Source organism: Streptomyces pratensis (assembly GCF_037137275.1).
Taxonomy (GTDB): Bacteria; Actinomycetota; Actinomycetes; order Streptomycetales; family Streptomycetaceae; genus Streptomyces; species Streptomyces pratensis_B.
The window spans coordinates 1-56,995 of sequence record NZ_JBBBEN010000101.1; the positions used below are offsets into that span (position 1 = coordinate 1).

Consider the following 56,995-nt stretch of genomic DNA (forward strand, 5'->3'; position numbering starts at 1 on the left):
CTGGGTAGCCACGGGATCGTCTTTCTAGGGTAGCGATCTTGCGGTGAGACCCCGGCCTGGTGCGTCCAACACCGTGTCGGGGTCGTTTGGTTCTCGCACCGTAAGCAGTCGTGACGCTGCGCCGCAAGCTGTCACGATTAGTCATACTTGCTGGCGGTGACGAGGCAGGGAGGTGGGGAGGTCTTTCCCAAACCCCTTCTTCTACCTACCGGTTAAAGAAGGCGCTCGAACCCCGAACCTCGCATCCCGACGCCCGAGTCCCGGGCCCCGAGCTTCGGGCGGGGCCCCACCCACATACACCCGGAAGAGTGATTCGGCCGCCCCGAAGCCCGGGGCTCAAGACCCGAGCTCCGAGCTTCGAGAGAGGTCTACGTCTCACCTTCGCCCAGGGCGGTGCGCAGCCAGTCGATGGTCCCTTGTGCCAGGAGTTCGTCGGCCAGCTGGTTCGCTGCCTCGGTGACGAGGCGGCCGCGGCTGTTGTCGATCCACCGCTGGGTGTTCTCGTAACCCTGAGCCTTGTACTCGATGCCCTGGAGCAGGAACTCCAGCTTGTCCGCGTCCTGGGCACAGACCGCTTCCGGCGACTCCTTCGCCCCGTACTCCGCTACCAACTTGCGGACCGCTGAGGCCAGCACCTCGGGCATGCCCGCCGTCTGGTCGGCGGTGGCCTCCTGCGGGTCACCGGCGGGCGCGTACTTCTTCCCGAGGTGATTCACGTCCCCGGTCCGCGTCTCCTGCGTGTCGTGCCACACGGCGAGGTAGGCGGCCCGAACGGGGTCCGCGCCCTTCAGCTTCGCGATGATCGTAGGGATCAGCGCCGTACGCCACGAGTGCTCGGCGACGCCCTCGGGGTCACGGGCCCGGGCCATCCACCAACCGGTGCGCCGCGCCTGCTTGAGCGTGCCCGCCTCGTACAGGAAGCGGCCCGCCGCGGACAGGTCGTCGGTCACGACCCTCTCCACTCACGCCTCGGCGAGGCGGGTTGCGTACCGGATACCGTCCGGCTCCCGGCCATCCAGCATCGCCGGGAGTGGTGGGCGTGGGCTCGTTCCGCGCTACCCCGGGCGCGGCGTATCCGTGTGTCTCGGTCAGGAGTTGTGAGGCTGTGCCTGATGCGCCGCCGCGATCCGGTCGATCCGTCCGGCCAGGTCGAAGTCGGCTGCGGTGAGCCGGTGTCCGGCGTCATGCGTCGTGATGGCGAACCGCACGTGGTCCCATCGCAGGTCGATGTCCGCGTGGTGCCCGACGAGCCGTTCGACGTCTGCGACGTTCACGATCATCGCGACGCCGCCGTGGTAACGAATCTCGAACGTGCGGGGGATCGCGTCCCCTTCACGTACCCAGCCCGATAGCTCGGGCAGCCGTAGGGTGATCTCCTCGTCCGGCAGCGGATTCTTGCCCATCGTCAGTTCCCTTCGGTCATCGGCGCCAAGATCCCCGCGAGGCCCCGGTCGGCCGGGGCGTCGTGCCATGGAGCCCGGCCCCAGAACCGGGAGGATGTCGCGATGCCTGGATGCCGCCCCTAGGCTCGATGTGTGAAGACGTTCGTGTTCGACATAGGTGAGACTCTCGTCCGGGACGACCGCTACTGGAGTTCCTGGGCCGATTGGCTCGGCGTGCCCAGGCACACTCTGTCCGCCCTCGTCGGTGCCGTGACGGCCCAGGGGCTCGATAACTCCGAAGCGCTGAAGCTGGTTAAGCCGGACATCGATGTTCAGGCCGAGTACGCCGTCCGCGAGGCAGCCGGACGAGGTGAGTGCCTCGATGAGTCCGACCTGTACGAAGACGTCCGCCCCGCGCTTGCGAAGCTACGGCACCTAGGGATGCGCGTCGTCGTCGCAGGCAACCAGACCGTACGTGCAGGTGAGTTGCTTCGGGCGCTCGATTTGCCCGCCGATCTCGTCGCGACCTCTGAGGAGTGGGGCTGTGCCAAGCCTTCGGCGGAGTTCTTCGCAAGGGTCCTCGATGCGTCCGGTGCATCCGCGACGGACACCGTGTACGTCGGCGACCACCCCGCGAACGATACGTTCCCCGCCGCCCGAGCCGGGCTGCGCACCGCGCATATCCGCCGTGGCCCCTGGGGACGCCTATGGGGCGGTGACGGCCAGGTGCACGCGACCGCGGACTGGATGATCCAGTCGCTCACGGAGCTCACCGTGATCGCCGGAAAGTAGAGGATTCAGGTTCCACAACGTCATCGCGCGCGTACGGTCAGTGGGTGTATTCCGACAGTCCGCAGGAGATCGGCAGGCGAATCGCCGCCTGTCGTCGTGCACGCCGCTTCACCCAATCCGGACTCGCGGCGGCATCCCATGTGTCCTACGCCATGGTTCGCGCCATCGAACGAGGTGCTCGCCGGCCCGGCGACGATGTACTCGAAGCGATCGCGGATGCCCTTGAGGTGGACGTAACTCGTCTGCGCACGGATCACGTCGGCACGGAGCGACGAGTCCACCGGGCGCTGCCCGCCCTGTCGGAAGCGATCGCTGGGTACGACCTGGCTCTGGGCCCGCCGACGCGCAGACCTGGGGAACTGGCCGACGAAATCAGCACGGCGGTGGGCTGGCGTCTCGCCGCCCAGTACGGCCGGATCGCCACCGTCATCCCTGATGTGCTGACCGATGCGATTCGCTACGTCCACACTGCCCCGGGCACCGAACACCGCAATGCCGCGCGGATGTTGGCATCTGCTGCTCGAACCGCCGATGCCGTCGCCTACAAGCACGGGGCCCACGACCTCTCCGCGCGGCTCATCGACCTGATGCGCTGGGCAGCCGACCGTGCTGCGGATCCCCTCGTCCAAGCGACCGCCTCGTACGTCTGTGCCGAGACGTTCTTCGCCGCCCGCGCTCACGCAGCCGGCCTGGTAGCGCTGGAGCAGGCCATCGAGGCCGCTCCGGCACCGGACGGGCGCACGCAGGCAGCCGCTCGTGGCGCACTCCACATGAGGGCCGCAGTGATCGCGAGTCGCGCCCAGAACGTAGAAGCGGCCGATGCCCACCTGGCTCGCGCCCGACAGCTGAGCGAACAAGTCGGCCAAGAAAGCTGCTACCTGGGCACGGCCTTCGGACCTGAAAGTGTCCGCATCCACGAAGTGTCCGTCGCGGTCAGCCTCGGACCTGAGCACGCCGGCCGGGCCCTCCGTACCGCTGCCGCATGGACACCGGGCATCGATCTGCCGGCCGAGCGCCGCAGCGGGTTCTACATTGAACTCGCCAGAGCTCAGGATTGGGCGGGTCGCCCCGTAGATGCCTTCACCAGCCTCCGGATGGCTCGTGCTGCGGCACCCCAGCACACGCGCGAGCACCCCTGGACGCGTGAGGTCGCCCGAAACCTACGCCGCTTCCACCGCTCTGACGCCGAGAGCCTGACGCACTTCGCCCACTGGGTCGGGGCGGTCTGAACCGTGCCTTGCAGCTACACGCCGTAGCAGTCGGGCCTCGTCCTTGGCTCCATGCTCTACCCGTGCACACCAGACAGGTAGTTGAGGAGACTGGATGACACTGATCACGACCATGCCCGTGCTCGTGAGGGGGCTGCGCATCGCCCGGCCAAATGGCGGGGCAAGCCGCGGGAGCAGCAGTCGGCGCGGAAGCGACGCCACCACGTACAGGACGTGGCTCGACCACACCCAGCGCTGCGCCACCTGTCGCGCCGGAGTCTCCTGTCCGACCTCGGTCCCCCTAGGCCGTGCCTGGCGGGAGGCGCGACGCGGATGAGGTGTTTCGCGGAGGGCGGCGTGCATGACTTTCCGGTCGAGGACGAGTCGGGTGCCTATTGTCCGGAGCATGGAGTGACGCTGCTGTGGCGTGGTGATCCGATCGCCGTCGCCGATGTGGCGGAGGGTGTGGGGGTCGGTCTGGATGGGCTGTCGGCGGGGGCGGACGGCTCGTGCGGCGTTGTCTGCCGCAGCGCCTCGGTGTCGGGCCTGCCTGTTGCGCATGCCCTGTGTCGGCGGCCGGAATGCGTCTGCCCGTGCCACGCCACGACCACCGCTGTCCGAGTAGCTGGGTGATCAACTTCTCGGCTAGGGATGTGCGTATCTGCGAGGCGTGTTGGCACGCCCCGGTCACCGCGGTCCGGCGCACCCCAGGCGGCCGGGACCTTCTCTGCCGGGGGTGCGCCGAGGGCGGCCGGCCGCGCCGCGTCGACCTCTTTCCGCCGTACGGGATCTACCGACTTCTCGGGCGGGCAACTGACCGCCCTCACCAAACAGAGGAGATTCACGATGAGCAGCACCTCCCTGACTGACGACGGCAAGCATGGCGGTCCTCCGTCGGACAAGCCGTGGTCGCCGCCCTCGGAGCCGAAGCCTTCTCCGGACGGCAGCCGCCCCAAGTACGCCGCGCAGCCGTGAGCACCGAACAGCAGGCCCCCACCTACCCGGCTCTGGTGCAGGCCCTTGCCGACCGTGGTCTCCTCACCGCCCGTTGGCGGCAGGTGTTCGAGGCTGTGCCGCGAAGCCGGTTCGTCCCGGCGGAGGTCTGGCGGCAGTTGCCCGACCGGTGCGAGCCCGTCGCGGGAACGGATGAGTGGCTCGCGTTGGTGAACAGCGACGAGCCGGTCGTCACGCAGCTGGACGACGGGGCCGAAGGAGGGCCCGGCATCGCCACGTCGTCGAACTCGATGCCCTCGATGGTCGCCCGGATGCTCGGGCTGCTCGATGTCGAGGACGGGATGCGGGCGTTGGAGATCGGGACCGGCACCGGGTACGTAGCCGCGCTGCTCTGCGAGCGGCTCGGTGACGACCTGGTCCACAGCGTGGAACTGGATCCCGTCATCGCCCGGCAAGCGACCGATGCCCTCTCTCGGGCGGGGTACCGGCCGCATCTGCGGGTCGGGGACGGTGAGCAGCCGTGGCCCGGCCTGGGGCCCGTGGACCGGCTGATCTCCACCTGCGCGCTGCGGTGCGTCCCGTACGCGCTGCTCCGGCAGGTTCGGCCCGGCGGGATCGTCGTGGCCCCGCTCGCCCGGGAGTTCTGGTCAGGCGCGTTGGTCCAGCTTTGTGTCCAGGACGACGGCACAGCGGTCGGGCCGTTCTGCGGCGGGGCTACGTATATGCCCATGCGATCCCATCGCGTGCCCGATCTCCACAAGGTGCCGGGGAAGGGGCGGGCCCGTGCGGCGGGCCTGGACCCTGCTCGGCTCCTCGACCTCGGATTCGCGCTGTACGCGGGGGCGCGGTTGCCCGGAGTGCGGCTCATCCATCAGGGCACCCCAGCAGGTGTTCAGGTCTGGGTGACCCGCGAGAACGGAGCCGCCGCGACAGCCGCCACCGGGGAGGAGGTATGGCAGTACGGGCCGGGGCTCCTGTGGGAGGAGATCGAGCAGGCCTGGTGGGAGTACGAGTCGGTGGGGCGACCCGATGCGGAGCACTTCGGGCTGACCGTGACGGACCGGGGGCAGCAGGTGTGGCTGCGTGACCCGCACGAGGTCATCCGGCCCCGGTAGGGCGTAGCCCGGGGAAGGGGCTCAGTCCTGTGTAGGGGCCACACCCCCACTCGCCGAATATCGTCAGCAGGACGGGGACCAGCCCGCATTCAGATGGTCAGCCGACCCTTGGAGGCGGCGAACTCTCGCAGGTTGGCGGCCTTATCAACGTTCAGGTTTTCCCAGATGAGCGTGATAGGGCCGCCGAGCTGCTGATGGGCGGCGAGGATGGGCACCCGCCTGCGAGAACGATTCCGAACCAGCGCCATCGGTGCTCGGCCGCGCTGTGGCGAGGTTCTGGCCAGCTCTACCTCCAGCTGGGCGAACTGCTTCTCGTTCATCCTCGGCAGCGATGCCGGCCCCTGCGTCCCTGTCACCACAGAGCCCCGGACCGCCTTCGTCCCGCATCTGCCGCCAACGCTGTACCGAGCGGACGCTGACCCGCAGGCCCTTGGCGATCACCGGGCTCGCCTCGCGCTGGGCGAACCTTTCGGCCGCCTTGAGCCTAAACTTTGCGCGGAATTAATGCCCTTCGGCAGTCAGCCCGCCCCCTTGTGGATGCCGTATGTCCCGGTAGCACCGGAGCGGAGAGGGGACGCCAGCCCCTACGACACGGGTTCAATTTCAGTGATGTCGGCAAGGGCAAGGCCGTCGCATCGCACCGTCTGGTGCACCTAGGACGAGCAGCCATACCACGACGATCACTGTGACGCCCCAGCCCCAGGGGGCGGCAGTGGGCGGGGCCAGGGCGGGCGGCGCAATCAGCCCTGCTGAAGTCAACACGAGGAGGAGGCGGTGCGCGGTGTCGCCGTGGCCGTAACAGGGGATCGCTGGTGTCATCTCTGGCTCCTGGGGCGGCCGGGGTCCCGGCGGGGGTGAGGCCTGGCGTCGGGGCGGTGCGGCCCGTTGGCCTCTGGCCGTTGGTCTGGTGCGATAACGACCGGTCACGTGGCCAGGTAACGGGCCTTTGTTCCTGGCTTCCCGATGGTTGAGCAGCGAGATTCTTAGAGAAGAGAGCTCTCCCTAGTTCTGATAAGGATGGGAGTGCCGGATGTTGTATGACTTATAGGACGGCGGTTGGTCGCCACGCCGCTGTCGGAAGGGCGCTCATAGGGGCGCACTGAGCCCGACATCTATGCGCCGACATCGTCACGGGAGCTGACGCCTGCCTGGCGGAGTAGCCCCGCGCGGGCGGGGATCATGAGTGAAGAGTGCTCGCCCTAAGGCTCACCCCCGCTTCTGCGAGGACCACGAGACGAACGTGGGATCTCTGAGCGGTTTGAGAAGACCGACCCCGTACGCGCGGGAACCACAGGCTACTCACGTGAGTAGCCTGTTTGGGACCACCTCCGCACGCGCGCGCCGCACGCGCGGGGCCCCACGGTTCCTGACCTGCGGGTTCAGGAGGGCGAGAAACTGTTTCTCACCGATACGCGGCTGCGCTCCTCGGCGTACAGCGCGCTGGTCAGCGACTCGTCATGGACGACGGACAGGTCTGCCTATGGTTTTTCGTACCCGAGGACGGAGAACGCGCCCATCTGGCGTGCATGGGGTGCTGGGAGTATCTGAATGGTGATCGTTGGCCCTCCGGGCAGAGCGACGAGGCGGTTGAGTTGGTTGTGCATGGTCTGGAGGTCGGAGCACCGGGTGCGAAGAGCGGCTTCAGCGATGATCGCCCAGAGGCCAAGCGGTTCTCACGGGTGAGCACCGGCTGGCGCACCAGCCGTACTTCGACCAAAGATGCCCATACGGTCTGCTGCCGTGGGGTTCCTGGCGGCGGCCCAGATGACTTGCTGCGCGTGCTCCCCGCTACGGGCCCGGGGCGCGCGGCTCGTTCACGCTCACTGTTGCTGCCGAACCCGGAAAGTGCCGTGTGGAGATGCACGAAACCCGGAGTCGCACGCCGCGTCTTCGGCCGCCTTCCGATCAGCGGGCCCGTGGACGGGGGCTGCACCTTGGCGAGGCATTGGCCTTGCGCTGAGGCGTGGCCGAGCGTCCTTCGGCAAGATTGTGTGGGTGGTGACCAGTGATCGGGGCGGGAAGGGGCGCATCTCGGTGCGGTAGACGCAAAACACCCCCCTGATCGCGTTTCCGCAGATCAAGGGGGTGTGAGAAGCGGTAGCGGTGGGATTTGAACCCACGGTGACGGGTTACGCCACACTCGCTTTCGAGGCGAGCTCCTTCGGCCGCTCGGACACGCTACCGAGAGAGAGCTTAGACCATCGCGGGGCGCGGACAGAAATCGGTTCCCGGGAAGAGGGCCGTCCGAGGCGGGCACCTGCCGGAGACGGAGGTCAGAGTGTGCGGAAGAAGGAGGTCAGCTGGTCGGCGCAGTCGGCCTCCAGTACGCCGCCGATGACCTCCGGGCGGTGGTTGAGGCGGCGGTCGCGGACGACGTCCCAGAGGGAGCCGGCCGCCCCCGCCTTCTCGTCGCGGGCCCCGTAGACGACCCGGTCGACCCGGGACTGGACCAGCGCGCCCGCGCACATCGTGCAGGGTTCCAGGGTGACCACCAGCGTGCAGCCGGTCAGGCGCCACGCGCCGTGGGCCCCGGCCGCTCGGCGCAGGGCGAGGACCTCGGCGTGGGCGGTCGGGTCACCGGTGGCCTCGCGTTCGTTGTGGGCGGCGGCGAGCGGGACGCCGTCGGGGCCGAGGACGACGGCGCCGACCGGCACGTCGCCGGCCGACGCCGCCTGGGCGGCCTCGGCCAAGGCGCGGCGCATCGTGGCCCGCCAGGGGTCGCGTACCGGGTCGGGCGCGGGGGCCGGGGAGGGCGGGGACGAAGAGTGCGGCGGTCGTGCGGTCACCCGCGGACCCTAACGGACGGGGGCATGGCGGGCGGGCGGGCCGGGCGGGCCGAACCGTGCCTGCGGGGGCGGGCCCGGCCCCGCCCGGAGCGTTCGGCGGCTGTCACCCCCGAGGGGGTGTCCGGCGGATCAGAGCCGGGTCCGCGACGCCTGGCACGGCGCCTCGCGGCGTCGCCGAAACGCCCGGATCGCTCCGCGATGAGGACGCTCCAGCGCCTTGCGACGCACCGGACCGGACGCCGCGGCCTCCCGGCCCTGTTCCGCCGGACACCCCCTACCGGACCGTCTCCAGGACCTCGGACGCCCCGACGGCCTCCGCGATCTCCCCGAGCGCGTCCGTCTGCAGGGTCAGCAGCTCCTTCTCGGACATCCCCAGGTCGGCGAGGACCCCGAGCTCTCCGATCGGGCCCGCCGGCACGGCGTCGGGTTCCGGGACGTCGCCGTCGGCCGCCCCGGCGGCCCCTGCCCCGACGGCGGACCGCTCCGGCTCGCCGTCCTCCGTGCCGTCGAGGTCGACGAGCTCCTCCAGCGCGGCGATCTCGTCCTCGACCCCTGGTTCACGGCCGAGCACCTCGTCGGTGAGCAGGATCTCCCCGTACGAGGAGCGGGCGGCGGCGGAGGCGTCCGAGACGTAGATACGGGGGTCCTCCTCACCGTCCACCCGGACGACGCCGAACCAGGCGTCCTCCTGCTCGATGTAGACCAGGACCGTGTCCTCGTCCACCGAGGCCTCCCGGGCCAGATCCGTCAGGTCGGACAGGGTCTCCACATCGTCGAGCTCTGTATCGCTCGCTTCCCACCCGTCTTCGGTGCGCGCGAGCAGTGCGGCGAAGTACACCGTGACTCTCCCACTGGTCATAGGCGAATCGGTCCGACGGGGGAGCAGACGGTGATCCGCCTGCCCTGGGCCCCGCCCAATCGGCATCGTGGCAGAAACAAGCGCCGTGCGAGACCTCTTCGGCCGTTGCGTCGGCCATCAGTTCCAGGAGTGCCTGGTCGGCCCTCTCCCTGACGCATCGATCGGCGGGGGAGTGCGCCGGTGGTACGCGGGGGTTCACCAGCGGAACGTGCGCATCCGCATCTGATGGCGCATACGGGCCGCACGGGCCCTGCGGGGCTGCACCCGGTCGCGCAGCTGCTTCGCCTCGTGGAGCTCACGGAGGAACTGGGCGCGTCGGCGTCGCCGCGCGGCGTCACTCTCCTGCGCGTCCTCGACGCCACCCGCCGCGTCCTGCGGTTCGCGCGCGTCGCTCAGACCGCGCGAGCCCGGGGAGGGCTGCTGTTCCCCGTCCGGCATCGACACACCACCTCAGCGCTCGGGTCCGTACGCCCCACCTTCCCTCCGAACAGGTGGTTGATGCCAGCGCAGAGGACCGGACGGCACGGTTACTGTTGGCGCATGCGGATTCACGTCGTCGACCACCCGCTGGTGGCGCACAAACTCACCACGCTGCGCGACAAGCGCACCGACTCCCCTACCTTCCGGCGGCTCGCCGACGAGCTGGTCACCCTTCTCGCCTACGAGGCCACCCGGGACGTGCGTACCGACCTGGTCGACGTCGACACCCCCGTGACGCCCACGACGGGCGTGAAGCTGTCGCACCCGCGCCCCCTCGTCGTCCCCATCCTGCGCGCCGGTCTCGGCATGCTTGACGGCATGGTGCGCCTCCTGCCGACGGCCGAGGTCGGCTTCCTCGGCATGATCCGCAACGAGGAGACGCTCCAGGCGGAGACGTACGCGACCCGGATGCCCGAGGACCTCTCCGGCCGGCAGGTCTACGTCCTCGACCCGATGCTGGCCACCGGCGGCACCCTCGTGGCGGCCATCCGCGAGCTGATCAAGCGCGGCGCCGACGACGTCACGGCCGTGGTCCTCCTCGCCGCGCCCGAGGGCGTCGAGGTGATGGAGCGCGAGCTGGCGGGCACCCCGGTCACGGTCGTCACCGCATCGGTCGACGAGCGGCTCAACGAGCAGGGCTACATCGTTCCCGGCCTCGGGGACGCGGGCGACCGGATGTACGGCACGGCGGAGTAGGGCCCGCCCACGGCACCGCGCGGCCTTCGCGTACGCCACCGAGCGGCACGAGGCGTCGTCACGCCGCGGGCCCTCTGCCCGCGCGGGGGCGTCAGCAGCCGGACGGGGCCGGGGCCGGGGAGGGCTTGGTCAGGGCCGCCATCGCGGCGGTGGCCTCCTGCGGGGTGCTGAACGCCGTGAACTTCGCTCCGAGGATCAGGTCGACCTCCCCCGTTTTGCGGGCGTCGGTCTTCCGCACCGTGCCCGCCAGTTGTGTCCCGAGGACGGTGAAGCCGCTGTCCACGGCGGTCGGGGAGCCGAGCAGCACGGCCGTGCCGGGCACCTTCTTGTCGTACTCCTCGGAGGCGTTGCCCACCTCGCCGACGGCGAATCCGCGCTTCTCGAGCTCGTCGGCGGCGGCCTTGGCCAGTCCGCTGCGCGTCGTCGCGTTGTAGACGTTGACCTTGACGTCGGCCGGTTTCGGAAGCGCCTTGACGGGAGCCGGTGGCTTCGGGGTGGGGCAGGCCGGCTGGTGTTCGGCCGCGCCGGCGCTCTTGTCGCCGCCGGTGAAGACGTCGATGAGCTGCAGCGTGCCCCAGCCGGCCAGGCCGAGCGCCATGACGGCGCAGACACCCGCGAAGACCAGCCTTCGGCGGTTGCGGGGGCGGCGCATGCGGGGGTAGGCGTCGCCCGTGATGCGGTACTTTCCGCCCAGGCCGGGGGGTGTGAGCATGCTCATGGACGAAGCGTAGTGCGACCCGGTGATGATGCGTACTAAATGATCAACGGGGGGCACCCGGACGAGTGCGAAAGCACCCGAAAGGCCCGAAAGCCCGAAAGGGCCCGACCGGACCGGGCCGGAAGGTTCCGCGGCGCCCGGAGGAGTGCGCGAGCAGGGGCCGATGGCGGGCGGCAGGGGCGGCGGGGTCAGCCCAGATCGAGGACGCGGGCGTGCAGCACCTGGCGCTGCTGGAGCGCGGCACGGACCGCCCGGTGCAGCCCGTCCTCCAGATAGAGGTCGCCCCGCCACTTCACCACGTGCGCGAACAGGTCGCCGTAGAAGGTGGAGTCCTCGGCGAGAAGGGTCTCCAGGTCCAGCTGTCCCTTGGTGGTCACGAGCTGGTCCAGGCGGACCGGACGCGGCGCGACATCCGCCCACTGTCGGGTGCTTTCCCGGCCGTGGTCGGGGTAGGGCCGCCCATTTCCGATGCGCTTGAAGATCACACGGAAAGCCTACCGGGCACGGGCCGTCGGGCCCAGCCAGGGAACCGACCGCACTGCCGCCGCCCCACCACGCCACCGACGCAAAGGTCGCATAGTGCGGGATACGTCGGGATACCGGCCCCGGGACCGCCGGGGGTCGCCGGGCCCGACCCCGCGGACCGGGCGTCGGGCCCTTCGGCCCCCGGGGCCCCGCCCGCCCGGCCCCGCGCCCCGGCCGAAGGGTGCGGGGGCGCCGGGCCGGCGGCGGGTACGCCGGACCGTGCCGGGGGCCAGGCCTCGTGCGCGTACGGGCTCACCGGTCTACCGCTGGAGCGGCGCGGGGGCGCGGGCGGCTACTCGGTGACCTCGTGGCCGTGGCCCGCGCGCAGGCCGCCGCCGCTGCCGGGCGTGCCGTTGCTGGGGGCGGGGGCGACCGGGCGGGTCAGGGAGCTCAGGTCGTGGGCGTACGTCCCGACGGCGTTGGCGATCACGTCGATGTTGGTGTCGAAGTGCCCCATGTCGATGTTGCCCAGGTCGTCGCAGGCCGCGTGGTAGCAGGGGTCGTAGGCGATCCCCGCCTCCCCGCCGAACGTCTGCGCCTGGGCCGCCGTCTTGATGCCCTCCGCGCCGGTGTCCGTGCCGCCGGAGGGGATGCCCACCTCGATGAACGGCCCGTAGTCGGAGCGGCCGGTGAAGTCCGTGCCCTCGTGCGGCTTGCCCTTGCCGTCGAGGAACTCGTTGATGTCCCGCTCCAGTTGGGCGGAGCCTTCCGGGCCGGGGCCCTCCCCGACCCGGTCGGAGTCGTCGCCGTCGAAGACGAACTGGACGCCGTTCGGTGAGGCGATCATGTCGAAGTTGAGGTAGAGCGCGATCTGCTCGCGCTGCTCCTCGGAGAGCGCGGTGACGTACTTCTCCGAGCCGATCAGACCGTTCTCCTCGGCCGACCACCAGGCGAACCGCACCTTGTTGGCGGGCCTGCTCTTCGTCCTGGCGAGTTCCAGGGCGACTTCGAGCAGCCCGGCGGAGCCGGAGGCGTTGTCGTTGATGCCGGGGCCCTCGGTCACCGAGTCGAGGTGCGCGCCGAGCATCACGGTCCGGTCCGCGCTGCCGCCGCGCGTCTCGGCGATGACGTTGCGGGTGGGGCGCTCCTCCTGGAGCTCGCGGATCTCGAAGGAGACGGTGACCTCACCGCCCGCGAGGTCGGCGGCGAGCCTCTCGCCCTCCTCCTGGGTGAGGCCGCCGGTGGGGATTCTGCCGGAGGCGACGTCGCCCAGGGTGCCGGACAGCGCCCCCTCGGTGTTGTTGTAGATGACCGCTCCGGCCGCTCCGGCGTCGGCGGCGGTCGCCTGCTTCTGCGCGAAGGAGCAGCCGCCGCGCTTGATCAGCGCGATCTTGCCGGTGAAGTCCGCGGAGGCGTAGTCGGAGGCCTCACAGCCCGTCGTCCCGTCCGCGGGGACCTCGGCGAGCCCGGCCGTCAATCCGCCGACCTCGGTCGACGGGGTGTACGTCATGGCCTTGACCGTCACGTCGCGGGGCGTCGGCGCGACCACGGCGAGCCTTTCGGCCAGAGTCTCCGTGTAGACGAAGCGGAAGCTCTCGTAGGAGACCTCGTACCCGGCACGCTGGAGCTGGCGGTAGACGTACGCGGCCGAGGCGTCGTGACCCAGGGAGCCGGCGGCGCGATGGCCCCCGGCCGAGTCGGCTATCGCCTGGAACTGCTGGAGGTGGCGGTACGCGCCTTGCGCGGTCGCCTTCTTCACCAGTTTCCGCGACAGCTTGGCGGCGTCCTTCGCGGGGTCGTGCCCCGGAGGCCCTCCCGGGTGGGGGGCCGCGGCCAGGAGCAGCGGGGTGGCCAGGGCGGTGGCGGCCACGACGGCCATGGCTCTGCGACGTAGTGCGTGCACAGGAGTCCTTCCGGGTCCGGACGACGGGTCCGGACGGCTGGGTCCGGACGGCTGGTCCGGACGACTGGGTCTGGCGGCGTCGGTGTCCGGGACGGGGCGCCCGACGGCTGGTGTCCGACGGCGGGTGTCCGGAACGTGGCGCCCGGGACGGTGTCCGACGGCTGACTCTCGACGACGGGGCCTTTGGCGGCTGGGACTGCGCTCTCTGAGGCGTTGCCGGAGGCGGCGCCCGAGACGTCGTCGCCTGAGCTTCGCGGCCCCCGACCGCTGGTCTCCGAACGAATGAATGTCCTGCCGAAAGTTAGCGAGTGGGGTGGCGTATGTGAACCGTTGTGGCCGATTTCGATCAGAGGGTCGCAGCCGCTGGCCGGTTTTGGATCACCCTCACTTCTTCTGCGACTTCTTCGGTGAGGTCCCGGTCCTCTTCGCGGCTTCGGCTGCCTTCGCCGCCGCTTTGGCCTCCTGTTTGCCGGCCCGGACCTCGGCGAGCGACTCCGGCCCCGTGATGTCGGCGACGGAGCGGCGTGAGCCCGCCTCCCCGTACGGCCCCGCCGCCTCCCGCCACCCCGGGGGCCGCACGCCGAACTGCTTGCCGAGCAGCGCGAGGAAGATCCTTGCCTTCTGGTCGCCGAAACCCGGCAGGGCGCGCAGACGCCCCAGCAGCTCCTCCCCGGTGGCGGCGTCCCGCCACACGGCTCCCGCGTCGCCGCCGTACTCCGTCACCAGGTACTGGCACAACTGCTGCACCCGCTGGGCCATGGAACCGGGGTAGCGGTGCAGGGCCGGCTTGGCGGTGAACAGCTCGGTCAAGGCGTCCGGGTCGGCGGCGGCGATCCGCCCCGCGTCCAGATCGTCGGAGCCCATCCGCTGCGCGAGCGTGTACGGGCCGGTGAACGCCCACTCCATCGGCACCTGCTGGTCGAGCAGCATGCCGACCAGGGCGGCCAGCGGGCTGCGGGCGAGCAACTCGTCGGCCTCGGGCCGCTGGGCGATCCGCAGCGTGATGTCCTTGCCGCTGTCACTGGCTGTCATGCCGCCGATCATCCCGAGCACCGCCGAGGACGGCGACCGGGGCTGAGCCGATGGCCCCCACCCCGTCGGCCGAAGGGAGTAACCGCCGCCCGCACGGGGACGCGGAGGGGTATGGAGGCCGCGTCGTCGTTCCTCTTCGCCCCACGAGGACGAGGAGGCCCGTCCGGCGGTCGTCGGCGTCCTCGTGGTGCCCGAAGAGGCAGCCTCGGATGCCCCTGCCGGGCCGGGCGCGGGCTGGACGGGCCGGGGGCCGCCCCGTAATCGTGGAATGCCGAGGACGGTGCGGTCAGGGGAGCTGAGGATGAACGCACACGACATCGAGCAGGAACACCACGAGCACCACGAGCGACCGGGGCGTGAGCGCCACGGGTCCGGGCCTCGGGGGAGCGAGCAGGACCACCACGTCTTCCGGGCGGCCGCCGCAGGCCGTGCCGATGTGGTCGGCGCGGCCGGCATGGGCCTGCTCCAACGGACCGTCGGCAACGGGGCCCTCGGGGCGATGGTCCAGCGGGCCCGGTCCGGCTCCGGCCCCTCCGCGTCGGAACAGGCCTCCGCGTCGGAACAGGCCGCGGAGGAACAGCGGTCGCCGGTCCACGACGTGGTGGGGTCCGGCGGCGGCTCGCCCCTGGACACCGACACCCGGACGGACATGGAGCGCCGGATGGGCGCGGACTTCTCCGACGTACGCGTCCACCACGACTCCGCCGCCCACGAATCGGCGAAGGCCGTCGGGGCCCACGCGTACACGGTCGGCAACAACGTGGTGTTCCAGCGCGACGCCTACGACCCCACGTCACCGCAGGGGCGCACCACGCTGGCCCATGAGCTGACCCATGTGGTCCAGCAGCGCAACGGCCCCGTGGAGGGGACGGAGGCTCCGGGCGGCATCCGGGTCAGCGACCCCTCGGACCGGTTCGAGCGCGAAGCGGTGGCGAACGCGGACCGGGTGCTGGCCGATCCCGCGCCGGCCGGGCCCGAGGCGTCCCCGGCCGCTGCCTCCGCCGTGTCCGTCCCGGCTCCGGCCGTGCAGCGGGAGTCCACGGAGGACGAGGACGAGCAGCCGGCCGAGGTGCAGGGGTCGTTCGTCCAGCGGGCGGAGGAGCTAAAGCCCGGTGAGGAAGAGGAAGAGGAGAAGCCACCGGCGTAGGCCTGGGTGCGGGCGTGGGGGAAGACCGCTCTGGCCGGGGCGGGGCCGGGGCCCGGCCCCGCCCCGTCGCCGCTGGGCGGGGCCGGGCGGCGGCCGGTGCCCCCGGCGCCCGGTGTCAGTCGTCCGCCGCTTGCGCCCGCATCGTGCCGCCCAGGAACATCGAGGACGTGCACCGCGAGGGGGCCGGAGCACCCACCGGCCTGCCGACCCTCCGGCAGTCGATGGTCATCGTGACCCTGCCGCCCGCGGGGACCAGGATCGGGGTCACGAAGTGGTAGTCCGAGTCGCGGAAGTTCTCCAGCCCGAGGCTCAGGACCCGGGTGTCCTCCCCGGCCGTGACGACGACCGTGCCCGCGTCCCCCTGCGGGTTCTGCACCACGATGTCGGTGAGCTGGAAGACGTGGCCGGCCGGCACCTCCAGGGCCGTTCCGGTGTTCGACCCGCCGCCCACGCCGTCCTGGACCCGGACCTGGGCGCTGGTCGGGTCCCCCGCCGCAGCGACCGCGCCCGTCGAGCCCTCGGCGTCGCCGCTGCCCGTGGCGGAAGGGCTGGGCGACGGGGTCGGGCCAGAGGCCCCGCCGTCCGGGCCCACACCGGCCACGGCGCCGCCCGAGGAGCCGGCCCCGCCCGGACCGCCCTCCACCGGGACGTCGCTCCTGTCCGCCGCGGCGGCCGACCGTACCGCCTCTGGCGTCACCGCCTCCCGGGCCGCGGACTTCACCGCCGGGCGCAACAGCAGGTACCAGATGCCGACCAGGGCGATCAGCACGACGGCGGCGGTGATCAGGGCGCGGGGCAGCCAGCGCGGCAGAATCGGTTCCTGCTGGTAGGAGCCGTCCACCAGCACCGGCGCCGGGGGCTCCTCCCCCTCGGCCGGCTGCGGGGCGGCGAACACCTGGAAGGCGTGGGTCACCGGTGTGCCGCGCCACATCCGCTTCGCCGGACGGATGCGCAGCCTCGCGAACTTTGCGTGCCCCGGCTCGATCCGCAGCTCGGGAACGGCGAAGGCCACCCGGGCCTGCTCCGTACCGGGCTGCGCTCCCAGCCGTACGGTCACCGGGACGTTGCCCCGGTTGTCGACGGCGAACTGGTGCCGTCCGCTGCGCGCACCGGTGGAGCCGCGCGGGACCAGTTCGGCGGTCGTCTCGTGGAACGGCAGGACGGTCACCCGGCCTTCGGGCACCACCGTGTCGTCCTGGCCACCGGCCGGCACCACCCGTATACCGAACGTCGACTCCCCCGCGGGGACCGCCGCGTCGCGCGGCGGGCGCAGGACGAGCGACACGGTCCCCGAGTCACCTGGGTAAAGGGAGAGAACCGCGGGTTCCACCGTCGACCAGGCGGCGCACGCGCCGACCACCTCGAAACGGTACTCCTCGACGGTCCGACCGGAGTTCAGCACCTGGAGGGGAAGAGCCGTCTCCTCGCCGGGCACGGCGGTGACGGATGACGCGTCGAGACTTGCCGTAAGACTCATAGGGCGGACCGTAGAGCCGGGCCGGTGGGCGGACACCGGCCGCGGAGGAACACTTTCGGGCAGATGTGATGCCCGGAGCAACCACGCAGTTTCCTCGTCGGTGGGAGCGGGAATCTTCAGTCCGCCTCACAACGGATGGGGCGACGAATACAGCTGTGGAGCCTGTGCGAGCTGTGTGACGCTTCCGGCTGGTGCCCAGGGGGAGCATTCGCATGGAGCAGCGCATCACGGTCGGTCTACGCGCGCAAGATCCCATTTCCCAGGCCGGCGTGGCCAGCCAGTTACGGGCCCGTCCCGAGGTCAGCCTCGTCGAGCGGGACACCGACGACGTCTCTCCCCAGGTCGTGGTGATGGTGGTCGACACGGTCGACGAGGACGTGTTGCGCGTTCTGCGCAACATCCAGCGCACCAGCACCTGCCGCACGGTCCTGGTGACGACGGAGATCGACGAGCAGAAGCTGGTGAGCGCGGCGGAGTGCGGTGTCGCCGGGGTGGTCAGGCGCTCCGAGTCGACGCCGGACCACCTGGTGCAGGTCATCGGCACGGTGGCGCGGGGGGAGGGGCACCTCCCCTCCGACCTGCTCGGGCGACTCCTCGAAGAGGTCGGCAGGCTTCAGGGGCAGGTGCTCGGCCCGCGCGGTCTGCACTTCACCGGGCTGGCCGCCCGTGAGGTGGACGTGTTGCGCCTGGTCGCGGAGGGGTACGACACCGCGGACATCGCGACGAAGCTGGCGTACTCCGAGCGCACGATCAAGAACGTGCTGCACTCGGTGATGACCCGGCTGCAACTGCGCAACCGCTCCCACGCGGTGGCGTACGCGATGAGGCAGGGCCTGATCTGACAGGGGCGTCCTCGGCCCCTCGACGCCGAGGGGTCTCGCCTGCCGCCTGGCCGTTGCCTGCTGTCCGTTGCCTGGCACCTGTCGACTTCCACCTGCCGCCCGCCGCCTGCCACTTGTCACCTGCTCACCGTCTCCGTCCGCCGGGGCGGCGGCCGGATGCCGAGATCCCGTGCCCCATCGGGCAGTTGCGGCTTCCCGGAGGAGTGACTCGCTCTCCGCTGTGCGCGGGCGGCCGACGGGCGACGGTGAAGGGCGAGGGGCCGGACCGTCACGCGCGGCAGGACCCCGAGGCAACGGGCCGGCGACAGGCCATGAGGGTCAACGGGCCGACGACGAGCGACGAGGCCGACGACGAGCCAGCGGGCGGGCGACGCGGGGAGGCATGCTGTGCGGTGGTTCCAGCCAGGATCGGCGCGGCGTACGCGAGCCGGCAGGCCCGTGGGCGCGCGTACGGGCGGCCTTCCCGGTGCACGGCGCTCTGCCGCGCTCGCCCTCCTCCTGCTGGCCGCCGGCCTCGCCCCCGCGTCGGGCGCGACCGGCACGGCGGCCGCCGTACCGGCCCCTCCGGAACCATGGGTCACTCCGGCGACGCTGGAGGAGGCGCTCGACCCGGGTGGTTCGACGGGAGCGGACAAGCAGGTGCGGACACCGGCGATCCCGCCCCGGCCTGACGTTGTGCTGCTGGTGGACGGTACGGCGAGCATGGCCGACCCGATCCGGAGTGTGCGGGAGAACGTGCCCGCCATCACCGGAAAGATCCTGGCAGAGCAGCCGGATTCGCGCTTCGCGGTCGCCACGTTCGGCGATCAGGAGGGCGACGTCGACGCGGGGTTCTCGGTCCTGACGGAGCTGACGGACGACCTGACGAAGGTGCAGGAGGGCGTTGACGGGCTGAGGACCGACCTCGGCGGGGCGAGCCGGGGCCCCTCGGAGGACTGGATCAACGGGCTGTGGCAGATCGCCGACGGCGCGGGCGGCCGGACGGTGTTCCGCGACGGCGCGAGCCCGGTCGTCGTGCTGGTGGGCGACGCGTCCAGCCACTCGCCCAGCAACGGCCACACCATCGAGGACACGGTCTTCGCGTTGCAGGACAAGGGCGTCCGCGTGATCGGCGTCGATGTGGAGAGCACCATCGGCGACGGGCTCAACGGCAACGGCGACGCCGGAAACCCCGACTACGTCGAGGACCCGCCCACCACTCCCGGCCAGGCCACCCGCATCATCGAGGCCACCGGCGGCCGGTTGCTGGAGGGGATCGACGGGGACCGGGTCGCCGAGGCGATCATCGAGGGCTTCGACAATCTGCCCACCGCCGTCGGTCACCGCCTCGACGCCTGCGACCCCCATCTGACCGTCGCCCTCGACCCGCCCGTCCGGCAGCTCACCAGCGGCGGGACCGCGCACTTCGCGGAGACGGTCGACGTGTCCGAGGACGCCCCCCAGGGCACGACACTGACCTGCACCGTGCAGTTCCTGCTCGGCACCCAGATCCCGGGGACGGACACGGTCGGGCCGGCCGCCGTGCCCGACCCCGGCTTCCAGCAGCGGATCAGCATCGCCGTGAACGACGTCGACGTGCCGGTGGTCACCGTGGACGACCGTACGGCCAGGGCCACGGACGACGACGGCGCACGGATCAGCTACACCGCGACCGCGACCGACCCACAGGAGGGGGCGCTGCCGGTGGAGTGCGCTCCTGCCTCCGGATCGCTCTTTCCGGTGGGGGAGACGACGGTGACCTGTTCCGCCACCGACTCGGCGGGCAACACGGGGCGGGACACGGCCGCGTTCGAGGTCCTGGAACCGGTCCTCCCGCCGGACCCGCCCCCGCCCCCCGCCTCCGACCTCGCCGTACGGGCCGACGTCAGCCCCGACCGCACGTACGTGGGGCGGCCGGCGCGCGCCCGGTTCACGATCACCAACGCGGGGCCGGACACGGCGAGAGGAGTCGTCCTCGGGGCGACCTGGCCGAAAACGGCCGGGGCGGGCGACCGCACCGTGCCGCGGCTGAGCCGGTGTACGGCGGCCCGGCCGTGCGCGATCCCCGCCGGGGGCCGGATCGAGGTGACGCAGACGGCGGTCTACCGTGCGGCGGTCGCCGGTGACGTACGGGCCACCGTGCGCGGAACCCTGCCCGACCGGCGCTCGGCGAACAACCGGGACGCGGAGCGGTTCCGGGTCCTGAAGCCCTCCCTTGAGGTGACCCCCCAGGTCGCCAGGCCGGGGCAGCCGGTCCTGGCGCGGGGCACGGACCACCCGCCGGGCGAGACCGTACGTTTCACGTGGAACATCGGCATCACGGCCGACCGGGCGGGTGTACGCGTGGGCCGGGACGGGACCTTCGAGGTGCAGGTGCTCGTCCTGCGCAAGGACACGCTCGGCCCTCGCGTCCTGCGGGCGGACACCCGTGGTCTGCCGCGACTCCAGGAACCGGTCCTGGTCGTGCAGGGCAACCTCCAGCCCCCGGACTTCGCGGGCCGCTCATGATCCCGGCACCCACGACGGAAGCGGTTCCCGCATGATCCACGAAGTGGACGACGTCCTGCGCGGCCTGATCCGGGCCGAGGTGCTGGAGGGCCGTCAGATCGCGGTGGTCTTCGACGCCCCGACCCGGGAGTGGGCGGCCAAGGTCAACGCCCCCATGGTCAACCTCTACCTCTACGACATCCGCGAGGACATGCGGCGGCGGGAGCGGGGGCTGCACAACGAGTACGACGAGCGCGGCGCGATCGTCGCGCGCCGCCGCCCGCCCCGCTTCTTCAAGCTGTCGTACCTGATCACCGCGTGGACGAAGCGACCGGAGGACGAACACCGGCTGCTCTCCTCGTTGCTGGCCTGTCTGCTGCGGTACGAGGCGCTCCCGCCGGAGCGGCTGGCGGGAGCCCTGGCGGAGGTGGGGGCCGCCGTCCCGATGTCGATCGCGCTGCCGCCGCCGGAGGACCGGTCGTTCGCGGACGTGTGGAGTGCGCTCGGAGGCGAGCTGAAGCCCTCGCTGGACCTGGTCATCAGCGTTCCGGTGACCGCCTCGCCGGTCTACGAGGCGGGTCCGCCGGTGGGCGACGAGGGGATGCGGGCGGAGTTCGGCGACGTGCCCGAGCCCGGGGAGGTACGGACTCAGGCGGTGCCCGGCCGCACCGGTCTGCCGGTGTACGGCTCCCGCCCCGGTCGCCCGGAACGGCCCCCTGGGGAGCGGTCACGGGGCGGCGAGCGCGGACGGGCGGTGTCGCTGCGCATCACGGAGCGGCGCGGAACCCCACCGGAGGGGAGCGACGGATGACGGAGTCCACGGAGCCGGGGCGCGCGCGGCCGGAGGGGCGGGGGCGTGCCGACCCGGCGGAGCAGCCCCTCGGCGATCCCGACCTGCGCGACCTCCTCGTACGGGCGACGATCGTGGAACAGCGCGTCCGGCGCGCGGTGGAGCTGCGGCGAAGCACCGATCCGGACCCGGACGACGACTTCCGCGGCCTGTACCTGACGGACGAGAACGTCACGCGCCTGCTGGACGAGGAGGGCGCACGGGGCTTCCCCGCGCTGACGGGGGCTCCGTCAGAGCCGCGGCCCGGCTCCCGTCTCTCCGCCCTGGCAGCGGAGTTCGGCCTCACACCGCTCGACACGGAGATCCTGCTCATCGCCCTCGTGCCGGACCTGGACGACCGCTTCGAGGCGTTCTACGCGTACCTGAACGACGACGTGTCCCGTCGCCGGCCGTCGATCGGGCTGGCCCTGGGGCTGTGCGGCACGGCCCCGTCCGACGCGGCGGCCCGAGCCCGGCTGGCCGCGGGGGGCCCGCTGCGGGCCGGTGGCCTGCTGCTCGCGGAGGACTTGGACCGCCCGTTCCTGAGCCGCTCCCTGCGGGTACCGGACCGGGTGGCCGCGCACCTCCTCGGCGACGACACCCCGGACCCGCGGTTGGCGGACCTGCTGGCCCCGTGGCAGGCCGTGCCCGGGGTGGGCGACCCGGCGCCGCTCGCCGGGGTCCTGGCCGACGGCGTGACGCTGGCCTACCTGAGCGAGGACCAGGGCGGGGCGGGCACGGCCCTGGCGGCGTCCGCGCTGACATCGGCGGGCCGAGGCGTCCTGGGGCTGGACTTGGCGCGCCTCGCGGAGGACCCCGCACCCGCAGAGGCGGTGCGCTCCCTGGTCCGCGAGGCACGCCTGACCGGGGCGGGCCTGGTCTGCGCGCCACTGGACGCGGTGGCCCGGGAACGCCCGCACGTGCTCCGGCTCCTGACCGCGACGCCGGTCCCGACGGTCCTGGTCGGCCGGGCCCCGTGGGACGCGTCCTGGTCGGCCGCCCCGCCCCTGCTCCTGCACGCCCCGCGGGTGGGGCCGTCGGCGCGCGGGGCCCTGTGGACGGAGGCGTACCGGCGGTGGGCCCCGGGCCCGCTCCCGCCCTCCATCGCCCCGGACCACCTGCTCGCCCCCTTCCTGCTCACCCCGGAGCAGGTGACGGGCGCCGCCCGCAGCGCGGCCCAGACGGCCCGGCTCGACGGGGGCGTCCTCACCCCCGACCACGTACGCCGAGGCGCCCGCGCGCAGAACGCGGCCGGCCTGGACCGCCTGGCCCGCCGCATCGAACCCGCGGTGACCTGGGAAGACCTGGTCCTCCCGCCCGACGCCCACAGCCAGCTCCGCGAACTCACCGCCCGCGCGCGCCACCGCGACCGGGTGCTGGGGGAGTGGGGGATGCGGCCGGGCGGAGGCCGGGGCCGGGGCGTGTCGGCGCTCTTCGCAGGGGACTCGGGCACCGGGAAGACGATGTCCGCCGAGGTGATCGCCGCGGACCTGGGCCTGGACCTCTACACGGTGGACCTGGCGACGGTGATCGACAAGTACGTCGGCGAGACGGAGAAGAACCTGGAGCGCATCTTCACCGAGGCGGCCGGCGTGAACGGCGTACTCCTCTTCGACGAGGCGGACGCGATCTTCGGCAAGCGCTCGGACGTGAAGGATGCCCACGACCGCTACGCCAACGTGGAGAGCGCCTATCTCCTCCAGCGCATGGAGTCCTTCGACGGCCTTGCCATCCTCGCCACCAACCTCCGCGCCAACCTGGACGACGCCTTCACCCGCCGCCTGGACCTGGTCATCGACTTCCCGGTTCCAGGCCCCGAACAGCGTCTGCTTCTCTGGGACCGCTGCCTGGGCCCGACGGTCCCCCGGGGCGCTGATCTCGACCTCGCCTTCTGCGCCGAGAACTTCGAGCTGGCGGGCGGCAACATCCGCTCGATCGCGGTGACGTCTGCGTACCTGGCGGCGGACACGGGGGACGAGGTGACGATGGAGACGGTCATCCACGCGATCCAGCGGGAGTACCAGAAGCTGGGACGGCTGACGCTTGCCTCGGAGTTCGGGCCCTATCTGGAGCTGGTGCAGGGGTGAGGGGGCGGGGAGACGTCAGCCCTTGACGATGCGGACCCGGCCCCCGCAGAGCACGGCCAGGTCCTCGGGGGGCGGAGGTCAGGACCGCCGCCGGCTTCGGAGCGCGCAGCGCCGTAGCGGCGACCACGGCGTCGATGGGCTACGTGTGCCGATGAAGGACTGCGGCGACGAGCGGCGTCCTTCGCTGTCCAGGACGAGCGTGCCCGTCCGGTTCATCACGGCGCGGTCCCTACGCTGTGGTGCGGAAGGCGCAGCAGAGGGAGTGAGGGTGGAAATCGGTCGTCGGCTATTCAGCTGACGTGTTGTCACCTGGCCGCAGGATGCTGAGAACGCGTACGGCTTGGTCGCGTACCTCATCAACAGGGTCCTGTTCGCTCATTTCTTCCAGTATGGGCGAGAAAGCGCTCCAACTGGTGACAGAGACGGCCAGAAGGGCGACTCGGCGGATCAGCGGGTCTGGGTCGCGCAGCGTCCATTGCAGCAGAGCGAATGCCTGAGGGTCAAAGCCGGCGCAGGAGACGACTGCTGTGCGGTAAATAGAATCGATCAGGGCATCGGAGTCGCGGTCCGTTATCATTCTGGCGCGAAGTCGGGAAATATCGTCCGTGGGCAAGACCGACCGAATCTGCTCGATCAGAGCTTCGGCGTCCCTTCCGTGTACGCTGATGTAACTGACGTCGAGAAGGTCGTCCTTGATCCACACGGCAGCCGTTTGATGATCCTTCGTCAGCCAGATCTCCTTGTCCGATGCGGAATCGGCACCCGGGAGGGGCACCTCGCTTCTGCTGAGTCCCAAAGAGGCGAAGGCTGCCGCCACCGCGTAGTAGTCCGTGGATGGCGTGGGGACGAGGCGGGCCGCTCCGCTGCTCACAGGGCTCCTCCGGGAAGAACGTATGCCGCGACGCGAGATTTGAGGTGTGCCTCCATCTGCGTGTCGACGAAAACCTTGCATTCATGCTCGGTCTGAAAAAGCGGGCTATCACCGGTCATGAGGCTCTTTATCCAGCGAATTGTCGTATTTAATTCATTTTGGAGCATGCGGTCTACCTTCACTTTCAATGCGGCTGAGCGTTCGGTCTCAGGTATCAGTGAAGCGCGTACCACGGCATTTACCCCCTGTGGGGACATGGGGTTGTAATTTACCACCACGTCACGCCATGTCGTTCCGGGTAGATCGGATGAGTCCCAGGTCATCGTGCTGGTCGCTAAGGCGGTGGGATTTCTTCCGCCTTCAACGGCGAACATGAGGCGCGCCAGTGCCGCGAGGTGTGCAGAGGCTCCGTGGTCGTTTGAGATCTCGGTGTTCGAGGGGGAATTTCCCTGGGAAATCTCTGCGAGCGCCTGGCGTATATGCTGATTCGTGTAGCCTTTTTTCGACAGGCCGTCGAGAATGTCTATGATTGCCGGGTCGTAATGTCCTTTACCCAATCCGTGAGTTTTTATGTGCCCAGGCGCCGATGACCAGGTCTGGCGTTCCAGGACGTTGAGCCCCGGAGCCATGGTGAGCAGGTCGTCTGTCTGGCGGGGGCGGCGAAGGCTCTGTTCGTGGATGGCTCGCGCCTCGGCTGCCTGCGACTGGCCGGGGCGGGCCTGGAGGGGAGCCGCTTTCGTCGGGGCACCGGCTGAGGCGGCGTCCTGCTCTCGCTGCTGCTTGGCTGCGAGCCGGTCCTGCTGAATCTTTTTGGCGTCCGCGATGACGTCGGGGCGGTTGATCATTTCATTGCCGATGTTCGTGAGCATGTCGTGCAGATCGGGTCCGATTTTACGTACGACCCCCTCGGCCACTTTCCCTTCGGGGTTGACCTTGGCGACGACGTCAGTGGTGCTTCCGCTGTGCTGTGCCGTCAGTGCGGAGAGACCGTACTGCTTGCGCCAAACAAAAAGACGCGCCTTTAGCCGGGATTCGGAGATGTGGCGGCTTATTAAGGCTGATATTTTGGGCTTCAGGGCGGCGATCGCTCGGTTCAGGCGTTGCTGCTTTCCTCGCGTGTTGTCGCTGGTGGGGCCCCCGTCATCCCCTGATTTCTTGCTTTGTCGCCTGCGCTTCGCCCACAGCGCCCTGCCCTTCTTCGCGATGAAGTCGACGATCTTGTCGATGGCCCTCGTCACGGGTCGCGACACCGACTGGAAGACCGACTTCACCTTGTTGGCCAGGCCGCCGATGCCCAGCAGTGCGGCCAGGAAGCCGATCAGGAGCGGGACGCTCTGGGCGAGGGCTGCTTCGACGAGTCGGGGGACGCCAGCCTGGCCGCCGTTGGCTATGGCGATGACCGCGTCCAGGACCGCGTTGACGAAGTCGGCGATCTGCGCGCCCTGCGTCACGACGAACGTGACGATGTCGATGATTCCCTTGACCGCGCGGACGAACGCAGAGGCGGGGTTGAGCAGGGAGATGATCCAGGTGATGCCCGCGATGAGGACCGTGGGGATCAGGTAGGTCGTGAGCTTGCCGAGGATCGTGGCCTTGAGGTCGCCCGCCTCGGCCTGGATCTCCTTCACCGCGCCGGCCGGGCCCTCGCCGGCCAGGTTCTTCGCCACGGGGACCGTGGCCTCCACCGCCGACATCGCTTCGTCGGGGACGCCCTTGCGGGTGATGCGTGATCGGATGGCGTCCCAGGTCAGGCCCAGCATCGAGCCGATGAGCTGGATGATGCCCTTGAGGTCGAACCGCGCCGGCAGGTCCAGGCCCGCCTTCACCGCCGTGCCCAGCAGCCAGGAGACGACGCCGGTCTTCAGGTGGTCGGCGATGTTCGTGATGAACAGGTTCAGGCCCGCGCCGACCGCGCTCACCAGGGTGCTCAGGAACCCGACGGGGTCCTTGATGATCTTCATGATCGCGGAGGCGGCCTTGGCCAGGATGCCCAGCAGCAGGTCCTTCAGCTCGTTGATCGTCTGGATGACGCCGGCGATCGCGTCCTTCGCCTTGTCGATCAGGCCCTTGTTGGCCTCCTGGAGCTTGGTGATCTCCTCGTCGATCTTGTTCAGCGCGGCCGTGTACCTGGACGCGAGATCCTGGACCAGTTGCTCGGACTTCTCGTCGACCGTGGATTCCAGGTCGTCGAACTTGCCGGCGAAGTCCTTCGCCGCTTCCTGGCCGAACCGGCGCAGGTCGGCGGGGAGCCTGTCGACCTCGGCCTTCAACTCAGCGCGGCCCTTGGCGATACGGGCCTTCGCCCGGCCGAGTTCGGCGCCGATGACGTCGGCGACCGACGAGATCACCGTCCGCATGCGGGACACGTAGAGCTTGCGGGACTCCTGGTAGAGGGCGTTCGCCTCCTCGGGGAGGCCGGCGAACTTGTCCTTGATCCAGCGGCCCTTGCCGCTCAGGCCGGAGTACCGCTTGTCCTTGTACCGCTTCATCCGGCTCTTGTGATCGGCCGTGAAGGCGTCCCGGGCTGCCTTCTCGCCCGAGGCGAACGCCGCGTCGACCTTCCTGTCGAGGCCGGACAGGGTCCCCTCGACGTCCTTCTTCGTGGAGTCGTAGACCTTCTGGAGCTTGGCCGTGACCTCGGCGCGCTTCTTCTCGTCCTGTGACTTGGCGTCGTTCTTCCCGCCGTCCACCTGCTGGCCCGCGGAGGCCCGGGTCGCGGTGAGGCCTGCCATCGCCCGGGCTCCGGAGGCCGCCGCGCTCTCCTTCGCCCCCGCCAGCTGCTGGTCCTCCGCCGCCCGGCCCTTGGCCGGGGCCTTCGCCGCGTCCGCCTCGGAGGTCTTCTTCGCGGACAGCGCCTCGGTGAACGTGGGCTCGTTGCTCCTGGCGAGCTGGTCCTCGGTGACCTCTGCGTCCGCCATCGCCTTGTCGTTGGCGGCCGGCCCCTGGGAGAAGTCGGTCACGGCCGCCGGCTGCTTCGCCGGAACCGCGTCCGCCGCGGACGGCGCGCCGGGGTCGGCGGGGGCCCGGTCGGGGGTGAGGGGGGTGGCCTGCCGGTCCTGGGCGGCGGAGGTGTCGGGCGGGGCCTTCGTGGCGGTGTCGATGTCCTTGGCCGAGGCCTCCTTGCCGTCGGTGACCTTGCCGTCGACCTCCGCCTTGACCCGGTCGGCCTTGCCGGACCCGGCGAACTTGTCGGCCTCGTCGAGGTTCTTGGGGGCCTGCGCGTCGATGGCCTGGTTCACCGCGTCGACGAACGCCTTCTTGTCGAACGTGCCGGGCTTCGCCGCGTGCATCTTCTCGGCGTTCGCCGCCTTGCCCCGGGCCTCCTTGTCGTCCGGCGGGGCCACCGCCGCGTCCTGCGAGGCCTGCGCCTCCGTCGCCGCCGGGGCGTGGGCGGCCAGCCGGGTCTTCTTCGCCGCCACGTCCGCCTTCACGGCGCGGAAGCGGGGCGACTGGGCGGCGGGCGGCTTGACCGGGGCGGTGTAGCGCTGGGCGACGAGGCGGGAGACCGCAGCGTTTCCGGCCATGCCCTGCAATCGCTGGATGCTGCGGCGGTCGCGCACCGGGGCGGGGGCGGGCGACGGGGCCGCCGCCTCGGCCCGGTGCGGGGCGTCGTGGCGGCGCGGCGCGGCGGAGGGCTTCTCCGGAACCGCCTTCATCCGCCCTCCCGCCCCAGCCGTGGGTCCTGCGGCCCGCCCACCGGCCGTGGGCCCGCCCGGACGTGGTGGCTGTCAGCGTGCCGGGGCCGGTGAGGGCACACCCAGTGCGGGCGGGCGGCGCGCGGGGCACGGCGGGGCGGCGTCGGCGGCGCGGTCGCCTTGCCTCATCGGGCAGCGCTCGGTGCGCGGCGGGGCGGCCGAGCGTCCGTTCCCGGTGATCGCCGCAGTGACGAGAATGGCCCGCGTTCCCCCAGGCCGGTCCGCGTTCCTTGGCCTGCGCCCCCCACGGCCGGTCCGTTTTCCCCGGTCCGCGTGTCCCCGGCCGGTCCGCGTCCCCCGGTCGAGCAGTGCATCCAGGAGTTGTGTCGAGGAGAGGCCCTTATGCCGTCGTATCTGTCCCCGGGCGTCTACGTCGAAGAGATCGAGTCCGGGTCCCGGCCGATCGAAGGGGTGGGCACCTCGGTCGCCGCCTTCGTCGGATTCGCGCAGAAGGGCCCGCTCGACGAGCCGACGCTGGTCACGAACTGGAGCCAGTTCGTCGCCACGTTCGGCGACTTCGTCGACGGCGCCTACCTCGCCTCGTCCGTCTACGGGTTCTTCGCCAACGGCGGCGGGATCTGTTACATCGTGCGCATCGGCGACGGCACGGAAGCGGCGGAGGACGACGAGGAGGGCGGCGGCGCGGGCGATCCCCGGCATGCCGGGGCGCTGCCCGCAGGCGCCGAGGTCCGGGTGGGCCCCTACGCCGTGCGGCCCCGGCCGGGCGTGGGCGGCGAGATCACCGTCGAGGTGGCTCCGGTGGCGGGCGACGACCCACCCGCCGACGTCTTCCAGTTCGTGGTGCGGCGCGACGGCCAGGTGGTGGAGACGTACCCTTCCGTCACCACCAAGCGGAGCAAGGAGAACGTCGCCACCCGCGTCAACGCCGCCTCCGAGCTGATCGAGGTACGGGAGTCGGGGCGCGGCGCCGCCCCCGCGCCGCCCGAACCGCAGACGGTCGTCCTCGCCCCCGCCGCCCCGGCCGCCGGCGGCGCCGGTGCGCTGGCCCCCGGGGTGTACGTCGGCGACGCCGACCGCCGTACGGGTCTGGGCGGCCTGGAGGCGGTCGATGAGGTGACCATGGTCGCCGTGCCCGACCTGATGAGCGCGTACGAACGCGGGTTGCTGGACCTGGAGGCGGTCATCGCCGTCCAGCAGGGGCTGATCGCCCACTGCGAGCTGATGGGCGACCGCGTCGCCATCCTCGATCCGCCGCCCGGTCTCACCCCGCAGCAGATCCGCGGGTGGCGCACCGACCGGGCCGGCTTCGACTCCAAGTACGCCACGCTCTACTACCCCTGGATCAGCGTCCCCGACCCGGCGTCGGGCCGCGCCGCCCTCGTACCGCCGAGCGGGCACATCGCCGGGGTGTGGGCGCGCAACGACGACGCGCGCGGGGTGCACAAGGCCCCGGCGAACGAGGTCGTACGGGGGGCGGTCGCGCTGGCGACCCAGCTGACCAAGGGCGAGCACGACCTGCTGAACCCGATAGGGGTGAACTGCGTCCGGTCCTTCCCCGGGCGGGGCATCAGGGTGTGGGGGGCGCGGACGCTCGCGTCCGATCCGGCGTGGCGCTACCTCAACGTCCGGAGGCTGTTCAACTACCTGGAGGAGTCGATCCTCGCCGGTACGCAGTGGGTCGTCTTCGAGCCGAACGACGACGCGCTGTGGGCCCGTGTCCGGCGGACGGTGTCGGCGTTCCTGGTCAACGAGTGGCGCAAGGGTTCGCTGTTCGGGCTGACCCCCGACGAGGCGTTCTACGTGAAGTGCGACCGCGAGACGAACCCGCCCGAGAGCATCGACGCGGGCCAGGTCATCTGCGAGATCGGCGTCGCCCCGGTCAAACCGGCCGAGTTCGTGGTGTTCCGGCTCTCCCAGCTGACCGGCGGCAGCGGTGGCATCGACGAGTGACGGCGGCTCGCGGAGGGGCGCCGCGGGGCTGGGGGCCGCCGGGGACCCCGCCGGTGGCCGGCGGCGTCCCGGCGCGGGCACTGTCCGTCCCCGCACTGCCTGCCCCCCGGACCGCCTGTCCCAGCGCCGGCCGTCCTCCCCGCCCCGTCCCGCCCGTCGCCGCACCGCCCGGCCCGCGCCGTCCGTCGGCGGCTCGTGGGGAGGCCGTCCCCAGCCCGCCGGAGACCCGCTGACCGACTGTTCCCGCACCACGGCGTAAGGAGTCTGCTGTGCCCCTTCCCGACCTCGACAGTTCCGTCGGGCATTCCTTCGGCCTTGAGTTCGACAGCGTCATCATCAAGCAGATCACCGAGGTCAGCGGTCTGAAGATGGAGCAGGACGTCATCGAGCTGAAGCAGAACACCGCCGACGGCAAGTACGCCATCAAGAAGCTGCCCGGCCGCCCGAAGGCCGGTGAGGTCACCGTCACGCGGGGTCTCACGGAGGACAACAGCTTCGAGCGGTGGATCAAGGACTCGCGGTTCGGCCGTATGACGAACGCCCGCCGCAACGGCGCGGTCATCGTCTACGACTACGAGGGCCTGCCGATCAAGCGCTACAAGCTCATCAACGCCTGGCCGAAGTCGCTGGAGATCGGCACGCTCAAGGCCGGTGACACCTCTGTTCTGACGGAGAAGCTGGCCATCACCTACGAGAGCATGGAACTCGACTGATGCGCCGCTCGGTTCACTTCCAGAGCCCCGAACAGGCGGCCGTGCGGGAGGCGGAGGCCCCGGCGGGCGAGGCGCGTGGCCGGACGGGCCGGCCGGAGCCGCTGCGCACGGAGTTCGGTTTCGAGCTGCCCCGCGGGTACGTCGACGCGTCGGGCACGGTCCACCGGACCGGAGTGATGCGGCTGGCGACGGCCCGTGACGAGCTGGTCCCCCTGCGGGACGACCGGGTGCGGGAGAACTCGGCCTACCTGTCGGTGGTCCTGATCTCCCGCGTGGTGACCCGGCTCGGGACCGTCGAGGACGTCCATCCGGGTGTCATCGAGGACCTCTTCGCCTCCGACCTGGCGTTCCTCCAGGACTTCTACCGCCGTATCAACGCCGAGGGGCACACCCGCGCCGCGGTCGCCTGCCCGTCCTGCCAGGAGGAGTTCGCGGTGGATCTCGCCGGTGGCCGCCTGGGGGAATCGTGACGTACGCGGCCGACCTGCTCTACGAGGAGGTCGCGTACCTCGCCTACCACTTCCACTGGCCGCTGGACGACCTGCTGGACCTGGAACATCCGGAACGCCTGAAGTTCGTCGCACAGGCCGCTCGCCTCAACGGGCAGTAGAGCGCCGCGCCGCAGAGACCGTGCACGGGAGGACGAGGGAGACATGGGGCTGATGTCCTGGCTGTGGGGCGATCGCGGTCGTGCCGACGCCGAAACCGCCCCCGCGAACGGTGCGGAGGACCACGCGGCGGACGGCGCGACGGCTGCCGCGGTGACGCGTGGCCGGGGCGACCGGGTCGACGTGCACCGGATCGCGCCGCTCCAGCGCCTGGTGTCCGACCAGCGGCTGACGGTGGACCCCGCACGGTTCGAGGGCTCGCTCACCACCCGACAGGACACCGCGCTCGGCATGCCGCTCGGTCATCTGGTGAGCCCGGAGGCCCCGGGCGGGCTGGTCCTGGGGCTCAGCGCTCCGGTGGAGCCGTCCGCCGACCGGGGGGCGTCCCCCGCGCCGGTCACCGCCCAGCGGTCCGCGGACATGCCGCTACGGGGGGCCGCTGCCGGCCGCGGGGGCGGGGCCGGCTCCGCGGCCGCGCCCGTGGCGTGGTCCGGGCCGGCGGCCGTGCAGCGTACGCACGGGGTCGGGGCGCCGGCCATGACGTCCGCAGGGCCCACGGCCGCAGACGCGGGCGGCGTGGACCATCTGCCCGTGCGGCGGCTCGTCGGCGGGCAGCCTCTCGTGCCAAAGTCCGCGCCGCCGGCGCCGAAGGGCCCGTCCGCGCCGTCCGCGCCGCCCTCAGTGACCGGAGCCGACACCCCTTCCGCCCATCCTTTCGGCTCCCCTTCCGCCTCCCTTTCCGCTTCCGCTTCCGGCTCCGGGGCCGGGGGCGCCCGGGTGCAGCGTGCCGTGTCCCCGCCCGGGTCCCGGCCGCCCCGGCGGGCCCCCGGGCTCGGCGCGCCACTGCCCGGCCTCCCTCCGACAGCCCGGCGCGGTGACGGTGTCGACGCCCCAGCGGCGGCGCAGGCCCCGGCGGACCCCGGGCTTCCGGAGGTCTCGCGCACGGCCGAGGGGGAGGCGCCCGCCGCACCGCTGCTCGGCGACGACCCGCTGCTGGGGCCCGGGGCCCCGGGCACGGACACCTCCTTGGGTCCGGGCACGGGCCCCGCCCGCCCCTTGCCCGGGGACACCTCCTACACCGCCCCGCCCGCAGGGCCTTCCGGCAGCTCGGAGGGGGCCGTCGGCGGGCCTCCCGGCGGCCGGGGCGGCTCGCTCCAGCGGTCCGCCGCCCCCTCCGGCGCGCCGCCCGCCGCCGGGCCCGTCACCCCGCTGCTGGGCGACCGGCCGCTCGTGCCCCGGAACGTGGACGTGCAGCGGGCCGCGGCGCCCGCCGGAGGGCCCGCGCAGGCGGCGGCCGGGCCCGCGCAGGCGGCGGCCGGGCCCGGGGCGGGCGGCGGGGGTGCTTCCGGGGCCGTGCCGGTGCGGTGGGCCATGGGGGCGGACGGCGGTACGGGGACGGGTTCCGCTTTCCGTTCTGGATCTGCCGTCCCGATCGGGCCAGCACCTCCGCCCTCCGTCCCCTCGCCGCCCCCCGCGCCCCTTCAGCGGCAGGCGGCCGGAGGGCCCCCGGTCCCCGCATCGGTGGCGCGTGCCCGGCCCGGTTCCGGCGGCGGGCGGGGGCTGCCGTCGGCCGGTGCGGTGGCGGTGGCCGCCGGGGTGGCCCAGCGCATGGCGGACGGCAGTGTCGTCTTCGGCTCGGCGCGGGCCTCCGGCGCCTCGCGGCCGGTCGTCCAGCGCGACGCCGGGACCGTCGAGGAGCCACCGCCGCCCGAGCCCGACCCCGTGACCGAACCCGGCCCCGTGACCGAGTCCGACCCCGCGACCTGGCCCGACGCCGAAGCCGGGGCCGACGGGGGAGGCGGGCCGGAGCCGCCGGGCGGCGGCTCCGAAGCGGGGAGCGGAGCTCCCGCGGTGACGGACGAGCTGGTCCGGGCCCTGTACGCGCCGCTGAGCAGGCTCCTGAGGAACGACCTCAGGCTGGAGCGGGAACGCGCCGGGCTCCTCATCAACACCCGGCACTGAAGTGCCGGGCGCCGGCAGTCAGAACGACCGAGACCGAGTGAGAGGCACGTGTCATGGCCACCGTCCAGGACAGCGACCCCGCCGTCAGCGTCTGCTTCGTCGTGACCATCGACGACATCGAGCTGGGCTCGTTCAACACGTGCGAGGGCCTCGGCTGCGAAGTGGTCCTCGAAACCCGCGAGGAGGGCGGCAACAACGGGCACCTGTGGCAGTTGCCGACCCGCCTGAAGTACTCCAACGTGAAGCTGTCGCGACCGCTGACCCGGGAGACGGAGAAGGTGGCGCGCTGGTTCGCCACGATGACCACCGGGTTCAGCCGGAAGACCGCGCACATCGAGGCGCGTACCGGGGACGGGCAGAAGGTGGCCCAGTGGGGGCTGCTGGAGGTCGTGCCGGTGCGCTGGACCGGGCCGTCGTTCACGCCCGAGTCGCCCAAGGTCGCGATGGAGACCATCGAGATCGCCCACCACGGTTACGTGATGGAGGGCTGAGCGGGATGAGCGGGGCGGGACCCATCGCGTTCAGCGCGGCCGGCACGTCGGGGACGGCCTCGGCGGGGCGGGGCGGCTCGGCGCGGCCGAAGCTGGAACACGCCTACCTGGAGCTGAGGACCCCGCCCACCGGTGGCGGGCTGACGCCGGGCGGGCCGTGCGGGCGGATCGACTTCCAGTTCAACCCCAAGGAGCTGAGCCTTACCAAAGGGGCCTCCTGGAAACGGAGTCCGGCGAAGGGGGCGAAGAGTTCCGGGCCGCCGGAGTACCAGGGATCGCAGCCCAGCAAGCTCACCGTGGAGATGTTCTTCGACGCGAGCGACACCCAGGACACCAGGGTCGTCACCTCGGTGGAGCAGCTCTTCGCGTGCTGCGTGCCGACCGACGAGACCCGTCAGCAGCAGCGCTCCTCGCCGCCCTGGGTCGTCTTCCACTGGGGCGGGCTGACCGGGTTCCCCGGATACGTCAGCAAGGTCGCCGCGAAGTACACGCTGTTCACGACGTCCGGGGTGCCGATCCGGGCGGTCTGCCAGGTCGTCCTGGAGGAGATCAGCGGCGAGACGCCGGGCCAGAACCCGACCTCGGGGGCGCTCGCCGCCCGGCGGGTGCACCGGGTCGGCTCGGGGGACTCGCTGCCCTCGCTGGCCCACCGGGAGTACGGCGACGCCGGGGCGTGGCGGGTGATCGCGGAGGCGAACGGGATCGACGACCCGATGCGGCTCGCCCCCGGCGCCCAGCTCCTGCTGCCGGCCCTCGAGGAGCTGGTCCGGCTGCGCGACCACGGCGCGGAGGGCCGGGACCGGGGCGCGTCGGCCGGGGCGGTCGGAGGAAGGCGGGGCTGATGGCGCAGCAAGGGGTCTCCACGGCGCTGACCGTGGAGTTCGACGGGAGGCCGCTGCCCGTGAAGTTTCTGAACACGCTGGTCGAGGGCTATGTCGATGACAGCCGTACGCTCCCCGATCTGTTCCTCCTGCGGTTCCGCGACCCCGACCGGGTCCTGCTGGAGCAGGCCGGGCTGACGATCGGCGCCGAGGCGCGGCTGCTGGCCCGTGCGGGGGGCGGCACGGCCCCGAGACCGCTGCTGGAGGGGGTGGTCACCGCGCTGGAGGCAGAGCTGGACGAGACCGGCACGTTCACCGTCGTACGCGGGCTCGACGCGTCGCACCGGCTGTTCCGGGGGCGCCGGGTGGCCAGCTACCAGAACATGACCCTCGCCGACATCTGCGGCCAGGTCGCGCAGCGTGCCGGGCTGAAGCCGGGCCCGGTCGACGTCGCCGGTCCCGTGCTGGAGCACATCGCCCAACCGAACATCACCGACTGGGAGTTCGTGCGCGGTCTCGCGGAGGAGGCCGGCGCGCAGGCGTACGTGCGGGACGGGCAGCTCCACATCACGAAACCGGCGGAGGCGGGCGCCGCCCCCGACTCCTCCGCGCGGGCCGACCGCGACCCGCTCGTCCTGGAGCTGGGCAGCAACCTCCTGCGCTGCCGGGTCGGCATCTCCGCCGCCGAGCAGGTCTCCGAGGTGGAGGTGCGCGGCTGGGACGTCCGGGCGAAGCAGCCCTTGGTGGGCCGGGCCCCGGCCGGCTCCTCCACGACGCTGGAGCTCGGGGTGACGGCGGCGGAGGTGTCGGCGCCCTTCGGCGAGGCCCGGTTCGTGGTGACCGACGCGGCGTACGGGACGCAGGCGCGGGTCGACCAGGCGGCGAAGGCGCTGGCGGAGCGGATCGCCGGGTCGTTCGCGGAGCTGGAGGCGGTGATCCGGGGGAACCCGGAGGTGCGGGCGGGCAGCGCGGTGGCGCTGAACGCGGTGGGCGCGCCGTTCGAGGGCCGGTACACGGTGACGACCTCGCGCCATGTCTTCGACGCCGTACGGGGGTACGAGACGTGGATCACCGTCTCCGGGCAGCAGGAGCGGTCCCTGTTCGGGCTGACCGGCGGCGCTCCGGGCGGCAACGGGGGTGCGGGGGGCTCGCGGTGCGCGGGGCTCGTCAGCGGGACGGTGACGGACACCCAGGACCCCGAGGGGTCGGGGCGGGTCAAGGTGCGGTTCCCGTGGCTGTCCGACGAGTACGCGAGCGACTGGGCGCGTACGGCGCAGTCCGGCGGCACGGGGGGCGGCGAGGCGTTCATCCCGGAGGTGGGCGACGAGGTGCTCGTCGGATTCGAGCACGGGCATCTGGACCGGCCCTTCGTCCTGGCGGGTCTGTACAACGGGCAGGACCGGCCGGGCGGTCCGGGCGGTGGCGGTGGGTCGGCCGAGGCGCCGGACGGGGGCGAACTCGTCGACCCCACCAGCGGCGCCGTCAATCGCCGTGCCTTCGCCTCGAAGAGCGGCAACCGGCTGGAGCTGCTGGACGCCGCGAGCGGCCCGCAGGGCGTCCGGTTGCGTACCGGCGACGGCAGGCTGACCATCGACCTCGACCGCGCGGGCACCGCCATCGTCATCGGCAGCGACGGCAGCGTGACGATCGAGGCGAAGGAGCGGGTCTCCATCCGGGCCGCCGAGGGCGTCGCGCTGGACGCCGGGCGCGGCGATCTCGAACTGTCCGGCGGCAGCGTCACGCTGACCTCGCGCAACGGGGTCGCGGTGGACGGCGGCAACGGCCGGGTCGACATCTCGGCGGGCGGCTCGGTCGGCGTGCGCGGCGGAGAGGTCACGGTCGACGGCTCCCGCCGCACCGAGGTGAGGAGCGGCGGCTCCGTGACCGTCGACGCGCCGATGATCAAGCTGAACTGATGGCACGTCAGTCAGGCCTGCGGGCTTCGCAGCAGACGAGCGGGAGAGGAGAGTGAGCGGGATGCCGCAAGGAGCAGCAGCCCCGGCCGCCCGGGTCGGGGACCCCACCGGCCACCCCGGAGCGGTCGGGCCGCCCGGAGTGCCGACCGTGCTCATCGGCGGGAAGCCCGCCGCCACCGTCGGAACGGCCCACCAGTGCTCCTCGCCCGCCGCCCACCCACCGTCCGTCCTCGCGCCCCCCGGCAGCACCACGGTGTTCATCGGCGGGCGCCCCGCCGCCCGTGCCGGGGACCTGGCCGGCTGCGGCTCCCCGGTGGTCTCCGGCTGCGCGACCGTGCTGATCGGCGGGTGAGCGGGCTCATGGGACAGCAGTTCATCGGCGCGGGCTGGGCGTTCCCGCCGCGCACCGACGCCACCGGGTCCATCGCCCTGGTGCGGGGCGAACACGAGCTGGAGGAGTCGATCCGGCTGATCCTGGCGACCTCGCCGGGCGAGCGGCCGATGCGGCCGGAGTTCGGCTGCGCCATCAACGACTACGTGTTCGCCCCGGCGGACGCGGGGACCGCCGGGCAGCTCGCGTACGAGGTGAGGCTGGCGCTGGAGCGCTGGGAGCCGCGGATCGAGGTGACCGAGGTCGCCGTCCGGTTCGACGAGGCGGACCACGGCGTCCTCTACATCGACATCGGCTACACCGTGCGCGGCGCGAACGACCCGCGCAACCTCGTCTTCCCGTTCTACGTGATCCCGCAGCACGCCGAGGAATCGGCCGACGACCAGGAGGCCGGAGCGTGACCCTGCCCAGCCCGCATCTGGACGACCGGACCTTCCAGGGCCTGGTGGACGAGGCGAAACGCCTGGTGCAGCAGCGCTGCCCGGAGTGGACCGACCACAACGTCTCCGACCCCGGGGTGACCCTGATCGAGGCGTTCGCGACCATGGTCGACCAGCTCGTCTACCGGGTGAACCGGGTCCCGGAGAAGAGCTACCTGACCTTCCTCGACCTGATCGGGGTGCGGCTCCACCCGCCGACCGCCGCGCACACCGAGGTGACGTTCCGGCTCTCCGCGCCCCGGCCGGAGCCCGTCGTGGTGCGCGCCGGAACGGAGGTCGCCACCGTCCGTACGGAGACGGAGGAGGCGGTCGTCTTCACCACGTCCGAGCCGCTGTCGATCGTGCCGTGCGCCTTCGCCCACCTCGCGACCTGGCCCGCCTCCGAGGAGGCCGTCGACCGCACGGAGGAGCTGGCCCTCGGCCGGGACGTGCCCGTCTTCGGGACGAGGCCCGCCCCCGGCGACTGCCTCTACGTCGGCCTGTCGGCGGCCGTCCCCGCGGGCGTCCTGGCGCTGCGGCTGGACTGCACGGTGGACGGCGTCGGCGTCGACCCGCGGCGGCCGCCGATCCTGTGGGAGGCCTGGGACGGCTCCCGTTGGGCGGCTTGCGAGGTGGAGAAGGACGACAGCGGCGGGTTCAACCGGTCCGGCGAGCTGATCCTCCACCTGCCGAAGGACCACGCCCCCGCCGCCGTCGTGCGCCGGACCGGGGGCTGGCTGCGCTGCCGCCTGATCGAGGCGGAGCCGGGGCAGCCGACGTACATGGCCCCGCCGGTCGTGCGCCGGATCACCGCGTTCACCATCGGCGCGACCGTCCCCGCCGAGCACGCGGAGACCATCTCCGACGAGGTGCTGGGCCAGGCGGAGGGCGTGCCGGGACAGGTGTTCCGGCTGGCCCGGCCGCCGGTGGTGCCGGGGGACTTCGTCGTCGAGGTCACCGACCCGGCCTCCGCGGACGCCGCGACCGGGTCGGACGTCACCCGCTGGACCCGGGTCGACGACTTCGCCCACTCGGGGCCGGAGGACCGGCACGTCACTCTCGACCCGAACACGGGCCGCGTCGAGTTCGGCCCCGCCGTACGGGAGCGGGACGGCTCCGTGCGCCACTACGGCCGCGTGCCGGTGAAGGGGGCCACCGTCCGGGTCCGCTCCTACCGCACCGGCGGCGGGCTGCGCGGCAACGTCGCCCGGTCCGCCCTCCGCGTGCTGCGCAGCGCCCTCCCGTATGTCGCCCGGGTCGAGAACCGCCGCCCGGCGCTGGGCGGAGTGGACGGGGAGAGCGTCGACAGCGCGCGGGTGCGCGGGCCGATGACGCTGCGCACCCTGCACCGGGCGGTCGTCCCGCACGACTACGAACTCCTCGCCCGCGAGATCGCCCCGGACGCGGCCCGGGTCCACTGCATCCGGGCGGGCACGGGGGACGGGACCGGGGACGGGGAGGGGAGCGGCGCGGGCGGGGTGCGGCTGCTCGTCGTCCCGGCCGGGCGCGACGACGAGCAGGGCCGGATCGCGTTCGACGAGCTGGTCCCGCCCCCGCACACGCTCGCGCTCATCGCCGCCCACCTGGACGCCCGGCGGCCGATCGGCGCCCGGCTGGTCGTCGAACCCCCCTTCTACCAGGGCGTCACCGTCGTCGCCGTGGTCCAGGCGGAGCGCGGGGCCCTGGCCGAGAGGGTCCGCGAGAGCGCCCTGGCCGCGCTCTACGGGTACTTCAACCCGCTCACCGGCGGGCCGGCGGGCGGGGGCTGGCCGTTCGGCCGGCCGGTCCAGTCGGGCGAGGCGTTCGCCGTGCTCCAACGGGTGCCTGGCGTCGACCTGGTGGAGGACGTACGGCTCTACCGGGCCGACCCCGTCACCGGTGAACGCACCGACGCCACCGCGAAGATCCCGCTGGACCCGCACGCGCTCGTCTTCAGTTACGAGCACCAGCTCCGGGTGAGGGGGGCCTGAGTCGATGAACAGCGGTGCGGGCGGGGGGCCGGGGCCCGGTACGGGGCTGCGCGGCGGTGTTTTGGGGGTGCCGACCCCGCACCCGCTGATCGACCGGCTGCCCGCCGTCTACCTGGAGCAGGACTTCCTCCGGCGCTTCCTCGCCGCCCTCGACGACGTGCTCGCGCCGGTCCTGCTGTCCATCGACAACCTGCCCGCGCACCTGGACCCGCGCACCGCCCCCGACGACTTCCTCGACTGGCTGGCCCAGTGGGTGGCCGTCGAACCCCACGAGGACAGCCCGTCGGAGCTGCGCCGGGCGGCGGTGCGCGGCGCGGTGGCCCGCCACGCCCGGCGCGGGACGGTGAGCGGGCTGGCCCAGGCCCTGCGGCTGGAGACCGGCACGGAACCGGAGATCACCGAGAGCGGCGGCACGGTCTGGTCGACGCGCCCGCACAGCCCGCTGCCCGGCCGGGAGCGCCCCTGGGTGACCGTCCGGGTCCGCGCGGGCGGGGCGCCGGGGCGCCGGCCGGACCGGGTGCGCCTGGAGGAGCTGATCGGCACGGAGGTCCCGGCGCACGTCGGGTTCACCCTGGAGCTGCTGCCGCCGGGCGGCGAGGACACGGGCGGCGAGGACACGGGGGGTGGGGCGGAGTGATCTGCGAGGAGTGCGGCCACCGGAACGCGCCGGGGCGGGAGTTCTGCGCGTCCTGCGAGGCGTTCCTCGGCTGGGAGCCGGAGGAGGGCCCGCAGCCCGCGCGCCCGGCGCGGCCCGGGCCTCCTGTCCCCGCGCCCGAACCCGCGGCTGGTCCTGAGCCGCCCGTCCCTGCCCCTCCCACGCCCGCTCCCGCCCCTGGCTCCGGGCCTGAGCCGGCCGCCCCGGGGCGGCCGGCTGCCTCCGCGTCGCCCGCCCCTGCGGCCGGGACCGCGCCGCAGCCGGCGCCGCCCTCCGCGACCCCGGCCGGGCCGCCCTCCGTGCCGCTGCCCCACCGGGCCCGCCCGCAGCTTCCGCGCCCCACCGCGCCCCCGCAGGCAGCCGCCCCCCGCCGCCCAGGCGAACGCCCGCCCGGACCGGCGCCCGGGCCGGACGCGTGGCCCGACCCCGGCGAGGGGCCCCCGGCTGCCGGGTCACCGGCCCCGGGACCGGCAGCCGGGCCGGTGGCCTGCCCCAACTGCCGTACGCGCAACGCCCCGGACCGCACGCTGTGCGTCCGCTGCGCACTGGTCCTGGACCCCGGACCCGCCCCCGCCGTCCGGCCCCCGTGGTGGCGGCGGCTCCTGCGCCGCCGTCCCCGCAGCGCGCCCGCCGCGGGGACGCGGCCGCGGCGCGGGTGGCGACGGCCGAGGGTCGGGCTGCCGATCGTGCTGGTCCTGCTGGCGGTGGGCGTGTGGTTCGCCCTCCCGTACCTGCCGGGCCTGTTCGGTCTCGCCCAGCAGGAGACGGGGACGCCGGAGGCCGTGCCGCCGGCCACGTGCCGGGGCTCCAGCGAGGCGGACGGGCACCCGGCGGCGGCAGCGGTCGACGGGTTCAACAACCGCTACTGGGCTCCGAAGGAGGCGGGCGGAGGTGTCGGGGAGCACCTGGAGTGCGACTTCGCACAGCCGGTCCGGTTGCTGAAGATCGTCGTGTTCGCCGGGACGTCGGCACGGCAGGACGAGTTCCTGACCCAGGGGCGTCCGGCGCGGATCACGGTCGAGCTGACGTCGAAGGACGGGGAGCGCGCGGAACGGACGATCCGGCTGCGCGACCAGGCCGGACAGCAGACCTTCGACGTACGGGGGAAGGGCACCGTACGGGCCCGGCTCACCGTCGCCTCGTCCTACGGCGCCGGGGAGAAGCGGCGTACGGCGGTGGCGGAGGTCGAGTTCTTCGGGCGTCGGGAGTGACGCCGCCGACCGGGCAGGGGGCGCGCCCCGCCGCCTCCTGCCCGGCCGGACGCACCCCGTCAGCCGGTCCGCGCGCATCCGCGGGCAGCGGGCCTCCGTCTTTCCTCGTTCTCTCCCGGGCCCCCGTACGCGGTTCCACGTCGGGGGTCCCCCGTCCGCGGTCTCGCCGACACAGGGGATTCCGGAGCCGGGGCCGCCTTCTCGACACCACGCGTGAGAACTTCTCGGATTCACCCGCAGGCGGCTGCCGGGGCGCGGCCGACCTGGCCCCGGGGCCGGGAGCGGGGGCGGCGCGGGGGGTTCAGTAGAGTTCCGAAGCGTTGTCGCCCACCCCGGTCGGCATGCCCTCCCCGCCCCGAACGACGAGGTCCGACCGTGTCGCCGTCTCCCGCCGCGCCGCCCCCGCACCCGCGACCCGTGTCCGTCGTGGGCATCGGCGCGGACGGCTGGGCCGGGCTGTCCGGCACGGCGCGGGACGCGCTGCGGGAGGCGAAGGTGCTGATCGGCGGGGCACGCCAGCTGGACCTGCTTCCGGCGGAGTGCGCCGGTGTACGGGTGGGGTGGCCCTCGCCGTTGCGGCCCGCGGTGCCCCGGCTGCTCGCAGAGCACCGGGAGCGCCGGATCGCGGTGCTCGCCAGCGGGGACCCGATGTTCTACGGGATCGGACGGGCGCTCGCCGAGGAGCTGGGGCCTCGGGGGCTGCGTGTGGTGCCGCACCCGTCCTCCGTCTCGTACGCCTGCGCCCGGCTCGGCTGGCCGCTGGAGGACACCGAGGTGATCACCCTGGTGGGCCGTCCGGCGGCCCGGATCGCCGCCGCCCTCCACGAGGGGCGCAGGCTGCTGGTGCTCAGCGCGGACGCGGGCACGCCCGCAGAGGTCGCCGCCCTGCTCACCGCCCGCGGCTTCGGGCCCAGTCGGCTGCGGGTCCTCGAACAGCTCGGCGGTGAGGACGAGGGGCACGTCGACGGCGTCGCGCAGAGGTGGGCGCACCCGCCGGGGGACCGGCTGAACGTCGTCGCCGTGGAGTGCCGGGCGGCGGCGGACGCGTTGCGGCTCGGGGCCGTACCGGGCCTGCCCGACACGGCATACGAGCACGACGGCCAGCTCACCAAGCGCCATGTCCGGGCCGCCACCCTCGGGGTGCTCGCGCCCGCGCCCGGGGAGCTGCTCTGGGACGTGGGCGGCGGGTCCGGTTCGATCGCCGTCGAGTGGATGCGGGCCCACCCGTCCTGCCGGGCGGTGAGCGTCGAGCGTGACCCGGTGCGGGCCGAGCGGATCGCCCGCAACGCGGAACGCCTCGGGGTCCCGGGCCTGGAGGTCGTCACCGGCCCGGCCCCGGGGGCGCTGGCCGGGCTGCCGGCGCCGGACGCGGTGTTCATCGGCGGCGGGCTCACCGCGCCGGGCCTCCTCGACGCGTGCTGGGAGGCGCTGCCGCCCGGTGGCCGGCTGGTCGCCAACACGGTGACGCTGGAGTCGGAGGCGCTGCTCGGCGAGCGCCACCGGCAGCACGGGGGCGAGCTGGTGCGGCTGGCGGTGGCCCACGCGGTGCCGGTCGGCGGGTTCACGGGGTGGCGCCAGGCGATGCCGGTGACGCAGTGGTCGGTACGCAAGCCCACAGGTTCACAAGCGAGTTCGCACATGGGAGACAGATCATGACCGTGTACTTCATCGGCGCGGGCCCCGGCGCCGCCGACCTGATCACGGTGCGCGGCGCGCGCCTCCTCGCCGCCAGCCCGGTCTGCCTGTACGCGGGCAGCCTGGTCCCGGTCGAGCTGCTGGCGGAGTGCCCGGCCGGCGCGCGCCTGGTGGACACCGCGAACCTGGACATCGAGCAGATCACGGCGGAGCTCGTACGGGCCCATGCCGACGGCCACGACGTGGCGCGGCTGCACTCGGGCGACCCGTCGGTCTTCAGCGCGGTGAACGAGCAGATGAAGCGCCTGGACGAGGCGGGCGTGCCGTACGAAGTGGTGCCCGGCGTCCCCGCGTTCGCGGCGGCGGCCGCGGCGCTGAAGCGGGAGCTGACGGTGCCGACGGTCGGCCAGACGGTGATCCTGACCCGGATCGCCCAGCGGGCCACGGCGATGCCCGAGGGCGAGGACCTGGCGACGCTGGGCCGCAGCGGCGCGCTGATCGTGCTGCACCTGGCGGCGCGGTACGTGGACCGGGTGGTGGAGGAGCTGCTGCCGCACTACGGGGCCCACTGCCCGGCGGCGGTGGTGGCGATGGCGTCCCGCCCGGACGAGATCATCCTGCGGGGCTCGCTGGACTCGATCGCCGAGCAGGTGAAGGCGGCCGGGGTGATCCGGACGGCGGTCATCATGGTGGGGCGCACGCTGGGCGCGGAGCAGTTCCGGGACAGCCACCTGTACTCGCCGGAGCGCGACCGGCACGTCTGCTGAACGAGCCGTCGGCCGGGGCGGGGCGCGTGCGCCGATGCTCCGGCCGGCGGGCCCGGGCCGGGGCCGGGCGCGTGCGTGTCGACGGCCGCTATGCGCGGGCCCGGGAGCGGTGCAGGGCCGATCCGCCCGCGTACCGGGCGGACGCGCCCAGCTCCTCCTCGATCCTGATGAGCTGGTTGTACTTGGCGGTGCGGTCGGAGCGGGACAGGGAGCCGGTCTTGATCTGTCCGCAGCCCGTGGCGACCGCCAGGTCCGCGATGGTGGTGTCCTCCGTCTCGCCGGAACGGTGCGACATGACGACCGTCCAGCCCGCGCGGTGGGCGGTGGCGACGGTGTCGAGGGCTTCGGTCAGGGTGCCGATCTGGTTGACCTTCACCAGGACCGAGTTGCCGACCCCGGTGCGGATGCCCTCGCGCAGCAGAGCCTCGTCGGTGCAGAACACGTCGTCGCCGGTGAGCTGGCAGCGGTCGCCGACGCGGGCGGTCAGCTCCCGCCAGCCGTCCAGGTCGTCCTCGGCCATCGGGTCCTCGATGGAGACGACCGGGTACGCGTCGATCAGCCTGGCCAGGTAGTCGGCGTGCTCGGTGGGGGTGCGGCGCACGCCCTCGCCCGCGTACACATACGCGCCGTCCCGGAAGAACTCCGACGAGGCGGGGTCCATGACCAGCCCGACGTCGGCGCCGGGGCGGTATCCGGTGCGCTCGACGGCCGCCATGACGAAGTCGAGCGCCTCCTCCGCGGTGCGCAGCGCGGGCGCGAAGCCGCCCTCGTCGCCGACGCCCGTGGAGTGCCCCGCCGTCAGCAGGTCGCGCCGCAGGGTGTGGAAGATCTCGGAGCCCATGCGGACGGCTTCCGCGAAGGTCTCCGCGCCCACCGGCGCGATCATGAACTCCTGGAAGTCGAGGGGATTGTCGGCGTGGGCGCCGCCGTTGACGATGTTCATCATCGGCAGCGGGAGGAGGCGGGCCCCGGCGCCGCCGAGGTGGCGGTAGAGGGGCAGCCGGTGGGAGGCGGCGGCGGCCTTGGCCGCGGCGAGGGAGACGCCGAGGAGCGCGTTGGCCCCGAGCCGCGACTTGTCAAACGTGCCGTCGAGGGCGACGAGCGCGGCGTCCAGCCCCGCCTGGTCGTCGGCGTCGCGCCCCGCGACCGCCGCCGCTATCTCGCCGTTGACGTGGGCGACCGCCCGGTCGACGCCCTTGCCGTGCCACCGTCCGGCGTCCCCGTCGCGCAGCTCAACGGCTTCCCGTGCCCCGGTGGAGGCGCCGGACGGGACCGCCGCGCGGCCCAGGGACCCGTCGGCGAGGAGGACATCGGCCTCGACGGTGGGGTTGCCCCGGCTGTCGATGATCCGGCGGGCGGTGACGGACTGGATGGCGGTGGGCTCAACTGTCGTGGAGGTCATGGGACGTCCTTCCGGTCGCTGCGCGCCGCGGCCCTGCTGCGACAACGCTGGCGCGTGCCGCGACGGAACAGACTCTACAGCACAACTGTGCAGTTAGTCTGCTCAGTTTGGCTGTTCAGCTTGCCTGTGCAGCGGCGCCGGCCAGGGAGACTGGGCGGGGAAGGGGAGCAGTCGGCCTGGTGACCACCGGTTAAAGTGCCCTATGCCCACCCCGGAACCCGCCACCGTCGCCATCGAACTGCGCACAGCGATCGGCAAGCTCACGCGGCGCGTGAAGCACGAGGACCGGATTCCGCACGGCCAGGTCTCCGTGCTCGGCGTCCTCGACCGCGACGGGGCCATGACCACCAGCGACCTCGCCGCCGATCAGCGGGTACGGCCGCAGTCCATGGCCCGCGCCGTGGGACTGCTCATGGAACAGGGCCTCGTCGTCCGCCGGGCGCACCCCACGGACGGCCGCAAGTTCCTGGTGGACCTCTCGCCCGCCGGACGGGACGCGCTCGACGCGGAGCGCGGCCGCAGGGCCGGCTGGCTGGCGCAGGCCATCGAGACCGAGCTCACCGCGGAGGAGCGGGACGTGCTGGCACGCAGCGCCGCCCTGATGCAGCGGCTCGCGGGGCGGTAGGCGGGCACGTCCGGGACGGGCACGCCCGCGGCCGGCAGCGGGGGCTACGCCCGCCCCACCACCGCCCCCGCCCGGTCGATGCAGATCACGTCGACCTCCACCGGCGCGCCCCGCAGCACCGCCGCCGCCTCGGCGCGCGCCCCCGCCGCCACGAGGTCGCCCAGCGGGACCCCCGCCGCCTCGCACAGGCGCAGCGCCTCCAGGCCCGTGTTGGCGGCGGCGACACGGGCGGCCAGGGGCTCGTCCGCGCCGCCCGCGCGGGCCAGGCCGGCCAGGAAGCTCTTGTCGACCTGGGAGCGGGCCGAGTGCAGGTCCAGGTGGCCCGCCGCCAGCTTGGAGAGCTTGGCGAAGCCGCCGCAGATCGTCAGCCGGTCCACCGGGTGACGGCGTACGTACTTCAGCACCGCGCCCGCGAAGTCGCCCATGTCCAGCAGCGCGATGTCCGGCAGGCCGTGCTCCGCGACCACCGTCCGCTCCGAGGTCGAGCCCGTGCACCCCGCCACGTGCGTCAGCCCGGCGGCCCGCGCCACGTCCACGCCCCGGCGGATGGAGTCGATCCAGGCCGAGCAGGAGTAGGGGACGACCACCCCCGTCGTGCCGAGGATCGACAGGCCGCCCAGGATGCCCAGCCGGCCGTTCCACGTCGAGCGCGCGATCTCCTCGCCGTGGTCCACGGACACCGTGATCTCCACGTCCGCCACCGTGCCGTGCTCCGCCGCCACCCGCTCCGCGTGCTCGCGCATCAGCCGGCGCGGGACCGGGTTCACCGCGGGCTCCCCGACGTCCAGGGGCAGGCCGGGGAGCGTCACCGTGCCGACGCCGGGGCCCGCCCGGAACACCACGCCGGAGCCCGGCGGCAGCCTGCGCACCGTCGCCCGGACCAGCGCCCCGTGCGTCACGTCCGGGTCGTCGCCCGCGTCCTTGACCACCCCGGCGGTCGCCCGCCCGGCCGCCAGCTCCTCCACCGCCAGCGCGAACGCGGGAGTCTGGCCCCTCGGCAGGGTGATGGTGACCGGGTCGGGGAAGTCGCCGGTCAGCAGCGCCGTGTACGCGGCCGTCGTCGCCGCCGTCGCACAGGCGCCGGTCGTCCAGCCGGGCCGCAGGCCGGTGTGTTTGAGTTGGGCGGTGCGGCCGCCGGGCGCCGCACCGCCCGAGGGCTGCGCCCCGCCGTCCGTTTCCCGCGCTTCAGCGCTCATGAGAGGAGTCCGTTCCGATGCATGTGCTGGTCCTGGGGGGCACGACCGAGGCCCGGCTCCTCGCGGAGCGCCTGGTCGGGGGCGAGCCGGCGGTCCGGGTGACCACGTCGCTCGCCGGCCGCGTCGCCTCGCCGCGGTTCTTGCCGGGCGAGGTGCGGGTCGGTGGCTTCGGGGGCGGCGACGGGCTCGCCGCCTGGATGCGTGAGCACCGTGTCGACGCCCTCATCGACGCCACCCACCCCTTCGCCGCCACCATGAGCCGGAACGCGGCCGAGGCCGCCGTGCGCGCCCATGTTCCCCTGCTGGCCCTCCGCCGCCCCGGCTGGGTCGCCCAGGACGGTGACCGCTGGCACCCCGCCGGATCGCTCGCCGAGGCCGCGGAACTGCTGCCCGCCCTCGGCGAGCGGGTCTTCCTCACCACCGGACGGATGGGGCTCGCCGCCTTCGCGTACCAGGAGGAGCTGTGGTTCCTCGTGCGGTCCGTCGACGCCCCTGAGCAGCCCTGCCCGCCCCGGACGGAGGTCCTCCTCGACCGGGGGCCGTTCGACGTCGCGGGGGAGCGGGAGCTGATCCGCCGTCACCGGATCGACGTCCTGGTGACCAAGGACAGCGGCGGGGACGCCACCGCCCCCAAGCTGGCCGCCGCCCGCGAGGCCGGCATTCCCGTCGTCGTGGTCCGGCGGCCACCGGTCCCGGAAGGGGTGCCGGTGGCCCGTACGCCCGACGAGGCCGTGCAGTGGGTGCGGACGCGCTACGCCTCCGGATAGCGGCGCGGCGTCCAGACGATCTGCCGGCCGCCGTCCCCGCCCCGGTGCACCCAGCGCGTCTGTGACGAACCCACGATGAGCAGCGTCCGCATGTCCACCTCCGCCGGGTCGAGATCGGCCAGCCGTACCGTGCGCACGCTCTCCTCCGGGCCGCCCACATCGCGGCCCAGCACCACCGGGGTGTCCGGCGACCGGTGCTCCAGAAGCAGGTCGCGGGCCTTGCCGACCTGCCACGTCCGGCTCTTGGAGCCCGGGTTGTACAGGGCCAGCACCAGGTCCGCCGCCGCGGCGGCGCGCAGCCGTCCGGCGATGACGTCCCACGGCTTGAGCCGGTCCGAGAGGGAGATCGTGGCGTAGTCGTGGCCCAGCGGCGCGCCCGCGCGGGCGGCCGCCGCGTTGGCCGCGGTGACCCCTGGCAGCACGCGGACCGGGATGTCCGCGTAGGCCTCCTCCGACGCGACCTCCAGCACCGCCGTCGCCATGGCGAAGATCCCGGGGTCGCCGCCGGAGACCACCGCGACCCGGTGGCCGCGCCGGGCCAGGTCCAGGGCGAACGCGGCGCGCTCGGACTCCACCTTGTTGTCGGAGCCGTGCCGCGCCTGGCCGGGCCGGACCGGCACCCGGTCGAGATAGGTGGTGTAGCCGACCACGGCGTCGGCGGCGGCCAGCGCCCCGCGCGACTCGGGCGTCAGCCACAGCGGTCCCGCCGGGCCGGTGCCCACGACGACGACCTCGCCGGAGCCGGAGCCGGGGTCGGGGCGGCCCGAGGGCCTGGGCGCGTCGACGCGGCTGGGCAGGACGGCGACCGAGAAGTACGGCACGGAGGCCGGGTCGACGTCCGCCAGGTCGCCGGTGCGCTCCTGGGCCATCGTCGCCCGCTCCACGTACCGCGCCTCGGCCAGCCGGCCGGACGCCTCGAACGCGCCGCGCACCGCCGGGAACGTCCGCCCCAGCTTCATCACGACCGCCGTGTCGGTGGCGGCCAGGCGGGCCGTCAGCTCCTCCTGCGGCAGCGTGCCGGGCAGGATCGTGAGGATCTCCTCACCCTCCACGAGGGGGGTGCCGAGGCGGGCGGCGGCGGCGCTGACGGAGGTCACACCGGGGACGACCTCGGTGGCGTACCGGTCGGCGAGCCGCTTGTGCATGTGCATGTACGAGCCGTAGAACATCGGGTCGCCCTCGGCGAGGACCGCGACGGTCCGCCCGGCGTCCAGGTGCGCGGCGAGCCGGGCGGCGGCCTTCTCGTAGAACTCCTCCAACGCGCCCCGGTAGCCGCCCGGGTGGTCCGTGGTCTCCGTCGTGACGGGGTAGACCAGGGCCTCCTCGACGTGGTCGGGCCGCAGGTGCGCGGCGGCGATGGACCGGGCGATGGACCGGCCGTGGCGGGCGCTGTGGTACGCGATCACGTCGGCCTCGCCGATGACCTGGACGGCCCGTACGGTCATCAGGTTCGGGTCGCCGGGGCCGAGCCCGACGCCGTAGAGCCTGCCCGTGCCGACGGTCTCGTTCCCGGTCACTACTCTTCCTCGCTGGCGATGGCGTTGATCGCGGCGGCGGCTATCGCGCTGCCCCCGCGCCGGCCGCGCACGATCAGGTGCTCCAGGCCCGACGGGTGCTCCGCCAGGGCCTCCTTGGACTCGGCCGCGCCGATGAAACCGACCGGGACGCCGATGACGGCGGCGGGGCGGGGCGCGCCCTCCTCGACCATCTCCAGCAGCCGGAACAGGGCGGTGGGCGCGTTGCCGACGGCGACGACGGCCCCCTCCATCCTCTCCCGCCACAGCTCCAGGGCCGCCGCGCTGCGGGTGGTGCCCATCTTCGCGGCCAGCTCCGGCACGGACGGGTCGGACAGGGTGCACACCACGTCGTTGCCGGCGGGCAGCCGCTTGCGGGTGACCCCGCTGGCGACCATGGCCACGTCGCAGAGGATGGGCGCGCCGGAGCGCAGCGCGGCGCGGGCGTCGGCCACCGCGCGGGGGGAGAAGGCGAGATCGCGTACGAGATCGACCATGCCGCAGGCGTGGATCATCCGGACGGCGACCTGGCTCACGTCGGCGGGCAGCCCGGCCAGATCCGCCTCCGCGCGGATGGTGGCGAAGGACTGGCGGTAGATCGCCGGTCCGTCCTTCTCGTACTGATGCACAGTGCTGTCGCTTTCTTCTGCCGTTACGTCTCTGTCCGGGCGGTGTGCCGGACGGGGGTCAGGCGCGGGCCGCGGCCACGGCCGCCGCGAGGGCGGCGGGGTCGTCCCGGACCGTCACGGGCGGCTCGCGCCGCTCCCCCCGCACGGGGGAGATCCGGTGCCCGTCGGGGGTGGCGACCACGTCGATCCACTCCCCGTGCGGGTGACCGCAGCGGCGTTCGCACCCCGACCAGTACACAGGTAGCCGTCCGACGGGTCCGACAGCGGCCCCCGCTTCCGTCCGCACGTCGGCCAGTGACCTGGCACAGCCGGGTCGCCCGATGCAGGCCCCGACCCCGGCCCACGGGGAGCCGGGCCCGGTGATCAGCCCCGCCTCCTCCAGCGCGCGCAGGGCCCGTGTCGCGCCCGGCGCGTCGGGTCCGGTGACGACGACGCCGCGCCAGGGGGTGAGCCGCAGCGCGCCGCCGTTCTCCCGGGCGGTGGCGGTGAGCAGCCGCCACTGGGCGGGGAGCAGCCGGCCCAGCGGTACGCCGACGGCGATGGCGCTCGTGCCGTGCGGGCCGGCGACGGGACCGGGCCGCGGGCCCGTCGCCGTACGCGGGCGGGGCCGGTGCACGGACGGGCCCACCGCGCCGTCGGCCAGGGCGGCGCGTACGTCGGCGGCCAGGGCGGCGCGTACGCCGTCGGGCAGGTCCTTCACGCGCCACGCGCCGGAGTCCCGGGCGGCGCGGAGGAACACCTCTGCGGCCAGGAGCGCGGCTCGGGGCCCGTCGGCGGCGGACACCGGGAACACCGCGTCCTCGCCCCCGACCCGCAGCAGCCCGCCGGACTCCGCCGCGATCAGGGTCACGTCCGCGCCGAGGGCGTCCACGTCCCCGCGCCCGTCGTCGAGGGCGAAGAGGAAGCGGCCCGAGAGCGCGGCGGCGGCGGCGCTCCCGCAGAGCAGCCGGTCCAGCGCGGCCAGCCACCGTCCGAGGGGCGGCGCTCCGTCGAGCCCGGCGAGCGGCGAGGCGACGATGTTGCGGGCCCGCTCGTGCGCGGGCGACGGCAGCAGGCCGGCGTCCCCGAGCAGCCGGGCCGGCCCCGGACCGCAGTCCGCGCCGAGGCCGCGCAGCTGGACGTTGCCCCGCGAGGTCAGGTGCAGTTCGCCGTCCCCGAACCGGTCGGCCACCGCCAGCAGTGCGTCCGCCTGATCCGCGGTCAGCATCCCGCCCGGCGCCCGTACCCGCGCCAGCGCCCCGTCGTCGGCGTGGTGCAGCCGCAGGGCCCCCGGGCAGGCGTCGCCGCCGGCGCGGGGGGAGACACCGCCCGCGGGAGGGGGCGAGGGGGCGGAATCACGCATGGCGGCGAGCATACCGACCGCGGGGACCCCTTCGGCGGGCCCGCACCTGTGACGTGCGGGACAGCGGGCAGCCGCTCGTGGGGCGGGCCGTTGAGCTGCGGGAGTGCGGGCAGCCGCTCGGGCAGGGGGGCTGCTGAGGTGCGGGAGACAGTGATCACCACCGCACCGACGCCCCCTGCCCGGCGCCCGCCCCCGCCGCTTAGGATGCAGGCGGTGGTCCGTTCAGGCCGCCATCGCCAGACGGCGACAGGGGAGGAAGCCCGGTGAGATTCCGGCGCGGTCCCGCCACTGTGAGCCCGGCCGCCACCACCGGCCGGGCGAGTCAGGAACTCCCTTCCCCGCGCGCCCGGCCCCGGCCGGGACAACCGGCTCAGGCCGGCAGGGGAACCCCTCCGACACCGCCCGGGGCGTGGACACCCCGAGGAAGGCCTGACGCAGCATGATCCTGCTCCTGTCGACGTCCGACACCGACCTCCTGAGCGCCCGCGCCTGCGAGGGACCCGTCAGCTACCGCTACGCCAACCCCTCCCGCGTGACCCTCGACGACCTCCCCGAGCTGCTGGACGGCGCCGACCTCGTCGTCGTACGCCTCCTCGGCGGGGTACGGGCCTGGCAGGAGGGGCTCGACGTGGTGCTGGCCGCCGGCCGCCCGGTCGTCGTGCTGACCGGGGAGCAGGCCCCCGACGCCCAGTTGATGGCCGCGTCCACCGTGCCGATCGGCATCGCGGCCGAGGCCCACGCCTACCTCGCGCACGGTGGGCCCGCCAACCTGGAGCAGCTGGCCCGGTTCCTGTCCGACACCGTGCTGCTGACCGGCCACGGCTTCGAGCCGCCCGCCCCGGCCCCCGCCTGGGGCCCGCTGGAGCGCGCGGCCCGCGAGCTGCCGGAGGGTGCGCCGACCGTCGCCGTCCTCTATTACCGCGCCCACCACATGAGCGGCAACACCGCGTTCATCGAAGCGCTGTGCACCGCCGTGGAGGACGCCGGGGGCCGCCCGCTCCCGCTGTACGTGGCCTCGCTCCGGACGCCGGAGACCGAGTTGATCGACGCCCTGCGCGCCGCCGACGCCATCGTGACCACCGTCCTCGCGGCGGGCGGCACCCGGCCCGCGGAGGCGTCGGCCGGCGGCGACGACGAGTCGTGGGACGCGGGCGCGCTGACCGGCCTCGACGTCCCGGTCCTCCAGGCGCTCTGCCTGACCAGCCCGCGCACCGCGTGGGAGGAGAACGACGAGGGCGTCTCCCCGCTGGACGCGGCGACCCAGATCGCGGTGCCGGAGTTCGACGGGCGGCTGATCACCGTGCCGTTCTCCTTCAAGGAGATCGACGAGGACGGCCTGCCCGCGTACGTCGCCGACCCCGAGAGGGCCGCCCGCGTCGCCGGGATCGCGGTCCGCCACGCGAAGCTGCGGACCATCCCGAACGCCGAGAAGCGCATCGCGCTCGTGCTGTCCGCGTACCCGACGAAGCACTCCCGCATCGGCAACGCCGTCGGCCTCGACACCCCGGCCAGCGCCGTGGCGCTGCTGCGCCGACTGCGCGCGGAGGGCTACGACTTCGGGCCGGAAGAGGACATCCCGGGGTTGGTCTCCGGCGACGGCGACGAGCTGATCTACGCCCTGATCGAGGCGGGCGGCCACGACCAGGAGTGGCTGACCGAGGAGCAGCTGGCCCGCAACCCGGTCCGCATCCCGGCCGCCGACTACCGCCGCTGGTTCGCCACGCTCCCCGAGGAGCTGCGCCTGTCGGTCGAACGGCACTGGGGACCGGCCCCGGGCGAGATGTTCGTGGACCGGTCCGCGAACCCCGAGGGTGACATCGTCCTGGCGGCCCTGCGGCGCGGGAACCTCCTCCTCCTCATCCAGCCGCCGCGCGGTTTCGGCGAGAACCCGATCGCGATCTACCACGACCCCGATCTGCCGCCCTCGCACCACTACCTGGCCGCCTACCGCTGGATCGCCGCCTCCGCCGACGACAACGGCTTCGGCGCGGACGCGATGATCCACCTGGGCAAGCACGGCAACCTGGAGTGGCTGCCCGGCAAGAACGCGGGCCTCTCCGCCGCCTGCGGCCCCGACGCCGCCCTCGGCGACCTGCCGCTCGTCTACCCGTTCCTGGTGAACGACCCGGGTGAGGGGACGCAGGCCAAGCGCCGCGTCCACGCCACGCTGATCGACCACCTGGTGCCGCCGATGGCCCGCGCCGACAGCTACGGCGACATCGCCCGGCTGGAGCAACTCCTCGACGAGCACGCGCAGATCGCCGCGATGGACCCGGCGAAGCTGCCCGCGATCCGCGCGCAGATCTGGACGCTGATCCAGGCCGCGAAGCTCGATCACGACCTCGGGGTGGCGGACCGCCCGGAGGACGAGGGCTTCGACGACTTCATCATGCATCTCGACGGCTGGCTCTGCGAGATCAAGGACGTCCAGATCCGTGACGGCCTGCACGTCCTCGGCAACCCCCCGGCCGGGAACGACCGGGTCAACCTCGTCCTGGCGGTGCTGCGAGCCCGGCAGATCTGGGGCGGCACGGCGTCGCTGCCCGGTCTGCGCGAGGCGCTGGGCCTCGACGAGTCGGCCGCCACCCGCACCGACGCCGACACGGTCGAGGAGCAGGCGCGCGGTCTCGTCCAGGCGATGGACGACGCGGACTGGGACCCCTCCGCCGTCACGGCCGTCGCCGCCGGGCTCCCCGGCGCGGTGGCCGACATCCTCACCTTCGCGGCCACCGAGGTCGTACCGCGCATGGCCGCCACCACCGACGAACTCACCCACGCCGTGCACGCGTTGAACGGCGGCTTCGTCCCGGCCGGCCCGTCCGGGTCGCCCCTGCGCGGACTGGTCAACGTGCTGCCGACCGGCCGCAACTTCTACTCGGTGGACCCCAAGGCCGTCCCCTCCAAGCTCGCCTGGGAGACCGGTCAGGCGCTGGCCGACTCCCTCCTCACCCGCTACCGCACCGACAACGGCGACTGGCCCACCTCGGTCGGCCTCTCCCTCTGGGGCACCAGCGCGATGCGCACGGCGGGCGACGACATCGCGGAGGCGTTCGCGCTGCTCGGCATCCGCCCCGTCTGGGACGACGCCTCGCGCCGCGTGACCGGCCTGGAGCCCATTTCGTACGAGGAGCTGGGCCGCCCCAGGATCGACGTCACGCTGCGCATCTCGGGCTTCTTCCGTGACGCGTTCCCGCACACGGTGGGACTGCTGGACGACGCGGTGCGGCTGGCCGCCTCGCTGGACGAGCCGGCCGAGCAGAACTACGTACGGGCGCACACCCAGGCGGACCTGGCCGAGCACGGCGACGAACGCCGCGCCACCACCCGCATCTTCGGCTCCCGCCCCGGTACGTACGGCGCGGGCCTCCTCCAGCTCATCGACTCCCGCGACTGGCGCACCGACGCCGACCTCGCGGAGGTCTACACGGTGTGGGGCGGCTACGCCTACGGCCGCGAGCTGGACGGCCGCCCGGCCCGCGCGGAGATGGAGAGCGCCTACCAGCGCATCGAGGTCGCCGCGAAGAACACCGACACCCGCGAGCACGACATCGCGGACTCCGACGACTACTTCCAGTACCACGGCGGCATGGTGGCGACCGTGCGCGCGCTGAAGGGCAAGGCCCCCGAGGCGTACATCGGGGACTCCACCCGCCCCGAGACGGTCCGCACCCGCACCCTCGTCGAGGAGACCTCCCGCGTCTTCCGTGCCCGGGTCGTCAACCCCAAGTGGATCGGGGCGATGCGCCGCCACGGATACAAGGGCGCGTTCGAGCTGGCCGCCACGGTCGACTACCTCTTCGGGTACGACGCCACGACCGGCGTCGTCGCCGACTGGATGTACGACAAGCTCACCGAGACGTACGTCCTGGACCCGGAGAACCGCCAGTTCCTCCAGGAGGCCAACCCGTGGGCCCTGCACGGCATCGCGGAACGCCTGCTGGAGGCCGAGTCGCGCGGCATGTGGGCCAAGCCGGACCCGGCGGTCCTGGACGCGCTGCGCCAGGTCTACCTGGAGACCGAGGGCAACCTGGAGGGCGAGGACTGACCCCGGCTCGGCCTCCTCCCTCCCCTCCTCCGGGGCGACGGGGTCGGAAGGCGGTCAGAGGGCGACCAGCAGGAGCAGGGCCAGGGCCGCCGCCGCGATCAGTCCGGCGAGGGCCGGAACGAAGGCCCGGTGGTAGGGGAGTTCGGAGAGCCGGGAACGCTTCTCCTGGTCCGCCCCCGGCGGCTCGGCTGGCGGGGGCGGCGTCGCCCCTGACGACGGCGTCGCCACCGTCGGCGCGGTCCCGTACGGGGCCGGCGGCCGTGGCGCCGGCGCGGTCGTGGCCGGGCGGGCGGTCGCGCCGGCCGGGGGGCCCGAGACGAGCGGGGGCGGCGCGGCGGGGGCGGTGAGCAGGTCCTTCACCACCTGCTGCCACAGCTGCGGGGGCAGGTCGGGGGCCTGGCCGCCCGGAGGCGCCACCAGGATGCGCCGCAGCCACTGCCGCCCGGTCGCCCGGCCGTCCCGCAGCACGATGTTGAGCAGTTCGCCCAGGTCACGGGTGTAGCGGGGGTCGCGTACGAGGGGGGCCACGGCCCAGGCGAAGAGGTCGCCCGCCCGTTCGCGCATGGTGTCGGCGGACGGGCCGTCCGCCTCGTGGCGGCCCGGCCTGACGTACAGGTTGTGCCGCAGGACCTCGGCGCAGAGCGCGTGCGTGGTCGCCTCGTCGCGGGTGCGGCGGCGGTCCGGGCGGGCCATCTCGGCGAGGACGAGGTCGCGGGAGCGCCACGGCAGGTCCTCGACGCGCAGGAGACTCAGCAGCGAGTCGTCCCGGGTCTCCCGCAGCCGGGCGGCCAGCCGGGCGGACCGGGCGGGGTCGGCGCGGTGGTGGGCCAGCAGTTCGTCGAGCAGGCGCTGCCGGTCCCGGCCGGCCTGCTCCTGCCGCTCCTGGCGGGGCCGGGGCTCTTGGTGGGGCCGGGGCTCCTGGGGGGTCCGCGGGGCGCGGGGTCCGTCCAGGGGCGCGTCGCGGGACGTCGTCCGGCGGGGGGCCTCTCCCGGCGTGTCCCGGTGATCGGGGTCGTCGTGGCGTCCGGGGCCCGTGCGGGCGGGGGCGGGCGGGGGCACGGGCTGCCGGTCCGCGTACGGCGCGGCAGCCGGTTCCACCGCCGGGCCGGCGTCCGGGACGGCCGGCGGTCCGGTGTACGTGTCGGGGAGCGCGGCGGCGTACGCGTCGGTGTACGTCTCGGAGGGTGCGGCGGCGTACGAGCCGGTGGACGTGTCGGTGAACTCCGCGCTCCGCGGCGGGCGCTGTGCGCGCGGGTTCGCGCTGCTGCGGGCGGTCAGCATCCGCCGCAGCGCCTCGTGCCGCTCCCCGGGGCTCAGGCGGGCCCCGTCCCGCAGGTCACCTGCCAGATGGGGCACGCCCGGGGCGGCGCCGGGGTGGTCGAGCACGTGCTGGACCATCGTCACCGCCGCCGCCATCTCGGCGTCCTTCGCGGTGGGCAGCCGCAGCCGGACACGGGCCAGCGTGTGTGCGCCGACCGCCTGGGACGTCCACCGGGGCACACAGGTGAGGCGCAACGGGTGCGTGTCCACCGTGTCGTACGTGGCGTAGCTCCACTCCGTGCCGAGCCAGTCGCCGAACACCGACAGCAGCCCGAGGTAGAGCAGCGGCGCCGCGTTCCGGCGCGGCCAGCCGGGCAGCGCGTCCTCCTCCGCGAGCAGGGAGAGCCGCCGGGACGGGTCGCGCAGCAGCTCGGCGACGACCACGGCGAGCGGCTTGCGCACCGAGGGCAGTTCGTCCTCCAGGGCGGGCAGCCGCTCGGCCGCCGTCGCCCGCAGCCGGCCGCCGTCCAGCGGCGGCAGGGGCCCGGAGGCGGTCTCCGCGACGGCGGAGTCGCTCCACGCCGAGCCGCCCAGCCCCAGACACCGCAGCGGGGTCAGGGTGTGCGCGTCGCCGACCGCCACATGGCAGGCGGTGCTGGGGCGGCCGCCCCGGTCCGTGGTGGGCCACCGCTGGAGAAGCAGGACGTCGCCGGTCCGGGACACGACCCGGACACTGCTCGGGCGGGCGCCCGCGCCCGGCACCCAGAGCAGCGGGCCGAGGTCACGGCAGAGGCTCTCGGCGCGCTCTGCGGAACAGGAGTACGCCACCGCCGCCATGCCGGCACTGGAGCGGCCCCGGTTGCCGTCCCAGCGGAAGACCACCTGGTCGAGCCGGTCGCGCTGATCCGGTTCGTCTCGCGGCTCTCGTTGGCCGAGGGCGT

The 56,995-nt window shown here is 73.3% G+C and carries 47 protein-coding genes, 1 tRNA gene, 1 pseudogene and 1 riboswitch (1 of these 50 cut by a window edge); of the genes and pseudogenes, 28 read left to right on the top strand and 21 right to left on the bottom strand.

Annotated elements, in window-relative coordinates; translation table 11 throughout:
• Window positions 1-368: 368 nt before the first annotated feature.
• Both V9U70_RS26445 and V9U70_RS26450 read right to left on the bottom strand, forming a co-directional pair.
• The gene (locus tag V9U70_RS26445) at window positions 369-950 is read right to left on the bottom strand and encodes an HD domain-containing protein (protein WP_336679241.1); all 582 of its coding nucleotides are present in this window, start codon (window positions 948-950) and stop codon (window positions 369-371) included.
• 138 nt (window positions 951-1,088) lie between these two features.
• Window positions 1,089-1,403: a 4a-hydroxytetrahydrobiopterin dehydratase gene (locus V9U70_RS26450; RefSeq protein WP_336679243.1), complete on the bottom strand. Its 315-nt coding sequence runs from the start codon at window positions 1,401-1,403 to the stop codon at window positions 1,089-1,091.
• Between the two features lie 132 nt (window positions 1,404-1,535).
• Between V9U70_RS26450 and V9U70_RS26455 the strand changes: the two genes are divergently transcribed.
• The 4 genes from V9U70_RS26455 (at window position 1,536) to V9U70_RS26470 (ending at window position 5,451) form a co-directional block, all read left to right on the top strand.
• A complete protein-coding gene (locus V9U70_RS26455; protein WP_336679244.1) occupies window positions 1,536-2,174 on the top strand; it encodes an HAD family hydrolase in 639 nt (212 codons plus the stop codon).
• Between the two features lie 44 nt (window positions 2,175-2,218).
• Entirely contained in the window at window positions 2,219-3,403 is a 1,185-nt protein-coding gene (locus V9U70_RS26460) for a helix-turn-helix domain-containing protein (RefSeq protein ID WP_336679246.1), read from the top strand.
• Window positions 3,404-4,228: 825 nt separating this feature from the next.
• Entirely contained in the window at window positions 4,229-4,357 is a 129-nt protein-coding gene (locus V9U70_RS26465; RefSeq protein WP_336679468.1) for a hypothetical protein, read from the top strand.
• Entirely contained in the window at window positions 4,354-5,451 is a 1,098-nt protein-coding gene (locus tag V9U70_RS26470; RefSeq protein ID WP_336679248.1) for a methyltransferase domain-containing protein, read from the top strand. The genes V9U70_RS26465 and V9U70_RS26470 overlap by 4 nt, the downstream gene beginning before the upstream one ends.
• Window positions 5,452-5,540: 89 nt before the next feature.
• Here V9U70_RS26470 and V9U70_RS30725 read toward each other — a convergent pair whose 3' ends face one another.
• From V9U70_RS30725 to V9U70_RS26495, 6 genes and pseudogenes are all read right to left on the bottom strand, one after another.
• Window positions 5,541-5,771, bottom strand: coding sequence for a hypothetical protein (locus V9U70_RS30725; protein ID WP_336679250.1), 231 nt, complete (start codon window positions 5,769-5,771; stop codon window positions 5,541-5,543).
• A gap of 1,158 nt (window positions 5,772-6,929) precedes the next feature.
• A pseudogene (locus tag V9U70_RS30650) lies at window positions 6,930-7,109 on the bottom strand (Scr1 family TA system antitoxin-like transcriptional regulator); the annotation flags it as partial.
• Window positions 7,110-7,546: 437 nt separating this feature from the next.
• Window positions 7,547-7,634 (bottom strand) — tRNA-Ser (locus V9U70_RS26480).
• A gap of 90 nt (window positions 7,635-7,724) precedes the next feature.
• Window positions 7,725-8,153: a tRNA adenosine(34) deaminase TadA gene (gene tadA, locus V9U70_RS26485; protein WP_336679454.1), complete on the bottom strand. Its 429-nt coding sequence runs from the start codon at window positions 8,151-8,153 to the stop codon at window positions 7,725-7,727.
• A 358-nt stretch (window positions 8,154-8,511) separates the two neighbouring features.
• A complete protein-coding gene (locus V9U70_RS26490) occupies window positions 8,512-9,075 on the bottom strand; it encodes a tRNA adenosine deaminase-associated protein (RefSeq protein WP_336679455.1) in 564 nt (187 codons plus the stop codon).
• A gap of 216 nt (window positions 9,076-9,291) precedes the next feature.
• A complete protein-coding gene (locus V9U70_RS26495; RefSeq protein ID WP_336679252.1) occupies window positions 9,292-9,534 on the bottom strand; it encodes a hypothetical protein in 243 nt (80 codons plus the stop codon).
• Between the two features lie 102 nt (window positions 9,535-9,636).
• Here V9U70_RS26495 and upp point away from each other — a divergent pair, with 102 nt between their 5' ends.
• Window positions 9,637-10,272 carry a uracil phosphoribosyltransferase gene (gene upp / locus V9U70_RS26500; protein ID WP_336679254.1) on the top strand — a complete coding sequence of 212 codons (636 nt, stop codon included), beginning with the start codon at window positions 9,637-9,639 and terminating at the stop codon, window positions 10,270-10,272.
• A gap of 91 nt (window positions 10,273-10,363) precedes the next feature.
• On the opposite strand, the gene V9U70_RS26505 is transcribed toward upp, so the two are convergent.
• From V9U70_RS26505 to V9U70_RS26520, 4 genes are all read right to left on the bottom strand, one after another.
• Window positions 10,364-10,966 carry a LytR C-terminal domain-containing protein gene (locus V9U70_RS26505; protein ID WP_336679457.1) on the bottom strand — a complete coding sequence of 201 codons (603 nt, stop codon included), beginning with the start codon at window positions 10,964-10,966 and terminating at the stop codon, window positions 10,364-10,366.
• Window positions 10,967-11,178: 212 nt separating this feature from the next.
• On the bottom strand, window positions 11,179-11,475 hold the full coding sequence (locus V9U70_RS26510) for a type II toxin-antitoxin system VapB family antitoxin (RefSeq protein ID WP_336679256.1): 297 nt from the start codon (window positions 11,473-11,475) through the stop codon (window positions 11,179-11,181).
• Window positions 11,476-11,807: 332 nt separating this feature from the next.
• Entirely contained in the window at window positions 11,808-13,334 is a 1,527-nt protein-coding gene (locus V9U70_RS26515; RefSeq protein ID WP_336679459.1) for a M28 family metallopeptidase, read from the bottom strand.
• A gap of 408 nt (window positions 13,335-13,742) precedes the next feature.
• A complete protein-coding gene (locus tag V9U70_RS26520; protein WP_336679258.1) occupies window positions 13,743-14,390 on the bottom strand; it encodes an HhH-GPD-type base excision DNA repair protein in 648 nt (215 codons plus the stop codon).
• A gap of 301 nt (window positions 14,391-14,691) precedes the next feature.
• Between V9U70_RS26520 and V9U70_RS26525 the strand changes: the two genes are divergently transcribed.
• On the top strand, window positions 14,692-15,537 hold the full coding sequence (locus tag V9U70_RS26525) for an eCIS core domain-containing protein (RefSeq protein ID WP_336679260.1): 846 nt from the start codon (window positions 14,692-14,694) through the stop codon (window positions 15,535-15,537).
• Between the two features lie 115 nt (window positions 15,538-15,652).
• On the opposite strand, the gene V9U70_RS26530 is transcribed toward V9U70_RS26525, so the two are convergent.
• The gene (locus V9U70_RS26530; protein ID WP_336679261.1) at window positions 15,653-17,014 is read right to left on the bottom strand and encodes a COG1470 family protein; all 1,362 of its coding nucleotides are present in this window, start codon (window positions 17,012-17,014) and stop codon (window positions 15,653-15,655) included.
• 212 nt (window positions 17,015-17,226) lie between these two features.
• On the opposite strand from V9U70_RS26530, the gene V9U70_RS26535 reads away from it, so the two are divergent.
• The 4 genes from V9U70_RS26535 to V9U70_RS26550 all read left to right on the top strand — a co-directional run bounded on the left by V9U70_RS26535 (window position 17,227) and on the right by V9U70_RS26550 (window position 23,238).
• Window positions 17,227-17,856, top strand: a complete 630-nt coding sequence (locus V9U70_RS26535; RefSeq protein ID WP_336679263.1) for a response regulator transcription factor — start codon at window positions 17,227-17,229, stop codon at window positions 17,854-17,856.
• 438 nt (window positions 17,857-18,294) lie between these two features.
• On the top strand, window positions 18,295-20,343 hold the full coding sequence (locus V9U70_RS26540) for a VWA domain-containing protein (protein ID WP_336679265.1): 2,049 nt from the start codon (window positions 18,295-18,297) through the stop codon (window positions 20,341-20,343).
• Window positions 20,344-20,374: 31 nt separating this feature from the next.
• The gene (locus tag V9U70_RS26545; protein WP_336679267.1) at window positions 20,375-21,133 is read left to right on the top strand and encodes a Pvc16 family protein; all 759 of its coding nucleotides are present in this window, start codon (window positions 20,375-20,377) and stop codon (window positions 21,131-21,133) included.
• Window positions 21,130-23,238: an ATP-binding protein gene (locus tag V9U70_RS26550; RefSeq protein WP_336679269.1), complete on the top strand. Its 2,109-nt coding sequence runs from the start codon at window positions 21,130-21,132 to the stop codon at window positions 23,236-23,238. The genes V9U70_RS26545 and V9U70_RS26550 overlap by 4 nt, the downstream gene beginning before the upstream one ends.
• A 286-nt stretch (window positions 23,239-23,524) precedes the next feature.
• Here V9U70_RS26550 and V9U70_RS26555 read toward each other — a convergent pair whose 3' ends face one another.
• Both V9U70_RS26555 and V9U70_RS26560 read right to left on the bottom strand, forming a co-directional pair.
• A complete protein-coding gene (locus V9U70_RS26555) occupies window positions 23,525-24,109 on the bottom strand; it encodes a HEAT repeat domain-containing protein (protein WP_336679272.1) in 585 nt (194 codons plus the stop codon).
• The gene (locus V9U70_RS26560) at window positions 24,106-27,765 is read right to left on the bottom strand and encodes a phage tail protein (RefSeq protein ID WP_336679274.1); all 3,660 of its coding nucleotides are present in this window, start codon (window positions 27,763-27,765) and stop codon (window positions 24,106-24,108) included. The genes V9U70_RS26555 and V9U70_RS26560 overlap by 4 nt, the downstream gene beginning before the upstream one ends.
• A 381-nt stretch (window positions 27,766-28,146) precedes the next feature.
• Between V9U70_RS26560 and V9U70_RS26565 the strand changes: the two genes are divergently transcribed.
• The 15 genes from V9U70_RS26565 to cobM all read left to right on the top strand — a co-directional run bounded on the left by V9U70_RS26565 (window position 28,147) and on the right by cobM (window position 43,274).
• Complete coding sequence (locus tag V9U70_RS26565) at window positions 28,147-29,715, top strand: phage tail sheath family protein (RefSeq protein WP_336679275.1); 1,569 nt, start codon at window positions 28,147-28,149, stop codon at window positions 29,713-29,715.
• 269 nt (window positions 29,716-29,984) lie between these two features.
• Window positions 29,985-30,428 carry a phage tail protein gene (locus tag V9U70_RS26570; protein ID WP_018488498.1) on the top strand — a complete coding sequence of 148 codons (444 nt, stop codon included), beginning with the start codon at window positions 29,985-29,987 and terminating at the stop codon, window positions 30,426-30,428.
• Window positions 30,428-30,898 (top strand): hypothetical protein, encoded by a 471-nt coding sequence (locus tag V9U70_RS26575; RefSeq protein ID WP_336679278.1) that lies wholly within the window; start codon window positions 30,428-30,430, stop codon window positions 30,896-30,898. Before V9U70_RS26570 ends, V9U70_RS26575 begins: the two co-directional genes overlap by 1 nt.
• Window positions 30,895-31,038: a DUF6760 family protein gene (locus tag V9U70_RS26580; RefSeq protein WP_336679280.1), complete on the top strand. Its 144-nt coding sequence runs from the start codon at window positions 30,895-30,897 to the stop codon at window positions 31,036-31,038. Before V9U70_RS26575 ends, V9U70_RS26580 begins: the two co-directional genes overlap by 4 nt.
• 43 nt (window positions 31,039-31,081) lie before the next feature.
• Window positions 31,082-32,998: a hypothetical protein gene (locus tag V9U70_RS26585; RefSeq protein ID WP_336679282.1), complete on the top strand. Its 1,917-nt coding sequence runs from the start codon at window positions 31,082-31,084 to the stop codon at window positions 32,996-32,998.
• A 53-nt stretch (window positions 32,999-33,051) separates the two neighbouring features.
• Window positions 33,052-33,489 (top strand): phage tail protein, encoded by a 438-nt coding sequence (locus tag V9U70_RS26590; RefSeq protein ID WP_336679283.1) that lies wholly within the window; start codon window positions 33,052-33,054, stop codon window positions 33,487-33,489.
• A 5-nt stretch (window positions 33,490-33,494) separates the two neighbouring features.
• Complete coding sequence (locus tag V9U70_RS26595; protein ID WP_336679284.1) at window positions 33,495-34,331, top strand: CIS tube protein; 837 nt, start codon at window positions 33,495-33,497, stop codon at window positions 34,329-34,331.
• Window positions 34,331-36,226, top strand: coding sequence for a VgrG-related protein (locus tag V9U70_RS26600; protein ID WP_336679285.1), 1,896 nt, complete (start codon window positions 34,331-34,333; stop codon window positions 36,224-36,226). The genes V9U70_RS26595 and V9U70_RS26600 overlap by 1 nt, the downstream gene beginning before the upstream one ends.
• 61 nt (window positions 36,227-36,287) lie before the next feature.
• Window positions 36,288-36,578, top strand: coding sequence for a PAAR domain-containing protein (locus V9U70_RS26605; protein WP_336679287.1), 291 nt, complete (start codon window positions 36,288-36,290; stop codon window positions 36,576-36,578).
• 8 nt (window positions 36,579-36,586) lie between these two features.
• Window positions 36,587-37,018 carry a GPW/gp25 family protein gene (locus V9U70_RS26610; RefSeq protein WP_336679289.1) on the top strand — a complete coding sequence of 144 codons (432 nt, stop codon included), beginning with the start codon at window positions 36,587-36,589 and terminating at the stop codon, window positions 37,016-37,018.
• Window positions 37,015-39,006 carry a putative baseplate assembly protein gene (locus V9U70_RS26615; RefSeq protein WP_336679291.1) on the top strand — a complete coding sequence of 664 codons (1,992 nt, stop codon included), beginning with the start codon at window positions 37,015-37,017 and terminating at the stop codon, window positions 39,004-39,006. Before V9U70_RS26610 ends, V9U70_RS26615 begins: the two co-directional genes overlap by 4 nt.
• Window positions 39,007-39,052: 46 nt before the next feature.
• Window positions 39,053-39,643, top strand: coding sequence for a phage tail protein (locus tag V9U70_RS26620; RefSeq protein WP_336679461.1), 591 nt, complete (start codon window positions 39,053-39,055; stop codon window positions 39,641-39,643).
• A 500-nt stretch (window positions 39,644-40,143) separates the two neighbouring features.
• Window positions 40,144-40,872, top strand: a complete 729-nt coding sequence (locus tag V9U70_RS26625) for a discoidin domain-containing protein (RefSeq protein WP_336679293.1) — start codon at window positions 40,144-40,146, stop codon at window positions 40,870-40,872.
• Between the two features lie 375 nt (window positions 40,873-41,247).
• Window positions 41,248-42,528 (top strand): precorrin-6y C5,15-methyltransferase (decarboxylating) subunit CbiE, encoded by a 1,281-nt coding sequence (gene cbiE, locus V9U70_RS26630; protein ID WP_419724039.1) that lies wholly within the window; start codon window positions 41,248-41,250, stop codon window positions 42,526-42,528.
• Window positions 42,525-43,274 (top strand): precorrin-4 C(11)-methyltransferase, encoded by a 750-nt coding sequence (gene cobM / locus V9U70_RS26635; RefSeq protein WP_336679296.1) that lies wholly within the window; start codon window positions 42,525-42,527, stop codon window positions 43,272-43,274. The genes cbiE and cobM overlap by 4 nt, the downstream gene beginning before the upstream one ends.
• 88 nt (window positions 43,275-43,362) lie before the next feature.
• Here the strand turns inward: cobM and eno are convergent, their stop codons facing one another.
• The gene (eno, locus tag V9U70_RS26640) at window positions 43,363-44,676 is read right to left on the bottom strand and encodes a phosphopyruvate hydratase (RefSeq protein ID WP_336679298.1); all 1,314 of its coding nucleotides are present in this window, start codon (window positions 44,674-44,676) and stop codon (window positions 43,363-43,365) included.
• Window positions 44,677-44,878: 202 nt separating this feature from the next.
• On the opposite strand from eno, the gene V9U70_RS26645 reads away from it, so the two are divergent.
• The gene (locus tag V9U70_RS26645; RefSeq protein WP_336679300.1) at window positions 44,879-45,301 is read left to right on the top strand and encodes a MarR family winged helix-turn-helix transcriptional regulator; all 423 of its coding nucleotides are present in this window, start codon (window positions 44,879-44,881) and stop codon (window positions 45,299-45,301) included.
• 44 nt (window positions 45,302-45,345) lie between these two features.
• Here V9U70_RS26645 and V9U70_RS26650 read toward each other — a convergent pair whose 3' ends face one another.
• Window positions 45,346-46,497, bottom strand: coding sequence for a cobalt-precorrin-5B (C(1))-methyltransferase (locus V9U70_RS26650; protein ID WP_336679302.1), 1,152 nt, complete (start codon window positions 46,495-46,497; stop codon window positions 45,346-45,348).
• A gap of 17 nt (window positions 46,498-46,514) precedes the next feature.
• Here V9U70_RS26650 and V9U70_RS26655 point away from each other — a divergent pair, with 17 nt between their 5' ends.
• Window positions 46,515-47,264 carry a cobalt-precorrin-6A reductase gene (locus V9U70_RS26655; RefSeq protein WP_336679304.1) on the top strand — a complete coding sequence of 250 codons (750 nt, stop codon included), beginning with the start codon at window positions 46,515-46,517 and terminating at the stop codon, window positions 47,262-47,264.
• Here V9U70_RS26655 and V9U70_RS26660 read toward each other — a convergent pair.
• The 3 genes from V9U70_RS26660 to V9U70_RS26670 are packed head-to-tail and all read right to left on the bottom strand — an operon-like array spanning window position 47,249 to window position 50,761.
• Window positions 47,249-48,781, bottom strand: a complete 1,533-nt coding sequence (locus V9U70_RS26660; protein WP_336679306.1) for a precorrin-2 C(20)-methyltransferase — start codon at window positions 48,779-48,781, stop codon at window positions 47,249-47,251. The two genes, V9U70_RS26655 and V9U70_RS26660, sit on opposite strands and share 16 nt — an antisense overlap.
• Window positions 48,781-49,407 (bottom strand): precorrin-8X methylmutase, encoded by a 627-nt coding sequence (locus tag V9U70_RS26665; protein ID WP_336679308.1) that lies wholly within the window; start codon window positions 49,405-49,407, stop codon window positions 48,781-48,783. The genes V9U70_RS26660 and V9U70_RS26665 overlap by 1 nt, the downstream gene beginning before the upstream one ends.
• Window positions 49,408-49,465: 58 nt before the next feature.
• The gene (locus V9U70_RS26670; protein WP_336679309.1) at window positions 49,466-50,761 is read right to left on the bottom strand and encodes a cobalamin biosynthesis protein CobG; all 1,296 of its coding nucleotides are present in this window, start codon (window positions 50,759-50,761) and stop codon (window positions 49,466-49,468) included.
• Window positions 50,762-51,001: 240 nt separating this feature from the next.
• Window positions 51,002-51,081, top strand: a riboswitch (cobalamin riboswitch).
• A gap of 107 nt (window positions 51,082-51,188) precedes the next feature.
• On the opposite strand from V9U70_RS26670, the gene cobN reads away from it, so the two are divergent.
• The gene (gene cobN / locus V9U70_RS26675; protein WP_336679311.1) at window positions 51,189-54,794 is read left to right on the top strand and encodes a cobaltochelatase subunit CobN; all 3,606 of its coding nucleotides are present in this window, start codon (window positions 51,189-51,191) and stop codon (window positions 54,792-54,794) included.
• Between the two features lie 54 nt (window positions 54,795-54,848).
• Here the strand turns inward: cobN and V9U70_RS26680 are convergent, their stop codons facing one another.
• Window positions 54,849-56,995 carry the 3' portion of a hypothetical protein gene (locus V9U70_RS26680; RefSeq protein WP_336679313.1) on the bottom strand. Its footprint extends 7 nt past the window's final position, so 2,147 of the gene's 2,154 nt are visible here — the last part of the coding sequence; the start codon falls outside the window, past its right edge; its stop codon occupies window positions 54,849-54,851.

Excerpts from the sequence above, each read along its gene's own strand:
- V9U70_RS26450 (WP_336679243.1), bottom strand. The coding sequence starts at position 1,403 with ATGGGCAAGAATCCGCTGCCGGACGAGGAGATCACCCTACGGCTGCCC.
- V9U70_RS26465 (WP_336679468.1), top strand. The coding sequence starts at position 4,229 with ATGAGCAGCACCTCCCTGACTGACGACGGCAAGCATGGCGGTCCTCCG.
- V9U70_RS30725 (WP_336679250.1), bottom strand. The coding sequence starts at position 5,771 with ATGAACGAGAAGCAGTTCGCCCAGCTGGAGGTAGAGCTGGCCAGAACC.
- tadA (WP_336679454.1), bottom strand. The coding sequence starts at position 8,153 with ATGCGCCGCGCCTTGGCCGAGGCCGCCCAGGCGGCGTCGGCCGGCGAC.
- V9U70_RS26495 (WP_336679252.1), bottom strand. The coding sequence starts at position 9,534 with ATGCCGGACGGGGAACAGCAGCCCTCCCCGGGCTCGCGCGGTCTGAGC.
- upp (WP_336679254.1), top strand. The coding sequence starts at position 9,637 with ATGCGGATTCACGTCGTCGACCACCCGCTGGTGGCGCACAAACTCACC.
- V9U70_RS26515 (WP_336679459.1), bottom strand. The coding sequence starts at position 13,334 with ATGGCCGTCGTGGCCGCCACCGCCCTGGCCACCCCGCTGCTCCTGGCC.
- V9U70_RS26520 (WP_336679258.1), bottom strand. The coding sequence starts at position 14,390 with ATGACAGCCAGTGACAGCGGCAAGGACATCACGCTGCGGATCGCCCAG.
- V9U70_RS26525 (WP_336679260.1), top strand. The coding sequence starts at position 14,692 with ATGAACGCACACGACATCGAGCAGGAACACCACGAGCACCACGAGCGA.
- V9U70_RS26530 (WP_336679261.1), bottom strand. The coding sequence starts at position 17,014 with ATGAGTCTTACGGCAAGTCTCGACGCGTCATCCGTCACCGCCGTGCCC.
- V9U70_RS26535 (WP_336679263.1), top strand. The coding sequence starts at position 17,227 with ATGGAGCAGCGCATCACGGTCGGTCTACGCGCGCAAGATCCCATTTCC.
- V9U70_RS26545 (WP_336679267.1), top strand. The coding sequence starts at position 20,375 with ATGATCCACGAAGTGGACGACGTCCTGCGCGGCCTGATCCGGGCCGAG.
- V9U70_RS26550 (WP_336679269.1), top strand. The coding sequence starts at position 21,130 with ATGACGGAGTCCACGGAGCCGGGGCGCGCGCGGCCGGAGGGGCGGGGG.
- V9U70_RS26560 (WP_336679274.1), bottom strand. The coding sequence starts at position 27,765 with ATGAAGGCGGTTCCGGAGAAGCCCTCCGCCGCGCCGCGCCGCCACGAC.
- V9U70_RS26565 (WP_336679275.1), top strand. The coding sequence starts at position 28,147 with ATGCCGTCGTATCTGTCCCCGGGCGTCTACGTCGAAGAGATCGAGTCC.
- V9U70_RS26575 (WP_336679278.1), top strand. The coding sequence starts at position 30,428 with ATGCGCCGCTCGGTTCACTTCCAGAGCCCCGAACAGGCGGCCGTGCGG.
- V9U70_RS26585 (WP_336679282.1), top strand. The coding sequence starts at position 31,082 with ATGGGGCTGATGTCCTGGCTGTGGGGCGATCGCGGTCGTGCCGACGCC.
- V9U70_RS26590 (WP_336679283.1), top strand. The coding sequence starts at position 33,052 with ATGGCCACCGTCCAGGACAGCGACCCCGCCGTCAGCGTCTGCTTCGTC.
- V9U70_RS26595 (WP_336679284.1), top strand. The coding sequence starts at position 33,495 with ATGAGCGGGGCGGGACCCATCGCGTTCAGCGCGGCCGGCACGTCGGGG.
- V9U70_RS26600 (WP_336679285.1), top strand. The coding sequence starts at position 34,331 with ATGGCGCAGCAAGGGGTCTCCACGGCGCTGACCGTGGAGTTCGACGGG.
- V9U70_RS26605 (WP_336679287.1), top strand. The coding sequence starts at position 36,288 with ATGCCGCAAGGAGCAGCAGCCCCGGCCGCCCGGGTCGGGGACCCCACC.
- V9U70_RS26610 (WP_336679289.1), top strand. The coding sequence starts at position 36,587 with ATGGGACAGCAGTTCATCGGCGCGGGCTGGGCGTTCCCGCCGCGCACC.
- cobM (WP_336679296.1), top strand. The coding sequence starts at position 42,525 with ATGACCGTGTACTTCATCGGCGCGGGCCCCGGCGCCGCCGACCTGATC.
- eno (WP_336679298.1), bottom strand. The coding sequence starts at position 44,676 with ATGACCTCCACGACAGTTGAGCCCACCGCCATCCAGTCCGTCACCGCC.
- V9U70_RS26645 (WP_336679300.1), top strand. The coding sequence starts at position 44,879 with ATGCCCACCCCGGAACCCGCCACCGTCGCCATCGAACTGCGCACAGCG.
- V9U70_RS26650 (WP_336679302.1), bottom strand. The coding sequence starts at position 46,497 with ATGAGCGCTGAAGCGCGGGAAACGGACGGCGGGGCGCAGCCCTCGGGC.
- V9U70_RS26655 (WP_336679304.1), top strand. The coding sequence starts at position 46,515 with ATGCATGTGCTGGTCCTGGGGGGCACGACCGAGGCCCGGCTCCTCGCG.
- V9U70_RS26670 (WP_336679309.1), bottom strand. The coding sequence starts at position 50,761 with ATGCTCGCCGCCATGCGTGATTCCGCCCCCTCGCCCCCTCCCGCGGGC.
- cobN (WP_336679311.1), top strand. The coding sequence starts at position 51,189 with ATGATCCTGCTCCTGTCGACGTCCGACACCGACCTCCTGAGCGCCCGC.